The 57,293-nt window shown below is 58.5% G+C and carries 55 protein-coding genes (2 of these 55 cut by a window edge); 13 read left to right on the top strand and 42 right to left on the bottom strand.

Going from position 1 to position 57,293, the window contains the following annotated elements; all coding sequences use genetic code 11:
• Positions 1 to 543, top strand: the 3' portion of a protein-coding gene (yaaA, locus tag MHY22_RS00540; RefSeq protein WP_034668531.1) for a peroxide stress protein YaaA. Its footprint begins 180 nt before the window's first position; the window shows 543 of its 723 coding nt (coding positions 181-723); its start codon lies beyond the left edge, outside the window; the stop codon is at positions 541 to 543.
• 16 nt (positions 544 to 559) lie between these two features.
• Here yaaA and MHY22_RS00535 read toward each other — a convergent pair whose 3' ends face one another.
• The 5 genes from MHY22_RS00535 to MHY22_RS00515 form a co-directional block, all read right to left on the bottom strand.
• Positions 560 to 1,873 (bottom strand): DUF4921 family protein, encoded by a 1,314-nt coding sequence (locus MHY22_RS00535; RefSeq protein WP_239277477.1) that lies wholly within the window; start codon positions 1,871 to 1,873, stop codon positions 560 to 562.
• A 27-nt stretch (positions 1,874 to 1,900) separates the two neighbouring features.
• Positions 1,901 to 2,653 carry an ABC transporter permease gene (locus tag MHY22_RS00530; protein ID WP_005325189.1) on the bottom strand — a complete coding sequence of 251 codons (753 nt, stop codon included), beginning with the start codon at positions 2,651 to 2,653 and terminating at the stop codon, positions 1,901 to 1,903.
• A 32-nt stretch (positions 2,654 to 2,685) separates the two neighbouring features.
• A complete protein-coding gene (locus MHY22_RS00525) occupies positions 2,686 to 3,585 on the bottom strand; it encodes an ABC transporter ATP-binding protein (RefSeq protein WP_040425320.1) in 900 nt (299 codons plus the stop codon).
• Positions 3,586 to 3,651: 66 nt separating this feature from the next.
• On the bottom strand, positions 3,652 to 4,395 hold the full coding sequence (locus MHY22_RS00520; RefSeq protein WP_239277475.1) for a response regulator transcription factor: 744 nt from the start codon (positions 4,393 to 4,395) through the stop codon (positions 3,652 to 3,654).
• The gene (locus tag MHY22_RS00515) at positions 4,388 to 5,572 is read right to left on the bottom strand and encodes a sensor histidine kinase (protein WP_239277473.1); all 1,185 of its coding nucleotides are present in this window, start codon (positions 5,570 to 5,572) and stop codon (positions 4,388 to 4,390) included. Before MHY22_RS00515 ends, MHY22_RS00520 begins: the two co-directional genes overlap by 8 nt.
• A gap of 67 nt (positions 5,573 to 5,639) precedes the next feature.
• On the opposite strand from MHY22_RS00515, the gene MHY22_RS00510 reads away from it, so the two are divergent.
• Both MHY22_RS00510 and MHY22_RS00505 read left to right on the top strand, forming a co-directional pair.
• Positions 5,640 to 6,461: a PhzF family phenazine biosynthesis protein gene (locus MHY22_RS00510; protein ID WP_239277471.1), complete on the top strand. Its 822-nt coding sequence runs from the start codon at positions 5,640 to 5,642 to the stop codon at positions 6,459 to 6,461.
• The gene (locus MHY22_RS00505; RefSeq protein WP_239277470.1) at positions 6,462 to 7,817 is read left to right on the top strand and encodes a protein adenylyltransferase SelO family protein; all 1,356 of its coding nucleotides are present in this window, start codon (positions 6,462 to 6,464) and stop codon (positions 7,815 to 7,817) included.
• An 85-nt stretch (positions 7,818 to 7,902) separates the two neighbouring features.
• Here MHY22_RS00505 and mqo read toward each other — a convergent pair whose 3' ends face one another.
• Positions 7,903 to 9,399, bottom strand: a complete 1,497-nt coding sequence (mqo, locus tag MHY22_RS00500) for a malate dehydrogenase (quinone) (RefSeq protein ID WP_239277468.1) — start codon at positions 9,397 to 9,399, stop codon at positions 7,903 to 7,905.
• A gap of 264 nt (positions 9,400 to 9,663) precedes the next feature.
• Between mqo and MHY22_RS00495 the strand changes: the two genes are divergently transcribed.
• From MHY22_RS00495 to MHY22_RS00480, 4 genes are all read left to right on the top strand, one after another.
• A complete protein-coding gene (locus MHY22_RS00495) occupies positions 9,664 to 10,692 on the top strand; it encodes an alpha/beta hydrolase (protein WP_239277466.1) in 1,029 nt (342 codons plus the stop codon).
• 27 nt (positions 10,693 to 10,719) lie between these two features.
• Positions 10,720 to 12,123, top strand: coding sequence for a mycothione reductase (mtr, locus tag MHY22_RS00490; RefSeq protein WP_239277465.1), 1,404 nt, complete (start codon positions 10,720 to 10,722; stop codon positions 12,121 to 12,123).
• A 316-nt stretch (positions 12,124 to 12,439) separates the two neighbouring features.
• Positions 12,440 to 12,832, top strand: a complete 393-nt coding sequence (locus tag MHY22_RS00485; RefSeq protein WP_239277464.1) for a hypothetical protein — start codon at positions 12,440 to 12,442, stop codon at positions 12,830 to 12,832.
• Positions 12,833 to 12,880: 48 nt separating this feature from the next.
• Positions 12,881 to 13,279 carry a hypothetical protein gene (locus MHY22_RS00480; protein WP_239277462.1) on the top strand — a complete coding sequence of 133 codons (399 nt, stop codon included), beginning with the start codon at positions 12,881 to 12,883 and terminating at the stop codon, positions 13,277 to 13,279.
• Positions 13,280 to 13,474: 195 nt separating this feature from the next.
• On the opposite strand, the gene map is transcribed toward MHY22_RS00480, so the two are convergent.
• From map to dxr, 5 genes are all read right to left on the bottom strand, one after another.
• Complete coding sequence (gene map, locus MHY22_RS00475; protein WP_239277460.1) at positions 13,475 to 14,344, bottom strand: type I methionyl aminopeptidase; 870 nt, start codon at positions 14,342 to 14,344, stop codon at positions 13,475 to 13,477.
• A gap of 84 nt (positions 14,345 to 14,428) precedes the next feature.
• Positions 14,429 to 16,282 (bottom strand): penicillin-binding transpeptidase domain-containing protein, encoded by a 1,854-nt coding sequence (locus MHY22_RS00470; RefSeq protein ID WP_239277459.1) that lies wholly within the window; start codon positions 16,280 to 16,282, stop codon positions 14,429 to 14,431.
• A gap of 81 nt (positions 16,283 to 16,363) precedes the next feature.
• A complete protein-coding gene (gene ispG, locus MHY22_RS00465) occupies positions 16,364 to 17,527 on the bottom strand; it encodes a flavodoxin-dependent (E)-4-hydroxy-3-methylbut-2-enyl-diphosphate synthase (protein WP_239277458.1) in 1,164 nt (387 codons plus the stop codon).
• A gap of 108 nt (positions 17,528 to 17,635) precedes the next feature.
• On the bottom strand, positions 17,636 to 18,844 hold the full coding sequence (locus tag MHY22_RS00460; protein WP_239277456.1) for an RIP metalloprotease: 1,209 nt from the start codon (positions 18,842 to 18,844) through the stop codon (positions 17,636 to 17,638).
• 14 nt (positions 18,845 to 18,858) lie between these two features.
• Positions 18,859 to 20,019, bottom strand: a complete 1,161-nt coding sequence (dxr, locus tag MHY22_RS00455; RefSeq protein ID WP_239277454.1) for a 1-deoxy-D-xylulose-5-phosphate reductoisomerase — start codon at positions 20,017 to 20,019, stop codon at positions 18,859 to 18,861.
• A gap of 132 nt (positions 20,020 to 20,151) precedes the next feature.
• Between dxr and MHY22_RS00450 the strand changes: the two genes are divergently transcribed.
• Positions 20,152 to 20,658 carry a DUF2631 domain-containing protein gene (locus MHY22_RS00450; RefSeq protein ID WP_239277453.1) on the top strand — a complete coding sequence of 169 codons (507 nt, stop codon included), beginning with the start codon at positions 20,152 to 20,154 and terminating at the stop codon, positions 20,656 to 20,658.
• 186 nt (positions 20,659 to 20,844) lie between these two features.
• On the opposite strand, the gene MHY22_RS00445 is transcribed toward MHY22_RS00450, so the two are convergent.
• Genes MHY22_RS00445 through rlmN form a run of 3 tightly spaced genes read right to left on the bottom strand, consistent with a single transcriptional unit; the run spans position 20,845 to position 24,416 of the window.
• Positions 20,845 to 22,437 (bottom strand): hypothetical protein, encoded by a 1,593-nt coding sequence (locus tag MHY22_RS00445; protein ID WP_239277452.1) that lies wholly within the window; start codon positions 22,435 to 22,437, stop codon positions 20,845 to 20,847.
• A 5-nt stretch (positions 22,438 to 22,442) separates the two neighbouring features.
• Positions 22,443 to 23,273, bottom strand: coding sequence for an ABC transporter ATP-binding protein (locus tag MHY22_RS00440; RefSeq protein WP_239277450.1), 831 nt, complete (start codon positions 23,271 to 23,273; stop codon positions 22,443 to 22,445).
• A gap of 18 nt (positions 23,274 to 23,291) precedes the next feature.
• On the bottom strand, positions 23,292 to 24,416 hold the full coding sequence (gene rlmN, locus MHY22_RS00435; protein ID WP_005325218.1) for a 23S rRNA (adenine(2503)-C(2))-methyltransferase RlmN: 1,125 nt from the start codon (positions 24,414 to 24,416) through the stop codon (positions 23,292 to 23,294).
• Positions 24,417 to 24,498: 82 nt separating this feature from the next.
• Between rlmN and MHY22_RS00430 the strand changes: the two genes are divergently transcribed.
• Positions 24,499 to 24,906: a lipopolysaccharide assembly LapA domain-containing protein gene (locus MHY22_RS00430; RefSeq protein WP_239277448.1), complete on the top strand. Its 408-nt coding sequence runs from the start codon at positions 24,499 to 24,501 to the stop codon at positions 24,904 to 24,906.
• A gap of 83 nt (positions 24,907 to 24,989) precedes the next feature.
• Here the strand turns inward: MHY22_RS00430 and MHY22_RS00425 are convergent, their stop codons facing one another.
• The 5 genes from MHY22_RS00425 to rpsB form a co-directional block, all read right to left on the bottom strand.
• On the bottom strand, positions 24,990 to 25,868 hold the full coding sequence (locus tag MHY22_RS00425; protein ID WP_239277446.1) for a phosphatidate cytidylyltransferase: 879 nt from the start codon (positions 25,866 to 25,868) through the stop codon (positions 24,990 to 24,992).
• A 148-nt stretch (positions 25,869 to 26,016) separates the two neighbouring features.
• Complete coding sequence (frr, locus tag MHY22_RS00420; RefSeq protein WP_239277444.1) at positions 26,017 to 26,574, bottom strand: ribosome recycling factor; 558 nt, start codon at positions 26,572 to 26,574, stop codon at positions 26,017 to 26,019.
• Between the two features lie 71 nt (positions 26,575 to 26,645).
• Positions 26,646 to 27,332, bottom strand: coding sequence for a UMP kinase (pyrH, locus tag MHY22_RS00415; protein ID WP_239277749.1), 687 nt, complete (start codon positions 27,330 to 27,332; stop codon positions 26,646 to 26,648).
• 263 nt (positions 27,333 to 27,595) lie between these two features.
• Positions 27,596 to 28,408 carry a translation elongation factor Ts gene (gene tsf / locus MHY22_RS00410; RefSeq protein WP_005325225.1) on the bottom strand — a complete coding sequence of 271 codons (813 nt, stop codon included), beginning with the start codon at positions 28,406 to 28,408 and terminating at the stop codon, positions 27,596 to 27,598.
• Between the two features lie 299 nt (positions 28,409 to 28,707).
• Positions 28,708 to 29,541, bottom strand: a complete 834-nt coding sequence (gene rpsB / locus MHY22_RS00405; RefSeq protein ID WP_005325233.1) for a 30S ribosomal protein S2 — start codon at positions 29,539 to 29,541, stop codon at positions 28,708 to 28,710.
• A gap of 378 nt (positions 29,542 to 29,919) precedes the next feature.
• Here rpsB and MHY22_RS00400 point away from each other — a divergent pair, with 378 nt between their 5' ends.
• Positions 29,920 to 30,441, top strand: a complete 522-nt coding sequence (locus MHY22_RS00400) for a M23 family metallopeptidase (RefSeq protein ID WP_239277443.1) — start codon at positions 29,920 to 29,922, stop codon at positions 30,439 to 30,441.
• On the opposite strand, the gene MHY22_RS00395 is transcribed toward MHY22_RS00400, so the two are convergent.
• The 14 genes from MHY22_RS00395 to rimM form a co-directional block, all read right to left on the bottom strand.
• Positions 30,438 to 31,355, bottom strand: coding sequence for a tyrosine recombinase XerC (locus MHY22_RS00395; protein ID WP_239277442.1), 918 nt, complete (start codon positions 31,353 to 31,355; stop codon positions 30,438 to 30,440). The two genes, MHY22_RS00400 and MHY22_RS00395, sit on opposite strands and share 4 nt — an antisense overlap.
• Before the next feature lie 35 nt (positions 31,356 to 31,390).
• A complete protein-coding gene (dprA, locus tag MHY22_RS00390; RefSeq protein ID WP_239277441.1) occupies positions 31,391 to 32,572 on the bottom strand; it encodes a DNA-processing protein DprA in 1,182 nt (393 codons plus the stop codon).
• Positions 32,569 to 34,131: a YifB family Mg chelatase-like AAA ATPase gene (locus MHY22_RS00385; RefSeq protein WP_239277440.1), complete on the bottom strand. Its 1,563-nt coding sequence runs from the start codon at positions 34,129 to 34,131 to the stop codon at positions 32,569 to 32,571. The genes dprA and MHY22_RS00385 overlap by 4 nt, the downstream gene beginning before the upstream one ends.
• Entirely contained in the window at positions 34,118 to 34,516 is a 399-nt protein-coding gene (locus MHY22_RS00380) for a YraN family protein (RefSeq protein WP_239277439.1), read from the bottom strand. Before MHY22_RS00380 ends, MHY22_RS00385 begins: the two co-directional genes overlap by 14 nt.
• A gap of 170 nt (positions 34,517 to 34,686) precedes the next feature.
• Positions 34,687 to 34,992, bottom strand: a complete 306-nt coding sequence (locus tag MHY22_RS00375) for a DUF2469 domain-containing protein (protein ID WP_005325239.1) — start codon at positions 34,990 to 34,992, stop codon at positions 34,687 to 34,689.
• A 62-nt stretch (positions 34,993 to 35,054) separates the two neighbouring features.
• Positions 35,055 to 35,696: a ribonuclease HII gene (locus MHY22_RS00370; protein ID WP_200435492.1), complete on the bottom strand. Its 642-nt coding sequence runs from the start codon at positions 35,694 to 35,696 to the stop codon at positions 35,055 to 35,057.
• A complete protein-coding gene (gene lepB / locus MHY22_RS00365) occupies positions 35,683 to 36,420 on the bottom strand; it encodes a signal peptidase I (RefSeq protein WP_239277438.1) in 738 nt (245 codons plus the stop codon). Before lepB (MHY22_RS00365) ends, MHY22_RS00370 begins: the two co-directional genes overlap by 14 nt.
• A complete protein-coding gene (lepB, locus tag MHY22_RS00360) occupies positions 36,398 to 37,201 on the bottom strand; it encodes a signal peptidase I (protein ID WP_239277436.1) in 804 nt (267 codons plus the stop codon). Before lepB (MHY22_RS00360) ends, lepB (MHY22_RS00365) begins: the two co-directional genes overlap by 23 nt.
• A gap of 187 nt (positions 37,202 to 37,388) precedes the next feature.
• Positions 37,389 to 37,733 carry a 50S ribosomal protein L19 gene (gene rplS, locus MHY22_RS00355; protein WP_005325245.1) on the bottom strand — a complete coding sequence of 115 codons (345 nt, stop codon included), beginning with the start codon at positions 37,731 to 37,733 and terminating at the stop codon, positions 37,389 to 37,391.
• Positions 37,734 to 37,881: 148 nt separating this feature from the next.
• Positions 37,882 to 39,996 (bottom strand): YhgE/Pip domain-containing protein, encoded by a 2,115-nt coding sequence (locus MHY22_RS00350; protein WP_255717914.1) that lies wholly within the window; start codon positions 39,994 to 39,996, stop codon positions 37,882 to 37,884.
• A gap of 202 nt (positions 39,997 to 40,198) precedes the next feature.
• Entirely contained in the window at positions 40,199 to 42,535 is a 2,337-nt protein-coding gene (locus tag MHY22_RS00345) for a Tex family protein (protein ID WP_239277432.1), read from the bottom strand.
• Positions 42,536 to 42,681: 146 nt separating this feature from the next.
• Positions 42,682 to 43,293, bottom strand: coding sequence for a hypothetical protein (locus MHY22_RS00340; protein WP_239277431.1), 612 nt, complete (start codon positions 43,291 to 43,293; stop codon positions 42,682 to 42,684).
• Between the two features lie 495 nt (positions 43,294 to 43,788).
• A complete protein-coding gene (gene trmD / locus MHY22_RS00335) occupies positions 43,789 to 44,661 on the bottom strand; it encodes a tRNA (guanosine(37)-N1)-methyltransferase TrmD (RefSeq protein ID WP_239277430.1) in 873 nt (290 codons plus the stop codon).
• Entirely contained in the window at positions 44,658 to 45,155 is a 498-nt protein-coding gene (gene rimM / locus MHY22_RS00330) for a ribosome maturation factor RimM (protein ID WP_239277428.1), read from the bottom strand. The genes trmD and rimM overlap by 4 nt, the downstream gene beginning before the upstream one ends.
• Before the next feature lie 106 nt (positions 45,156 to 45,261).
• On the opposite strand from rimM, the gene MHY22_RS00325 reads away from it, so the two are divergent.
• Both MHY22_RS00325 and MHY22_RS00320 read left to right on the top strand, forming a co-directional pair.
• Positions 45,262 to 45,666, top strand: a complete 405-nt coding sequence (locus MHY22_RS00325; RefSeq protein ID WP_239277426.1) for a cupin domain-containing protein — start codon at positions 45,262 to 45,264, stop codon at positions 45,664 to 45,666.
• 38 nt (positions 45,667 to 45,704) lie between these two features.
• Positions 45,705 to 46,391, top strand: coding sequence for a TetR/AcrR family transcriptional regulator (locus tag MHY22_RS00320; protein WP_239277425.1), 687 nt, complete (start codon positions 45,705 to 45,707; stop codon positions 46,389 to 46,391).
• A 164-nt stretch (positions 46,392 to 46,555) separates the two neighbouring features.
• Here the strand turns inward: MHY22_RS00320 and rpsP are convergent, their stop codons facing one another.
• On the bottom strand, positions 46,556 to 47,071 hold the full coding sequence (gene rpsP, locus MHY22_RS00315) for a 30S ribosomal protein S16 (protein WP_005325261.1): 516 nt from the start codon (positions 47,069 to 47,071) through the stop codon (positions 46,556 to 46,558).
• Positions 47,072 to 47,423: 352 nt separating this feature from the next.
• Between rpsP and MHY22_RS00310 the strand changes: the two genes are divergently transcribed.
• Positions 47,424 to 49,691 (top strand): acyltransferase family protein, encoded by a 2,268-nt coding sequence (locus MHY22_RS00310; protein WP_198491640.1) that lies wholly within the window; start codon positions 47,424 to 47,426, stop codon positions 49,689 to 49,691.
• 151 nt (positions 49,692 to 49,842) lie between these two features.
• Here the strand turns inward: MHY22_RS00310 and ffh are convergent, their stop codons facing one another.
• The 8 genes from ffh to MHY22_RS00270 form a co-directional block, all read right to left on the bottom strand.
• Positions 49,843 to 51,495, bottom strand: a complete 1,653-nt coding sequence (ffh, locus tag MHY22_RS00305; RefSeq protein ID WP_239277424.1) for a signal recognition particle protein — start codon at positions 51,493 to 51,495, stop codon at positions 49,843 to 49,845.
• 51 nt (positions 51,496 to 51,546) lie between these two features.
• The gene (locus tag MHY22_RS00300; RefSeq protein WP_239277422.1) at positions 51,547 to 53,670 is read right to left on the bottom strand and encodes a [protein-PII] uridylyltransferase; all 2,124 of its coding nucleotides are present in this window, start codon (positions 53,668 to 53,670) and stop codon (positions 51,547 to 51,549) included.
• 6 nt (positions 53,671 to 53,676) lie between these two features.
• On the bottom strand, positions 53,677 to 54,015 hold the full coding sequence (locus MHY22_RS00295) for a P-II family nitrogen regulator (RefSeq protein WP_005325265.1): 339 nt from the start codon (positions 54,013 to 54,015) through the stop codon (positions 53,677 to 53,679).
• A gap of 228 nt (positions 54,016 to 54,243) precedes the next feature.
• Positions 54,244 to 54,612, bottom strand: a complete 369-nt coding sequence (locus MHY22_RS00290) for a Na+/H+ antiporter subunit G (RefSeq protein WP_239277421.1) — start codon at positions 54,610 to 54,612, stop codon at positions 54,244 to 54,246.
• Positions 54,613 to 54,615: 3 nt separating this feature from the next.
• On the bottom strand, positions 54,616 to 54,906 hold the full coding sequence (locus MHY22_RS00285) for a cation:proton antiporter (protein WP_239277420.1): 291 nt from the start codon (positions 54,904 to 54,906) through the stop codon (positions 54,616 to 54,618).
• On the bottom strand, positions 54,903 to 55,436 hold the full coding sequence (locus MHY22_RS00280; RefSeq protein WP_239277418.1) for a monovalent cation/H+ antiporter subunit E: 534 nt from the start codon (positions 55,434 to 55,436) through the stop codon (positions 54,903 to 54,905). The genes MHY22_RS00285 and MHY22_RS00280 overlap by 4 nt, the downstream gene beginning before the upstream one ends.
• Complete coding sequence (locus MHY22_RS00275; protein WP_239277416.1) at positions 55,437 to 56,978, bottom strand: monovalent cation/H+ antiporter subunit D family protein; 1,542 nt, start codon at positions 56,976 to 56,978, stop codon at positions 55,437 to 55,439.
• Positions 56,978 to 57,293, bottom strand: partial view of a sodium:proton antiporter gene (locus tag MHY22_RS00270; protein ID WP_005325274.1) — the 3' portion only. 161 nt of this gene lie beyond the right edge of the window; only the last 316 of its 477 coding nucleotides appear in the window; the start codon falls outside the window, past its right edge; the stop codon is at positions 56,978 to 56,980. The genes MHY22_RS00275 and MHY22_RS00270 overlap by 1 nt, the downstream gene beginning before the upstream one ends.

Genomic DNA, 57,293 nt, shown 5'->3' with positions numbered 1-57,293 from the left:
GGTGAGGCCGAATCCAACCAGGGGCTTTTTACCACCCCCACCATGCCGGCCGTGTTGCGTTATACCGGCGTGCTTTTTGATGCCTTGGATGCCCCTTCCCTACCCACGTGGGATCGTCTTGCTATTGGCGACGCCCTCTTTGGCGTCCTCCGCGCCAGCGACCCCATTCCGCATTACCGGCTTTCGGGTGGCTCCAAGCTTGGTGGCCGCACCATGAAGTCGCGCTGGGGCAAGCAGATTACGCAGGCGCTCGAGGGAGTGGACGAGCTTATTGTCGATCTGCGCTCGGGCACTTACCAGCAGCTCGGCCGTGTAAAGGATGCGGTAACGGTACGGGTGGAAAGCCTGCAGGACGATGGTTCGCGCAAGGTGGTCAGCCACTTCAATAAGCACTTCAAGGGCCTGTTAGCCCGCGAGTTAGCGCTCTCGCCTGCTGACGCCTACAGCGCCGCCGACGTTGCCGCCATCGCGCGCGCCGCGGGTATGACCGTTGAGGAGCCGGGGCCTGGGTCGAGTGAGCTTACGCTCGTCGTCAAGCGCTGAGCCCAACGCTGCCCGCTTAGCGCAGCTGCGGGTTATACAGCAGGCTATTGCGCTGCACCGAGCATTCGGTGGCCACGCGGACCGAGCGGGCAACATGCCCGGACTCGCGCAAGGGATAAAGCTGGCTTACTACCCTATCGCGCAGGTCCCAGGGCGAGATGGTGTTGAGGTAAATCTTGGTGCCGCCTTCGAATCCGGCAAGGGTAGAAATGCGGAGCTTGATGAGAATGCGCCATGGCTGAGCGACGTCGACATCGGCAGGCTTGTGGTGCCACTCCTCATTGCAGGGAACCTCGCGGCCGACAGCAGCGTGGGCAGCATGGACGAGGTCGCTCATGGCGCGGATTTCTTCTTCCGACTGCCGCCACGGCTCGCAGGTCGCGGACTTGGAGTAGACCTCCAAGGTGGGATAGCGGTGCCCAAAGCCGGCGAAGAGGACGGCATGGTCGTTTTCCGCAATGATGAGGTTGCGGCTAGCGGCAAAGTCCACCGCCCACTCGTTGTACATATTCATATTGCTGCGCAGCATCTGTACCTCCCGGTGGGAGGCCATGCCGCGGTCATCGATGGCAACGAGTTGCTTGTGCAGGTGCTCAAAGGAGGCGCCGGCTGGCTGCAGCCAATTTTGGAAGGCCACCACATAGGGTGCGTAGCGGTTGCGTTCGTAGAGGTCGCGCATGGCGTCAATAGTCAGCTGCATAAAGAGCAGGTGCTCTTCGGCGCTGAGGGTGCCGGAAGATACCACTTGGGAATCATCCTGTGCACCGCGCTCAAAATGGCGGCCCGCCACGATGACGTCGTGGCCACCTGCGAAAAAGCCCGCCGCCTGTTCTATAAGTTCCTCGTCGCTTGCCTCGGGCAGGTGCGCTGCCTTTCGCTTCGTGCGCACGATATTGAGCACATGTTCACGGCCGGCAGGATCTGCAAGGTAGTTGTCCATGCGTTGGCGGGTCTCAGCATCCATGTCGAAGCCGTAGTTGGCGTGCCAATAGTCAAAGGAGACGATTTCAAACAGATTTGGAATGCGGCGAAAGGCCGGGACGGTGTGGCCGTATTCGCTCAAGGGCAATCCACGCACAATCCCGCCGGACGGCAGGATGCGGGCCTTTTCCGGCGGGGTATCAGTCATGCGCCCTGAACAAAAGGCGCAGCGGTGGGTGAAGTCTTCTTCCTGCAGTGGCTGCGGGTTAGCCACTGGCGTGGACAGCGGGCGGTTGCCGCGGCCCGGCACGGTCCACACTTCGGTCCCGGAGAACGGGTTGACCTGCTTGACCGTGCCATCCCGCATGGTCTGGATAGGTTCTATGCGGGCAAAAAGTGCATCACTCATGCCCACCAGCGTAGTTAGTTCTGGGAGTTATTTGGCGACGGACCGACGGCGGGACACTGCGCACGCACCGCCGACGCAGACTGCCAGCGTGACGCCCAGAATCAAAGCAGACACACCGCGGGAATGGTCCAAGGGGCCCAAATCGCTACCCAGGACCAAGGTCTGCATATTGGCGAAGGGCAGGCAGCTCAACAACGCTTCTGCCCACGAAGCGTCAAATGCCATAAGCGCAGTTTCAAGAACAAAGAACTCCACCACGAGGATCATCGCCGCAAATGTGCCGCTACGCAAGAGATAAGCCAACCCCATAGCCAGCAGGCTAAAGCCGGCCCATTCCAGGTAAGCAAACACCACTCGGTTGCAATCCGGCCACTGGTGAAAGCTTGTGAAGTCAATATCGCCGCCGAGTGCCGCAATCAGCAAGGTTCCCACAGCTATACCCAGCGTGGCAGCGAGCAAGAGTGATACCAGGATGACTAAGAATTGGCTGAGCACTATGCCAACGCGGCGGTTGGAGGAAAGATAAGACCATGCAACGGTTCCCTTTCCTAGGTCACCTCCGACCATCATCGCAGATGCAAAGATCATCACCACCATGGCGAGGTCACTAGCTGCCAAGACATCACTGGATTGAAACTTGCCGTCCGCGGTGCCGTTGAAGTCATAGCCCCAAGCCGTAAGCACGCCGCCGGCGGTCATGCCGAGTGCCACGATGGCGAGGTAGACCCAGGTAGAGCGAAGAGAAAAGAGCTTGCGGGATTCTGAAACCACAGTATTCATAGAAATCTGTCCTTAAAGGTTGGGTTGTGCGTTTAGGCGGAGCGGTAGGCCACGTGGTCGGCGGTCGCGCCGAGGTAGGCCTCTTCCAGGGAGGGCTGTTTGCGTTCCAAGCTGGAGATAAGAATGCGGTTATCCAGGCAGATGCGGCCGATGTCGGAGCCTTCGAGGCCGCGCACGCGCAGGACCTCACCGTCAAAGGAGGTTTCCGCATCGGTGCCGTGCAATAGGCGCAAGAGTTCATCGGGCTGGTCAACGATGACTTCGAGGCTTGCGCCACCAGTTCCGTTGACGAATTCATCCATGGTGCCCTCGCCCAGCAGCTTGCCTTTGCCGATGACTACGAGGCGGTCTGCGGTGAGCTGCATTTCCGAAAGCAGGTGGGAAGATACGAGGACCGAGCAACCGGCCTCGGCGAATTCGCGGATGCGGGCACGCATCCAGTGCACGCCTTCGGGGTCGAGACCGTTGACGGGTTCGTCGAGAAGCAAGTGCTTCGGCTCGCCGATGAGCGCACAAGCAAGGCCCAGGCGCTGCTTCATGCCTAGCGAATAGCCGCCCACGCGCTTGGTGGCTACCTGAGTTAGGCCGACGCGGTCCAAGGTGTCATCCACGTGGTTCATAGACACGCCCTGCAACGCGGCCATGTAGCCCAGGTGAGCACGGGCGCTGCGGCCCGGGTGGAACCAGTTCGCATCCAGCAAGGTGCCCACCATGGTGGCGGGATTGGACAGTTCACGGAAAGGCGTGCCATCAAAAGTCGCGGTGCCGGAAGTCGGAGTCTCCAGACCCACGCACATGCGCATGGTGGTGGACTTGCCGGAACCATTCGGTCCGAGGAAGCCGGTGACTTGACCGTCTGGAACCTCGAAGGAGAGGTCATCTACTGCTTTAAAGGAGCGGAAATTCTTGGAAAGGTGTGAAACTTTGAGCATGGTTCCCATCGTGCCGCCTGACCGGCACAGAGTAACCATCCTTGGGAGTGATTTAGCAGGTCATACCTAGGGATGAGAGAGCAGTTCCTCCACCGAAACCACGCCATGAGTAAGCGCGTAGAGCACGGCATGCACGCGGTCACGCGAGCCGGTTTTCGTCAAGATGTGGCGCACGTGAGTCTTGACCGTGGCCATGGAGACGAACTCGCACTCCGCGATTTCGGTATTCGAATACCCCAGTGCCATCAGCTTGAGGACGTCTAGCTCGCGTGGCGTGAGATCTTCTGCCGGAGGGGCGGTAGCCGCTGCCGCAACGGGGGTGGCATGTGAATTAGGCTGTGACGCGGACTGCTCGCTGCGCAGTTGCTGCAGCACCTGGGCGGTAATGCGCGGTGAAAGGACGGCCTCGCCGGAATGTACGGTGCGAATGGCGGCGAGGAGATTTTCCGGTTCGACGTCTTTGAGCAGGAATCCGGAAGCCCCGGCGGAAATGGCGCCATGGACAAAGTTCTGGTCATCGAAGGTGGTAAGCATAATGACTTGGGTATCCGGGAATTCCGGCAGCAGCCTTTCGGTGGCGGCGATGCCATTGACGCGGGCCATCTGGACATCCATGAGCACAATATCGGCAGGCTGCGCGCGGGCGAGGTCGAGGACTTCATCGCCATCGGATGCCTGCCAGGCAACGTCTAAATCCTCTTGGGAGCCAAGGAGCATGGCGAACCCGGCGCGCACGAGGGGCTGGTCATCTACTAGGCCAATGCGGATGGGAGCGGCATGCGATCTTGCTGGCTGCTCAGAGTTAGTCATTGGGTACCTCCACGGTGATAAAGAAGTGTCCGTCCTCTGTGCGGGTAGCAACGCTGCCGCCATAGGCCCTAACGCGCTCGCTCATCCCGATGAGCCCGTAACCGGGCTCGTGATTGTCCGGCGTGCGTGCGGCCGGGTTATCGGCGCTCAATACTAGGCCGCTTCCAGTAGAGCGAAAGCGCAGCACTCCCCTTTTATCGCGGGAATGCTTGAGCATATTGGTCAAAATCTCTTGCACCACGCGGTAGACGGTGAACTGATAGAGCTCGTCGCTTTCGGTCGGCAGGTCCTCCAGCCCGTGCACGATGATATCGAAACCGCTGCGGCGGGCTTCCGAGATGAGTCCTGCGATATCACTCGCGCCGGGCGCCTTGGTATCGGCGCGGGAATCTCCATCTCGCAGCACAGAGAGCAATCCGCGCATCTGTTTGAGGGAATCGCGGGAGGTAGAGGCTATGGTTTCTAAGGCTTCTGTGGCCGCTGCGGGATTTTTGGCGGCGGCGAACCGGGCGCCGTCGGCAAGCGCGATAACGCCCGCTAAATTATGCGCCACAATGTCATGCATTTCGCGGGCAATGCGGTTGCGCTCTACCGCGCCGGCCATCTCCGCACGTTCAATCAGCAGCTGCTGGTCCTCGCGCTTTTTGCGGTCATTGGTGCCAAGCAGGAAGAAAAAGCCCATAACGGGCCACGCGATGATAACGACGGAGACGAAGGCAGGAAGCGGGCCAACAGTGGTGTCTTCGAGGCCAAAATCGATGCCGCTGATGACCCTCCGCCCGTATAGTTCCGCTGCGGTGGCCGCCAAGGAGCCTAAGGCAATCCACCCTATCCAGATTCGCTGTAGTCGTTTGGGTGAATGTGCGCCTATCAGAAATACGCAGTAAGCCAAAGGGAAAAAGTGAGCGTTGCCCATTGCAGCAAGCGGGGTAAAGATGCACACCGTTAGCGTGATAGCAGTGAACCCGATGGCATATTCCCTGAGCTTGGGGTGTAGCCAGAGTGCTAGTGGAATACCGACTGCATAAACTACGAGAACCAGCTCCTGGAAAAGCGAGGTTCTATCAATAACACCTTCTGCCGCCGGCACCGAAGAACCCCAGAAAAACAGCGGAATGATAATTCTCCACGGTGGGCCTACCCACGCGCGAAGTGCATCGGGCCATAGCTTCTTCATGGCTTTCTAGGCTAGCGCAGGCTCTAGGCCATAGTCCTCATCCCTGGGGCTGACTAGACTGGCAGGCATGCACCACGAGTTCTTTGAGGTTGATGTATTTGCCACGGGTGCCTTTAAGGGCAATGCCTTGGCGGTGATTGCGGGCGCCGATGGACTAAGTAGCGAGCAGATGCAGGCGATCGCGAACTGGACCAACTTTTCTGAAACCACCTTCTTGCTCGAGCCTAGCGACGTCCGCGCGGACTACCGCGTGCGCATTTTCACCCCGTACGAGGAGTTTGATTTCGCCGGCCACCCCACCTTGGGCAGCGCTGCCGCGTGGCGGGCACTAGGCAATCAGCCACGGGAAGAGGGACGCATCGTCCAAGAATGCGGCGTGGGCTTGGTAACCGTCCGCGAAGAGGGCGAAGTCTTTTCCTTTGCTACCCCGCCGCTGCGCCGCGAAGAACCGCTGAGCCCGGCGGAGCTAAAGGAGGCCTGCGCTGGGTTGGGGCTAGATAGCGCGGATATTGTGGACCATGGCTGGGTGGACAATGGCCCAGGCTGGCGCCTGCTTCAATTGCGCGATGCCGCGGCGGTGCGCGCGGTTGAGCCCCGGGCCGAGCGCCCCAAGGTCGGCGTTGTGGGTCTTAATCCCAACGCCGCAGAGAGCGAGCCGGCCTATGAGGTGCGGGCCTTTACCACCCAATTCGAAGACCCAGTCACCGGTTCTTTCAACGGCGGCGCCGCGCAGTTTATGCGCTCACGCAACGTGGTGCCGGCGCGCTATACCGCAACACAAGGCAGCCAAATAGGCCGGGCGGGCGAAGTATTTATCAATGATGACGGCACGGATATTTGGGTGGGCGGTCGCGCCCAGATTCGCGTGCGCGGAACACTGGAGGTTTAGGTGCAGCTACACCACGATTTTGCCCAGAAGCTTCCCCACTTGGTTCGCCCCACCGAGGGTGAGGAGCAGCCGAACCCACAGATGGTCATCCTCAACGAGGAACTGGCCACCAAGTTGGGCCTCGACCCAGACTGGCTGCGCTCCTCCGAGGGCGTAGATTTCCTTACCGGCCGCGCAGGCGGCCACGCTATGGCCTATTCCGGCTTCCAATTCGGTGCGTTTAACCCGCAGATGGGAGACGGCCGGGCCATGCTCTTGGGCGAGGTGGAAAAGGACGGCCGGCTATGGGATCTCCATGCCAAGGGAACTGGGCTTACTCCCTTTTCCCGCCTCGGGTCCGATGGCCGCGGAACGCTGTCTTCCATGCTGCGCGAGTACCTAGTCTCTGAGGCTATGCATGCCTTGGGGGTTCCCACCACCCGGGCGCTGGCGGTTATCTCCACCGACCGACCCATTCAGCGCGGGCACGTGCAACCGGCCGGCATTGTGGTACGCGTAGCGGCCAGCCATATCCGCGTCGGCACTTTCCATCTTGCCGCGCAGACGGATTACACCCGACAGTTGGCCGACTATGCCATTGCGCGCCACTACCCTGGAGCGGACTACCAGGAGTTTTTCACCCAGGTGATGGATGCGCAGATCCGCACCGTGTCCCACTGGATGCGCTTGGGCTTTATTCACGGCGTGATGAATACGGATAACACCACCATCTCTGGCGAGACCATTGACTATGGCCCCTGTGCCTTTATGGAGGCCTATTCGCCATCAACGGTCTTTTCCAGCATCGATAGGCAGGGCCGCTATGCCTTTGGCAATCAGCCCTCCATTCTGGGATGGAACCTGGCCCGCTTGGCGGAATCCCTCCTGCCGCTTTTTGATATGGACATGAATAAGGCCATGGACTTTGCCCAAGAATCCATCAACGGCTTTAGCGACCGCTTTGAGCACCAGCACAGGGCAGATTTGGCACAGGCTTTGGATACCTCTCTAGAAGTCGCTTCTTCTTATGAGGCTGCCATGCAGCTCAACGGTCCAGATATCACGCTGGCTCACCGCGCTCTTGCCGACGCCGCCGCGGGCCACCCCACCCACGCCCGCGAGCTCCTGGCCGAAGGAGACTTCTTAGATGACTACCTTGCTTCCTCCCCCGATCCTTCCCGCGTCGACAGCGCCATGCCGCGGGTTATCCCGCGCAACCTCGCCGTAGAATCCGCGCTGGATGCTGCCGAACGCGGGGAGATGGGCCCGTATCAGGAGCTTCTCCACGCGGTCACCCACCCGTGGGAGCCCCATCCAACGTTCGAATCGCCGGATCCTAACGGTCTCGAGGGCTACCTGACCTACTGCGGTACCTAGGGCTGCCATTACCGGCCTAGGACGCACGAAACCCTCGCGCCGCCGCGAAGGAGGTGCGAGGGTTTGTGAGGCCGAAAGCTAGCTTTTAGCGGTCCAGCTTCAGGGTCTTCTGGGTGTACTCCCACATCTCGTCGTAAAGCTTCTCATCATTGCGCAGCTTGATGCCATAAGACGGAACCATCTCGCGGATCTTGTCTGCCCAATCAATCATGTGCTCGCCGAAGCAACGCTCCAGCAGCTCCAGCATGACGGCCGGGGCAATGGATGCACCCGGGGAAGCTCCGAGCAAGCCGGCGATATTGCCCTCCTGGTTATTCACCAAGGTGGTGCCGAACTCGAGGGAGCCGAACTGCGGAGCACCGGCAGGCTTAATCACCTGGACGCGCTGGCCAGCGATAACGGTCTCCCAGTCGCTTTCCTTTGCTTCCGGTACGTACTCGCGCAGGGCTTCCACGCGGTCCGAGAAGCTCTTGCGCACCTCATCCACCAGGTACTTGGTCAGGCCGAACTCTTGCACGGCAACGCCGAGGTAAGAGGTGATGTTGTCTGGGCGGATGGACTTGAACAAGTCCAGGTAGGTGCCCTTCTTCAGGAACTTCGGGCTCCAGCCACCGTAAGGACCAAAGAGCAGCCCCTTCTCACCGTCGATAACGCGGGTATCCAGGTGCGGCACGGACATTGGCGGGGCGCCCACGGCAGCCTTGCCGTAGACCTTTGCCTGGTGCTGCTCAATAAGCTCTGGGTTCTTGGAGCGCAGCCACAGACCAGATACCGGGAAGCCTGCGTAACCGGCAACTTCCTTCACCTTTGCCTTACGCAGCAGATCCAAGGCGTAACCGCCGGCACCCACGAAGACGAACTTTGCCTTAACTACGGTGATGTCGCTGGTGTGCTTGTTCTTTGAGTACACCTTCCACGCGGAGCCATCACGCTTGATATCGATGACCTCATGTCCGTAGCGGATCTCGGTGCCGGAGGCCTTAGCTGCGGTCAGGAATTGCTTGGTCAGCGCGCCAAAGTTGACGTCGGTACCAGCGTCGGTCCAAGAAATGGCCACCTTATTGGAGAAGTCACGGCCCTTGGCCATCAGCGGCAGCTTCTCAGCAAAGTCGGAATCGTCTGCGGAGAACTGCATGCCCGGGAACATATGCTTCTCGCTCAGCACATCATAGCGGCGCTTGAGGTAATCCACCTGGATTTCGCCCTGTGCGAAGGACACGTGCGGAACCGGGTTAATGAATTCGCTCGGGTCGGTGAGAATACCGTTGTTGAGCTGGTGGGACCAGAACTGGCGAGACTTCTGGAACTTCTCATTGATGCCCAGAGCCTTGGAGATATCAATGCGGCCGTTCTTCTCCGGGGTGTAGTTCAGCTCACACAGTGCGGAGTGGCCGGTACCGGCGTTATTCCACGGGGAGGAGGACTCCAATGCGGGGCCATCGAGGCGCTCAAAGACCATTTGAGTCCAGCTGGGCTCCAACTCGCGGAGCATTGCTCCCAAGGTGGCGCTCATGATGCCGGCACCAATTAGTGCTACATCGACCTCGTCTACAACCTGTGCTGTCTTCTTAGCGGAGGACACTGTGTTATTACCTCTTCGAATTGAAAATAGATATCCATCGGCGCGGTCTACGCCTTGATTTTTAGCGCTTAGCGCCCCGCGCCACCATCGCTGCACTATGACAACCTGGCAGTGCGTCACGCATTAAGGCCTTACTCTACGCTTTTCTCATCCAATTTGGGATTTCTCCCCCAGACCAGTGGCGAAAATGTGGGAATTTCCGCCCCCACTATTTACACCCCACCGGCAGCACCATAAATTCTTCGTTGCACCTAGAATCGAGGCATGGTTACACACTCCCCGGTATGGGGCCCAGACAAGCTTGGCCCTGACTATGAAGCTGCCACCATTGACTTGGGTACAGACCCCGATGGCGAGGGCGACGTGGTCACCACCCTGGTGCACTACGCGCCGGAGCATGCGGGCGATACTGCACGTGAGTCAGCCGCCCCGTCTCGCCCGGCACTGGTGTGGCTACACGGCATGACCGATTATTTCTTCCACACCCACGTAGCCGAGCACTTTGCCGCCGAGGGTTATGACTTTTATGCCATCGATCTGCGCAAGTGCGGCCGCTCGCGCCGCTCGGGCCAGTCGTGGCACTATGCTTCGGACCTGGCGCTGTACTTTACAGACCTCACCGCCGCTCTTGATGCGATCCCCAATGATGAAGTCATCTTCATCGCCCACTCCACCGGTGGCTTGATCGCCCCGCTGTGGATGGATCATCTGCGCCGAACCGACCAAGAACGCCACCAACGCTTGGCGGGCCTCATCCTTAATAGTCCATGGCTGGACATGATGGGCGTGCCCGGCCAGGTCCTCACTCCCCTCAAGCCGCTGCTCTACACATTGGGCCGCATCGCCCCCATGACTCCCCTGCCTGGTGGCAACCTCACTGCTTACGGCGAGTCCGTGCATAAGGATTTCTACGGCGAATGGAATTTTGACCTCCGCTTTAAGCCACTGGCGGGCCATAAGAAATATGTCGGTTGGATAGCCGCGGTATTCCACGGCTTTGATGCTATTCACAGCGGCCGCGTTGATGCCGGTGTCCCCATCTTGACGCTGCAGTCCACTCGCACCCAATTGGGTCAGCCTTACTCCGACAGCGTGAACCACGCAGATGTCATCATCGACGTTGCGCAAACGCGGCGCTGGGCAAAGGAACTTAGTGCCCACTACACCTTGCATCCCATCAAGGGGGCTAGGCACGATGTGTTCCTATCGCTTCCGGACCCGCTCCAAGAAGCTTTTGACGCCTGTGACAAGTGGCTGCTCACCGTCCTAGAAACCCCACAATCTACTCAGTAATTAAGCCCCTATATATAAGGAATAAACGTGACTACTTCACACCAGTCCCACACGCCCGCTGCCGAGGAACATTTCGACCTCATCATCATCGGCACTGGCTCCGGAAACTCCATCCCTAGCCCGGATTTTGATGACCGGAAAATCGCCATCATTGAAAAGGGCACCTTTGGCGGGACCTGCCTCAACGTAGGCTGCATTCCCACCAAGATGTATGTCTACGCCGCCGATATTGCCCTAGCGGCGCGCGAGGCCGGCCGGCTCGGCCTTGATGCTCAGGTCACTAGCGTGGATTGGGATTCCATCGTGGACCGGGTCTTTACCAACCGCATCGACCAGATTGCCCAGGGCGGCGAACAGTACCGTCGCGGCGAAGAAACCCCGAACATTACCGTGTTTGATGAGCACGCCCGTTTCGTCGGCCCGAAGACCATTCAGACCGGCGAGCATGTCATCAGCGGCGACCAGATCGTCATTGCCGCCGGCTCCCGTCCGGTCATTCCGGAGGTCTATGCCAACTCGGGCGTGAAGTACTACACCAATGAAGACATCATGCGCATGGACCACCAGCCAGAAAGCCTCATCGTGGTAGGCGGTGGCTATATCGCCATGGAGTTTGCTCATGTCTTTGACGGCCTCGGCACCAAGGTCACCGTGGTCAATCGCTCCGAGACCTTGCTACGCCACCTGGATGATGACCTATCTAGCCGCTTCAACCAGATTGCTCGCGATCGCTTCGACGTGCGCATAGCCAATGGCACCAAGCTCGAGGAAACTGACACGGGCGTGCGGTTGGAGCTCGACAATGGTGAGTCCGTGGAAGCAGAAGCGATTCTGGTTGCTACTGGGCGCACCCCAAACGGCGATCAGATGGATCTGGACAAGGCGGGCATTGAACTGCTTGCCGACGCCCGCGTGAGCACCGACGAGTTCGGCCGCACCACCGCCGAGGGTGTTTGGGCGCTCGGCGATGTCTCTTCTCCATATATGCTCAAGCACGTAGCCAATGCGGAGACACGCGCAGTGCAGCATAACCTGCTCCACCCAGAAGATCTCCGCCCACTGCCCCACGACAATGTCCCCGCCGCCATCTTTACCCACCCACAAATCGCCACAGTGGGCCTAACTGAGAAGCAGGCGCAACAGAAGGGCTTCGACGTCACCGTCAAGGTACAGAACTTTGGCGACGTTGCCTACGGCTGGGCTATGGAAGATCACACCGGAATCTGCAAGCTGGTAGCAGACCGCTCCACTGGGCAGCTTCTCGGCGCGCACCTGATGGGCCCGCAGGCCTCAACCTTGATCCAGCAATTGATTACCGCGATGGCCTACAAGTTGGACATGCGGGAATTCACTCGCAACCAATATTGGATCCACCCTGCGCTGCCAGAAGTAGTGGAAAATACCCTTTTGGGACTGGAGTGGAATAAGTGAACTGTTACGTGATCCTTCTCACACTCCTCCAGTTTCTTCCCAGGGTTTAGGACGTTTTCCCACTTCACGCCAAGGAAGTCCCATTCACAATTTCAGGAAATTCACCACCATAAAGGGGCCCAAATTAATTTAATCGCTGAAATTCCGGTCTTTGACGTGCAAAAGGACGGGAGTTTTACTAAATTCACTTGGGACACCGGCTCGAGCCGATACGAACACGGCTACCGCGTGTTTATGAATACCGCCTGTGTATTCAATAACACTTTGGTTTCCCAGTGCGGAAGCCTTGCAAGTACGACTTTTAAGGAATTTTGATATGCGTATCCGCAATGCAGCAATCGCTGGCGCAACCGCTCTCGCCGTTGCTTTCGGCGGCACCACCGTTGCCTCCGCTGGCGAGACCGTCAACCAGAACGGCAACAACGTCACCGTAGAGCAGGCTAACCCTTCCAAGACTGGTAAAGGCCAGGCCGAGGACCAGACTCCAGAGGACTACACCCCTTCCCTGTCCTCCAAGCTTGGCCACAAGCTCGAGGGCGACCAGGCAGCTAACGCCGTTGGCATCTTTGGTTCTTCCAAGGACTTCTCCGGCCAGCCAGCATGGGCAAAGGTCTTCTACGGTGCAACCGTTGTAGCAGGCCTCGGCGCCCTGCTCGGCGGCATCATCGGCCCTGTATACAACTTCTTCGTACACGGCCCTTCCTTCTAAGCAACAGTCACACGGCTCAATCAAAACTTCCGAAAGGTAATTTTCACAATGCGTAACTTCCGCACTGCAGCTGTTGCCGCTGCAACCGCTGTCACCGTAGCCTTCGGCGGCACCGCCGTTGCTTCTGCAGAGACTTCCTCCACCAACGAGAACACCACCTCCTCTTCCTCCTCCAGCTCCCTGACCCAGCTGGGTAAGAAGAAGGGAGCATGGTCCGAAGGTGAGGACGGCAAGCCTGTAGTTAAGCCTGAACACCAGGTCACCGGCGAGGACATGTTCGGCAAGGAAACCTCCGAAAACATCCCGGAGTGGGCTTCCGATTGGAAGAAGGGTGCTACCGCACTGGGCATCACCTCCGTTATCGGCGCAATCATCGGCGCTTACAACTACGCTGTTTACAACGGCATCATCCCGCAGCACATCCTGGACCCAATCTTCCGTCGCTAATTATTAGCCGCAGATTGGCTCTAGATAGCTAGGGCTTGCTCGGGGCCTCGTTCTACTAAGAACGAGGCCCCTTTTGCTATGCGAAGCCACTCCAATATTGCCAACGGCTCCGTGGGACGTCGGCAAAACAAAGGCCGCCCCCACTCCCCTTCTCTGGAAATGGAGGCGACCTTCAGTTTGTTCTGAGACTAAGTACTAGTCCTCATCTGAAATGGTAAGGATTTCATTGCCATCTTCGGTGATGACGAGGGTGTGCTCAAACTGAGCGGTGAACTTGCCGTCGGTGTTTTGGACGGTCCAGTCATCATCCCAAATTTCATAGTCCAAGGAGCCGAGGTTAATCATCGGCTCAACAGTGAGGGTCATGCCAGGCTCAAGGATATCGCGGTACACGGTCGAGTCATGGTGAAGGACAACAAGACCGTTGTGGAAGGTTGGGCCGACGCCATGGCCGGTGAAATCGCGCACGACGTTGTAGCCAAAGCGCTTGGCATAAGACTCAATAACGCGGCCGATGACGTTGATCTCACGGCCGGGCTTTGCGGCCTTGATGCCGCGCATCGTGGCCTCCTTGGTGCGCTCTACCAGCAGGCGGTGTTCCTCGGAGACATTACCGGCGAGGAAGGTGGCGTTATTATCCCCGTGGACGCCATTCTTATAAGCGGTGATATCGATATTGACGATGTCGCCATCCTCAATCACCGTGGTATCCGGAATGCCGTGGCAAACAATCTCATTGAGGGATACACAGCTGGACTTGGGGAAGCCGCGGTAGCCCAGCGTGGACGGGTAAGCGCCGTGGTCGCACATGTACTCGTGCGCAACGCGGTCTACATAATCAGTGGTCACGCCCGGCTGTACGGCCTTGCCAGCCTCCTTGAGGGCGTTTGCCGCAATCTTGCAGGCCTCACGCATCTTCTCAATAACCTCTGGGGACTGGACGTAGGGCTCGCCAATGCCCTCCTGCACCTCGTCCTTCCACGCGTACTCTGGGCGCTCGATGCTCTCCGGCACGGTGAGGATCGGAGTGGGCTTGCCTGGCTTTAGCTTTCCTCGATTACTCATGGTTTCCCATGGTAGTCCTCTGCGCCCATAATGCAGCAGCCGGGGTCAAAAGACAGGGCCATAGCTCCAGCTCTGAGTCTACGTCTACCCTTCGGCCGGCGGAGCCGCACCCTCGTGCGGTCCGGACCGGTAGTCATCGACCTTCTGCAAGAAGTTGCTAGTGATATTGACCGAGACATCGGAGCCGCCGCCCAAGACCACGAGGGTGGCAAAGGCAATATCGTCTTCTTCCCGGTAACCGGTAAACCAGGCGTGCGAGCCTTCGTTGATCTCGGCCTCACCGGTCTTGCCGTAAATCGTGCCGCCAGCCGCCATGCTGCGGGCGGTGCCGTTGGTGACCACTTGGCGCATCATGCTGCGCACATTGTCCAGCACGGGCTTGGAAATCTGCTGCGGCTTGTCGGAGGCTTTTGTCTCATGGCCTTCAATCAGCGTAGGTGTTGGCGTTTTGCCATTAGCTACCGTGGCAGAGACCAGCGCCATGCCGAAAGGGCTTGCCAAGTCATAGCCCTGACCATAACCGGATTCGGTGCGCTCCAGTGGTTCTTTGCCCTCCGGAATGGAACCGGTAATGGTAGTAAGGCCTGGGATATCGTATTCCACGCCGAAGCCAAACTTCTTTCCCATGTCTTTCAACTCACCAGGCTTAAGCTTGGTGGAGATATCCGCGAAAGTAGTGTTGCACGATTGTGCAAAGGCTTGGCTGAGCGGAACGCTGCCTAGGGCGAAAGCGTTGTAGTTGGTCACCACGCGGCCAAAGATATCCATGGTGCCAGGGCACGGAACGATGGTATCGGTATTAAGCCCCTGCTTTTCTACGCCGGCCGCCGCGGTGAGAATCTTGAACACCGAGCCCGGAGGGTACTGACCTTGGAGGGCTACGTCGCCATCTTCATCGGCCTTCTCGGTTTGGGCGACGGCCAAGATATCGCCATTGGAGGGACGGATGGCTACGAGCATGGCCTGGGAGTCTGCGCGCTCATTGACCGCCTCCTGCGCGGCACGCTGCACATCGTAGTCCAGACCTACCTTGATCGACGGCGCCGCATCAGGGTCGTGCTTTTCCACATCAGAGAGCGCCGCACCATTTTCATTGACCACAGAAATGGACCAGCCGGTTTGGCCATCGACCTCATCCTGGACCGCGGAGCGCACACGCGACATCAGATCGGGTGCCAGGCCACGGTCGCGGGTAACCAGAGCCGGCTCTTCATTGAGGCGCACGCCGTCCATGCCTTCCACCTTGGGGCGCACAGCCTTGGCTTGATCCTCCGTAAACATAGTGACGGAAAAGGAGCCGTCTGCATCCTCCAACTTTTTGGCCAGATCCTTGGCATCCATCTCCGCAATGGAGTCATCCTGGCGGTGGGCGGCAGCTAGTGCGCCGCTGATCTTGGAAGCGGTGGGACGCACATCATCCAGCGAGCTGGTATCTACCACCAGCCGGTAGTTCAGCCCCGGGCTCATCAATTCCACTCCATTGGAAGACACCACGCTGGCGCGCTCTGCTTCCAGTGCGCGCAGTTCCAGGTGCTGATTTGCTCCCAGGTCGGGGTGAATAAGGCTCGGCTTCCACCGCACCGTCCACTCATCCTCAGTCTTGGTCAGCGTCATCTGCGTGTCATAGCTCAAGGTACGTTCCTTGGGCAGGTCCCAGGTGACCTTGTAGTTGGCCGTGGCGAGGTTCTCATCTTGGTCCACGCCTTCAAGCTCAATGTCGAGTCCCTCGGCCTGCAGGCCGGAGTAGGTGGCATCGAGGGCGGAGGTGGCGTCGGAGGGGGCGTCGGTAAGCGCGGCTAAACCGTCATTATTCCGAGACTCCATCCCCTGGAGGAATTCTTCCGCCACCGGTTCCGCAGAAACCGGCTTCGGCGTACAGGCAACCACGCTGGTGGAGGCGAGCGTGACAGTTGCAACCAGCGCGACCAACTTCTTCATGTCTTGGCACTCTAGCAGCGCAAGCGCCAAAAAAGACTGCCCCACACCGAAGTGCGGGGCAGTCTGCTCAAAGTGGGTAAATTACTGGGTTACGCGAACCTCAGCCTTGGCGCCTTCCACGGCTTCCATACCCTGCTCATCGGCAATGCGCATGGCCTCTTCAATGAGGGTTTCCACGATCTTGTCTTCCGGCACGGTGCGAACGACCTCGCCCTTAACAAAGATCTGGCCCTTGCCATTGCCGGAGGCAACGCCGAGATCAGCATCGCGGGCCTCGCCTGGGCCGTTGACAACGCAACCCATTACGGCAACGCGCAGCGGGAACTCCATGCCATCCAACCCGGCGGTAACTTCCTCCGCCAGCTTATAAACGTCCACCTGGGCACGGCCGCAGGACGGGCAGGAGACGATTTCCAGCTTGCGCGGGCGCAGGTTGAGCGACTGCAGAATCTGGTCGCCCACCTTGATTTCCTCCACCGGCGGGGCGGACAGGGACACGCGAATGGTGTCGCCGATGCCCTCTGCCAGCAGTGCGCCGAAAGCCACCGAAGACTTGATGGTGCCCATGAACTTCGGACCAGCCTCGGTCACGCCGAGGTGCAGCGGGTAATCAGTCTTTTCCGCCAGCTGGCGGTAGGCCTCCACCATCAAAACCGGATCGGAGTGCTTAACGGAAATAGCAATATCGCCATAACCGTGCTCCTCAAAGAGGCCAGCCTCCCAGATAGCGGACTCGACGAGTGCTTCCGGGGTGGCCTTGCCGTATTTTTCCAGCAGGCGCTTGTCCAAGGAGCCACCATTCACGCCGATGCGAATGGGAATGCCGGCATCGCCGGCTGCCTTAGCAACTTCCTTCACGCGGCCGTCAAACTCGCGAATATTGCCCGGGTTCACGCGGATGGCGGCGCAGCCAGCGTCGATGGCCTGGAAGATGTACTTAGGCTGGAAGTGGATATCCGCAATAACCGGGATCGGGGACTTCTTGGCAATGGCCGGAAGTGCCTCCGCATCAACAGGCTTAGGGCAAGCCACGCGCACGATATCGCAGCCGGAAGCGGTCAACTGCGCGATCTGCTGCAGCGTGCCGTTAATGTCGTGCGTCTTGGTATTGGTCATTGACTGCACCGAGATGGGTGAGTCAGAGCCGACGCCGACCGGGCCCACCTGCAGCTGACGAGTCTTGCGGCGCGGGTGCAGGACTGGTGGTGGGCCGTCTGGGATTCCTAGACCGATGGGGGTCGACATGAATTCTCCTTGTTGAAGCACAGTAAATACATACGGTGGGTGATTAACGCCCCCACTCTAGCACTGCTTGCTTTATGCCTGAAGTGCGCGCAGCGGGGGCTGCGGCGACTAGCCAAATAGCCGTATGGGGTTGACCACATCGGCGACGATGACGATGGCGCCGACGCCCATCAGCAGCGCGGCCATGACATAGGTCACCGGCATCAACTTGGTGTAATCGGCCGGCCCCAGAGCTGGCTTGCCCGCCAGTTTGCGGATGCCATCGCGCAGCTTTTCATAGATGATGACGGCGATATGTCCGCCGTCGAAAGGCGGCAGCGGAATCAGGTTAAAGAGTGCGAGGAAGAAGTTCAGCGTGGCCAGCATCATAAAGAACATCGACCACAGGGAACGCTCCGCCAATTCGCCGCCCACGCGAGAAGCGCCGACGACGGACATCGGGCCATCGGCCTCGCGTTCGTGGCCGAAGATGGAGGCCACCACACCCGGAATTTTGCCCGGGAATTGCTTCAGCCCGTCGACCGTTGCGTCCAACGAGTAGGTGCTAAAGCGCCAGGTTGCCGGTAGGGCGTCGACGGCGCCGTGCTTTTCGACGACATCGATTAGCTGATTGCTCAGCCCGATTGAGCCAGCATCCACCAGCTCGCCGTCTTGGTTCAACCGCTTGACCGTATCGAGGTGGACTGTGAAGTCCCTGTCTTCCCCACCGCGCTCAACCGTCAGCGTGATGGTCTCGCCGGGGCGCTGCATTACCTCATCGCGCAGCTGGGTAAAAGAATCCAGCTTCTGGCCACCGAGGGCCACGACGATATCGCCCTCCTGCACGCCGGCCTTTCCAGCGGGGCCTTTACCCGTGCACGTCTCTAGCTCTTGGTTCGGCTTCTGATTGGCCGAGCACGTCACCTCACCCACGCGCGGGCGCACATCAGCATCAGGGTTGGGCAAACCAGCCGTCATCGCCACAAAGTAAAGGATGACAAAGCCCAAAATCAGGTTGACACCGATGCCGCCGGCCATCACAATTATGCGCTGCCACCACGGCTTTCTATACATTGCATGGGGCTCTTCTTCCTCGGTGAGGAATTCATCCTGCGCGGTCATGCCAGCGATATCACAGAACCCGCCTACTGGGAAGGCCGCAAGTCCATATTCGGTGTGGCCCTTCCGGAAGGAAAATAGGCGCGGCCCAAAGCCAATAAAATAACGGCGCACGCGCATGCCAAAGGCACGCGCCGTGAGCATATGGCCTGCTTCGTGCAACGCTACGGTAAGCCCGATGCCAAGGGCGAAAAACACAATGCCCAGCAAGTTTGCCATGGTGTGAAAGCTTTCTAGTCAGCCAGCGAATCAATCAGCGCATTCGCGCGCCTGCGCGCCTCGCCTTCTACCGCGAGGATTTCATCGAGGCTAGAGACTACACCAGCAAACTCGGATGCGGAATCAAGGATCGTGCCCACGACGTCCACGATCTCCGGGAAATGGATGCGCCCGGACAAGAACGCGGCCGCAGCTTCCTCATTAGCGGCATTATAAATGACCCCTGTTCCCTCGGCCGCGGCCCGGCGGGCGAGGCTGACGGCGGGAAAGGCGGCATCGTCAAGCGGCTCAAAACGCCAGTCATGCGCCTGCGCAAAGTCCAAGGCCGGCTGGGCGCCTGGTACGCGGTGCGGCCAATTCAGCGCCAGCGAAATGGGCAGCTTCATTGACGGCGGCGAGACCTGAGCAATTGTGCAGCCGTCTTTGAAGGTGGCCATGGAGTGAATGATGGACTGCGGGTGCACGGTGACGTCGATGCGCTCCGGGGCGATGTCAAAGAGCAGGGTGGCTTCAATCAGCTCCAGGCCCTTATTAATGAGGGTGGCAGAGTTGAGGGTATTCATCTGCCCCATGGACCAGGTTGGGTGCTGCGCTGCCTGCTCAGGGGTCACGTCCCACATCTCTTCGCGCGACCAACCGCGGAAGGGTCCACCAGAGGCGGTAAGGACGAGCTTATCCAGCTCCTCCTCCTCGCCGGCGCGCAGGCACTGCGCCATGGCGGAATGTTCCGAGTCAACAGGGATAATCTGGCCAGGGCGCGCCTTCTGCGTAACCAGCGTGCCACCCGCGACGAGGGATTCCTTATTGGCCAAGGCTAAGTACTCGCCCATTTCCAGTGTGGCCAAGGTGGCTTTGAGCCCCAAAGAACCCACCAAGGCATTGAGTACCGTATCGGCCGGGGCCGAGCGCACTAGGTGCTCTGCAGCGTCGGCGCCACTCAAAACCGAACCGCCTAAAGCGGCCGACACCTCGGCGGCTGCGGCCTCGTTGGCCACAGCAACGTGGTCAAACGAAAGGTTGAGGCTACGGGCTTGTTCGATGATGAGCTGCGGGTTGGAGCCACCCGCAGCGATTCCCACGACGTCGAATTTATCGGGATTATCCGCAATGACTTCCAGAGCCTGCGTGCCGATTGAACCGGTGGAACCAAGAATGAGTATTCGCTGAGTAGTCACGCCTCCACCCTAGCGCCCACCACCATTGGGCGTGCGCGGCAGGTACGCCGCACTGCGACGGGGGTGTTTAATCGCCATCTCAGGTGCGATGTTTTAGAATGTGTAGCAGACAAATGGCATTGGTGTGCCCGCATGCCCATCGCGCAGACGGACACACGCAGAAGCGAAGGAGAGCAAGTGTCTTCCCACAAGCCGGTACCGCAGGTATTTGACGGTGTTTCTACTGAGGACGTTCCATCCGCAGGATTCGGTTGGTCCCGCATCAGCCGCTCTGGCGTGCAGATCGCTGGTTGGATCTCTGTCCTGTTCCTGCTTGCCTACAACTTTGGTAACCACAAGGGCCACGTTGAGACCATCTGGCTCATTGCCTTGGCTATCTTGATCGCCGTTGGCCTGCTCATCCACGCTTTCCAGCCTAAGCTGCACCAGGTTCGCACCGTGACCGCCCGCAACCAGCCGGTGGGCCACCAGGAGCCGGACTGGGTCTACGACCAGAAGACCAACACCGGTGTATACGCTGAGCTGTCCGATTCCCAGCTGCGCGCGCTCAACATTGAGCCTTCCCGCGTTTCTCACCTGCGCGTTGAGCCAGGCACCAACAACGCCACCCCGGTTACCTCCGGCAAGCACACGCTCTAAGCTTTTAGCACGCTTTAGCTACCGCCGCCCTTCCCTGCGAAGGCCGGCGGTTTCTTTATGCCTCCGCTTGGCGACGCCCCCTACTCACCAACGCAGTCTGTCGTTGAGGCCCCACTCCCAGCCCCCCACGGACCCAATCGCGCCCTGGGAGGGCAGCGATGCGGCCACTGTCGCGGGGCCGGAGGATTAAGACACCCAGTGCCCCACCTTGGCGTAAATCTCAGGCAAGGAGTTGTCCACACGTTTGCCGCTTACCCGGAGGGCAAAGATATAACACGCAACGGGAACCGCAATGACGAGGATAAAACCCAGCGCAACCAGCGCCATATTCGAGCCGTAGCCGATGGCCATTGGAATGACGCCAGGGATAATCGGCGTCCAGCCAATAAACAAATTCAAAATGGCGCTTAAGAAGGCACTGGCCGAGTAGCCGGATTTATCTGCCCACATACTGCCACCGGGCCGCGCGGTGGCAAAGGGATTAAAGGTGGATAGCAGCAATGACAACCCCGCAGAAGAAATGAAAATTCCCAGTGCGACCACCATCAAACACCCGGTGAGCGCTTTGTCGGCGCTCACTGCGAAAAGCACCGCCGCCGAGAGGACGAAGGTTATGGCCGTGGGCGCCAAGTGCGCCCAGTGCCGCGCGTAGACAAAGGTGCGCGGACGAACTGGTGCGGCCATCTTTACCCACAGGCTTGGACCGTCGTAACCGAAGTCATTGGTGGCTACAATTCCACCGAAGAGTCCCAGAAATAGCACTCCTATAGACGGCATGACGGAATCAGTAGTAAAGCCCTGAATGATAAAGACGATTGCCAAAATCGGCTGCATGATGATGGTGCCGATAAGGCGAGAGTCGCGGAAAATGTAGCGCAGCGAGCGCGTAAATTCCATGGCAGCCGGACCGCGATAGGAAAAGGTGCCCAAGGAAAAGCGACTTATCCCTTTGGCCTTTTCGCGGCGTTGGTGCGCCGGAGACAAGAGTGTGCGACGCTCGAATTGCAAGCGCAACAACCGGTGCCACGCCCACACGGCTGCGCCCAGCGACGCCGCGGCGATGAGGACCTGTGCTAGTGCCACCGCCAGTTGGCCTTGGGCGAGCGCGAGCGCCCAGCCCACCGGTGCGCCTACGGGCGTCCATGCCAGACCCTCGCCCACAGTTCCCAATGGGAAGTCAGAGCCAGCGAGGGAAGCAAGCCGATTAGAACCAAAGATGAGCAAGAACACCGCCAGCGCACCCAAAACTTTGAGGGTGGTCGAGCTTAGCTCCGCGACAGTAACCCCAGCATAGACCGCGAGATCTACTAAGACCAGCGTCAGAACTAGGGAAAAGAGCATGCCTAGGCAGAAGGGCACGATGAACAATGCCTTACCATTGGCCGCCAAAATCACACTTCCCGCCACCGCATAGGCGATGGAAAGCAGGACAGATACAGGTGCTCGCAGATTGAGTACTGAGGCAATAGCAAGCGCCGGTGTGATGTCTTTTAACCGCAATGGCAATGCGGAGAGCTCACGGGCAGAAAGTTGGTTCTCCCCGCTGGGCATGATGAGGGTGATAACGATAAAGGCCAGCGTTCCTACAGCGGGGGCCACGGTAAGGGCTTGCATTTTTCCAGTTCCGATGGAGATATCCGCCGCAGCAAGAGCGCTCAGCGACGCGAGGCCGATGAGACCGTAGAGCAAGAGGCAGATAGGGATCATAACCGCCGCGGCATTCGCCTTGAGATTGCGCGCCCAGAGTGTGCGGTGCAGCTTGAGGAGCGTCGAAGTCATTGAGCTTACGCCTCCCCTTCCCCGCGCTGCGGCTCGCCGCCTCCACGGCGCAGCCAATCGAAAGAGCCCGCATCAAAATCACTCCCACCGGCAAAGTGGATAAAGGCATCCGTCAGGCTGCCGCCTTGGCGCACCTCCTCCACGTGGCCAGCAGATAGCACCTGTCCTCCCGCGATAATGGCTACGTGGTCACACAAGCCTTCTACCAATTGCATGACGTGTGAAGACAGGATTACGGTGCCACCGCGGGCGGCATAGGCGCGCAAGAGCTCCTGAATGAGCTGGCCGGAGACTGGGTCCACCGCTTCCAAAGGCTCGTCGAGGATCACTACCTCTGGGTTATGCAGGAGCGCACCTGCCAAAAGGATCTTCTTAGTCATGCCGGCGGAGTAGTCCGCGATGGGTTTATCGGCGGCGTCGGCAAGCTGCAGGGCATCCAGCAGTTGTGCGCTGCGGCGCTCCACCTCGGCTTGGTTCATGCTGCGCAACGCACCTAAATAGAACAAGTACTCCGGGCCAGACAAGCGGTCAAAGACGGGAGCACCATCAATGAGCAGGCCCATCGCCGCCTTAGCCGCAATCGGTTCCTGCCACGTATTGTGCCCAGCGATAAAGGCCTCGCCGCTATCCGGGCGCAGCAGGCCGCATGCCATGGTCAGCATGGTGGTTTTGCCGGCGCCATTAGGGCCGACGATGCCATAAATAGAGCCCCGCGGAATGTCGAGGCTCAAATTCGACACCGCGGGGCGCCCAGCGAACGATTTATTCAGACCGCGCACGGCAAAGGCCTGCGCGGTGGGGTCATCTGCAAGCGGCGGATAATTCGGAATAATCATATCCGCCAATCTTATCAGTTAGGCGGACTTATCTTCCCGTTCATCCGCTGCGAGCTGACCACAAGCTGCCGCAATCTCATCGCCCTTTGTATCGCGCACCGTGCAAGGAACGCCTTGGGCCTGTACGCGGCGCACGAACTCGTCTTGGCGGTCCTGCGGGGCTGCATCCCACTCCGAGCCCGGCGTGGGGTTCAGCGGAATGACATTGACGTGAACCTTGGAGCCCAGCTTCTGATGCAGCTTGCGGCCCAGCATATCCGCGCGGAAATCCTGGTCATTCTTATCGCGAATCAGAGCATACTCAATGGACACGCGGCGAGCAGACTTATCCGCGTAATAACGCGCGGCATCGAGCACCTCATCGACGGACCAGCGGTTATTGACCGGCACGAGACCATCGCGCAGCTCATCATCCGGAGTGTGCAAGGAAACGGCGAGCGTGCAGGCCAAATCTTCGTCCGCCAGCTTACGGATTGCCGGTGCCAAGCCCACGGTAGACACGGTCACGTTGCGCTGGGAAAGACCAAAGCCGGCACCATCCTGGCCGGTAATCTGTCGCACGGCCTGCACCACGCGCTTGTAGTTGGCCAGTGGCTCACCCATGCCCATGAAAACTACGTTGGACAGGCGGCCGCCTTCTGCTGCCATTGCAGCTGCAGCATGGCGGAACTGCTCAACAATCTCACCCGTAGACAAATTGCGGTCCAGACCGCCCTGGCCGGTAGCGCAGAACGGGCAGGCCATACCGCAGCCGGCCTGGGAAGAAATACACAACGTAGCGCGCCCTGGGTAGCGCATCAAAACCGACTCCAGCAGCGTGCCATCATGCAAACGCCACAGGGACTTAGTGGTCTCGCCGTCATCCGTGGAAGTAGTCCGGATAGGCTGCATTAGCTCAGGGAAGAAAGCTTCCTTGACTGCTTCGCGCTTGCCGGCGGGGATATCGGTCATATCCTCTACATTGTCGGTATAGTGCTCGTAATAGTGCTTAGCCAGCTGCTTTGCGCGGAATTTAGGCAGGCCAATTTCTGCGAGCTTGTCAATACGCTCGGTTTCGGTCAGGTCCGCGAAGTGCTTAGGGGGAAGTCCGCGGCGCGGGGCGGAGAAGTTAAGTTTCACTGGTTGAGCCATAGTGTTGCCCATCTTTCCACGGTCTGCGTGGGTTTTTCCAATTGAAAGCCATGCCAAGTGGCATAATCGACAGGTTTAAAGAAATAATGGATGCATGACAAATCCGAATTACCCCGCAGATGACTTTTCTTCTTCCGACGCAGACCTCTCCTCGACGGAGATGAACACTTCTGCACCGGAGACCGGTTCTAGCCTAGAGCCAACGGTCTCTGACTCTACTTCTCACTCCACCCAGCCTTCCGGCAAGGCAAAGGGATCTTTCGCAGCCAGCACGTGGATCGCGCTCATTGTAGGTTTCCTGCTGCTGATTGTTCTCATCGTTTTCATCATGCAAAACCAGCACGCGGTTCCCATGAACTTCCTAGGCTGGTCCGGTGAGTTCCCTGCCGGAATTGCTTTCCTCATCTTCGCCATTGGCGGAGCGCTCATCATGGCACTGGTGGGTGGCTGGCGTATGTTTGAGTTGCGCCGCCAACTTCGCAAGCAGGCTCAGCAGGTATAGGTCTTAAAAGCCGCCTCTCCCCCCTGTCCTGCCTACTTAGGAAAGACTATTGGGGAGAGGCGGCTTTTGCGTACCCGCTGTTCCTATGGTGTGAACGTTGCCAGGAAGCTAATGGCCACCCAGGTAACCATGGCGGAAGGCAGCATGCCATCCAGGCGGTCCATCAGTCCACCATGGCCTGGCAGCAAGGCCGACATATCCTTGATTCCGAGCTCACGCTTAAACTGTGATTCCACTAAGTCGCCCAAGGTGGCACAAATGACAAGGCCAAGCCCCATTAGGCCGCCCACCCAGGCATCGTGATGGAGCAGGAACTTCACGGTAAGCGCGCCGGTGACCATGCCAAAAAGGATGGACCCGGCAAAGCCCTCCCACGATTTCTTGGGGCTTACTGCAGGGGCCATGGGATGCGAGCCAAACATCACTCCGGCGATATAGCCACCAGTATCGGAGGCCACCACGCACAACATGAAGACGACGATGGAAGCGGCACCACTGGCAAACGGGGTCGACACCAGCGACAGCATTGCTGCGAAGGTGGCAAAAAGCGGAATCCACGTTAGGACAAAAATGCCGACGGACATATCACGCAGGTAGTTAATGGGTGGGCGATGGCGACCATTATGGAAGAGGCGACCAAACATAAGCGCCAGCACAGCGGTGACATAGACCGCGACAAGGCCGGGCGCGCCCAGTGGCCACGAGATCCACACCATGGCTTGGCCCAAAATAATGAGCAGTGTGCGCGGAATATAGTAGGAATGCTCCCGCAGGCGGCTGAGCACCTCCCACATGGCAACGCCAACTGCAAGGGCCACGACCGCGTACCACGCGAGTGGTCCGGCCCATACGGCGAGCACGACAAGTGCGCCGAGGCCTACGCCAACGCCGATAGCAGCCGGCAAATCGCGGCCTGCACCATTCTTCGGCTGAGGCAATCGGCGGTTAATGGCGTCACTCACCGTGTCCGGCTCCTTTCACTGCTTCTTTCGCGCCCCTCGCTGACTTCTACTGCTCGACCTCCGCTACTCCTAACTTCGGAGCTGTAGGCCGCGGAACAGAAAAAGCGCCGCCGGCCGGGGACGGGCACGGCGGCAATGACGGGAGGTCTTAGACCTCCATCAGCTCGTTTTCCTTATTATCTACCAGCTTATTCACCTGCTCGATGTAGCCGGAAGTAATCTTTTCCATTTCCTTTTCCGCTGCGATGACCTCGTCCTCGCCGGCGTCGCCGTCCTTCTGCAGCTTCTTCAACTGCTCCATGGCCTTGCGGCGAATATTACGGATAGCAATCTTGCCGTCCTCGCCCTTGCTCTTGGCCAGCTTCACCATTTCTTTACGACGCTCCTCCGTCAGCTGCGGAACGGTCACGCGCAGAACCTGACCATCGTTGGTGGGATTCACGCCCAAGTCCGAGTTGCGGATGGAGTTTTCAATCTCATGAATCATGGACTGCTCATAAGGCTTGATGAGCAGCATGCGCGGCTCCGGTACGGAAATGGTAGCCATCTGGGTAATTGGGGTAGGTACACCGTAGTATTCGGCTACCAAGCCGTTGAACATGGTGGGGTTCGCGCGGCCGGTACGAATGGTCACCAGCTGCTCGCGGGTGTGCTCGACGGAAGCGGTCATGTGCTCTTCTGCTTCGAGCTGAATCTCATCGATCATGAGGTTAAATCATCCTTAAACGAATAGGGGTGGCTGTATAAAAAGGTAGCAGGTTCGCAGCCCTTACAGTATTAGGACTGCACCAGCGTGCCGATAACTTCGCCTCCTGCGGCACGGGCGATATTGCCCTCCTCCAGCAGGTTAAAGACCAAAATTGGCATATCATTGTCCATGCACAGGCTAAACGCCGTAGCATCTGCAACCTTAAGGCCCTTTTCAATGACCTCACGCGGAGTGATTTCAGAGTACAGTTCCGCATCCGGGTTGGTACGTGGGTCATCGGAGTAGACGCCGTCGACTGCCTTGGCCAAGAAAAGAACCTCGGCGCCAATTTCCAGGGCACGCTGCGCGGCAGTGGTATCCGTGGAGAAGTACGGCATGCCCATGCCGGCGCCAAAGATAACCACGCGACCCTTTTCAAGGTGACGCTCAGCGCGCAGCGGCAGGTACGGCTCGGCAATCTGCGCCATGTTGATGGATGTCTGCACGCGGCAGTCCACGCCTTGCTGCTTGAGGAAGTCCTGTAGTGCGAGGGAATTCATTACCGTACCCAGCATGCCCATGTAGTCCGAGCGAGCACGATCCATGCCGCGCTGGGAGAGTTCTGCGCCGCGGAAGAAGTTTCCGCCACCGATAACCACTGCAATCTCGATTCCCTGACGGGAAACCTCGGCGATCTGGCGGGCTACGTTTTCAACCACATCTGGGTCGATGCCGACCTTGCCGCCGCCGAACATCTCACCGCCCAGCTTCAGCATTACTCGCTTGTATCCGGTTCGCTTAATATCTGCAGCAGTCACGCCTACTTCGTCTCCTTAACGCGGGGCAGTTTCAATCTCCGCCCTATCTTACCCATATATCTTTCGCTTCCTCACACCGCCCGCCGGTGCAGGCCACTAGGCAATTGCTACGTGCCGGGCCCACCTAGGGACAGTCAAGCCGCACTAATCGTCACGGTGAGCGCACAACAAAACCCACGAAGGGTCATCCTTCGTGGGCTAAGTGTTAAAGCGGGGTAGGCTTAAGCGCCAACCTCGTAGCGAACGAAGCCGGTGATGGTGGTGCCAGCTTCTTCAGCAACCTGCTTTACGGTCTTCTTGTTATCAGACAGGGAAGCCTGCTCCAGCAGAACGATGGACTTGAAGAAGCCGTTCAGGCGGCCTTCCACGATCTTCGGCAGGGCTGCCTCTGGCTTGCCCTCCTCACGAGTGGTGGCCTCAGCGATCTCGCGCTCCTTCTCGACGATCTCTGCAGGAACGTCCTCGCGGGTGAGGTACTCAGCGTTCATTGCAGCAATCTGCAGGGCTGCAGCGTGAGCGCCTTCCTCGCTGCCCTCGTAGGAAACCAGAACGCCCACTGCCGGCGGCAGGTCAGCGGAACGCTGGTGCAGGTAAACGGCAACGTTGTCGCCCTCTACGGTAACTGCACGGCGTGCCTGCAGCTTCTCACCGGTCTTTGCAGACTCCTCGTCCACGACCTCGGAGACCTTCTTGCCGTCGATCTCAATGTTGTTGAGCTCGTCAGCGGAGTTTGCCTTGGCCTCAGCAGCAGCGTCAGCAATCTTGGCTGCGAAGGTCTTGAAAGCCTCGTTCTTAGCAACGAAGTCGGTCTCACAGTTGATCTCGACCATGGTGTTGCCGGAAACGGCGATGAGACCCTCGGTAGCCTCACGGTCAGCGCGCTTGGAGACGTTCTTAGCGCCCTTAATGCGCAGGTACTCAACGGCCTTGTCGTAGTCGCCGTTGGACTCTTCCAGAGCCTTCTTGCAATCGAGCATGCCGGAGCCGGTAGCTTCGCGCAGTGCCTTGACGTCTGCAGCAGTGTAGTTCGCCATAGTTGGGGCGATCCTCCTTGAAAATCAAACAGTGTTCGTTCAAACAGCGTAGTCGACGCGGTGAAATCGCGCCGCTTTAGGGTGGCAGAAACCACCCCTTTCCCACCTATGCATGAAAGTGGAGCTGGTTTCAGCAGCCCCCAGCATAGATAAAACCAACCCCCGCCGCCGTTAAAGCACGGTGGCGGGGGTTGGTAAACAGCCTTGGGCAGGAATTACTCTCTTGCTGCCCCACACCAAAAGTGCGTGGGGTATTCAGTTAAACGCAGGTAAGGAAGATTCCTAGCGAGAAGTTAAGACTACTTCTCGGCCTTGTCTGCGGATGCTTCCTCAGACTTTTCCGCGGAGGCCGGGTCGGAAGCTGCGGCAGCTGCCTCAGCGTCACGCTTTTCCTTCTCAGCGGAGTCGCCGGCAGCTTCCTTAGCTGCAGCCAGCTGACGCTCCTCACGAGCCTTCTTGCCTTCCTCAACAGCGGAGGCAACGATGCCGGAGAGCAGCTTGGTGGAGCGGATGGCGTCGTCGTTGCCCGGGATCGGGAAGTCAACGTCGTCCGGGTCGCAGTTGGTGTCCAGGATGGCAACAACCGGGATGTTCAGCTTGTGAGCTTCCTTGACCGCGATGTGCTCCTTGTTGGTATCAACAATCCACAGTGCGGACGGGGTCTTGGCCATATCGGAGATGCCACCCAGAACGCGCTCAAGCTTGGCGCGCTCACGGTTGAGCATGAGAACTTCCTTCTTGGTGCGGCCCTTGTAGCCGTCCTCACGCTCATCCATTGCCTGAAGCTCCTTCATGCGCTTCAGACGCTTGGAAACGGTCTGGAAGTTGGTGAGCATGCCGCCCAACCAGCGGTGGTTGACGTAAGGCATACCGACGCGGGTTGCTTCCTCAGCAACTGCTTCCTGAGCCTGCTTCTTGGTACCAACGAACAGGATGGTGCCGCCGTGTGCAACGGTTTCCTTGACGAACTCGTAAGCCTCGTCAATGTAGGTCAGCGTCTGCTGCAGGTCGATGATGTAGATGCCGTTACGGTCAGTGAAGATGAAACGACGCATCTTCGGATTCCAGCGACGGGTCTGGTGGCCAAAGTGCACACCAGCGTCGAGGAGCTCGCGCATGGTTACAACTGCCATGATTCGCTCGCTTTCTTTTATCTTGTCTTTCGGTTTTCCAATTGTGCGGTGTTTTATTCCGCACCCTAGCAACGAAGGCCCCGCTGACACCTTGTTTCCAAGGACCACGTCAACCGTCAGGCTGTCTCTTCCTTCCAGCAGGAAGCGACAACTTCGCCGCGCGTAGTCAATGCCTCCACGAGGTGGACACACTGCTGCCACAAAGAATAATCCCCTTACGCTGGTTTTTCCAAACCGAAGTCAGCTTATCCACAACTTCGCCGCAGCCACTTTGCCTCAATCGTCACAATCGACTCAATCACATCATGCAACCCAAGTTGTCCACAACTAAAGGAGAACTCACTTCCCAACCGCTTGCCTCCGGCGGACACTGTGCCCATGAATCAGTTTCTTTCCTCCTCCACATTTCCCGCTTGCCGACGCCCCGCCTTCCTCCCCGCCGCTTTCCTCACCCTTCTTTCGCTTCTTATTCTGTGTTGCCCACCGGCCACAGCCTATGTCGACCCCGCCTCCGGCAAACCTAGCCCAGCGCGGGTACTGCGTGGATTCGATGCCCCCGAACAAAAGTGGAGCCCTGGCCACCGCGGCGTCGACATGGCCCTATCGGTGGGCTCGCCGGTGGTAGCCGCCGAAGACGGCAAGGTCGCCTTTGTGGGCACGGTTGCTGGCAAACCAGTTGTCTCCATAGCCCACGCGGATGGAGTGAGAACGACGTATCAGCCCGTGCACGGCTCCGTAAAGCAGGGCCAAGAAGTCCGCGAGGGCCAAGTTATTGGCCGTTTAGGCAATCCCGTCGATGGCTACCCCGGACTGCACTGGGGCGCACTTATCGCAAAAGATTCCTACATCGATCCTTTAACCCTGCTGGACATGCCGGTGATTCGACTCAAACCGCTTTAGGCTCGGGGATGGGCTTGATCGTATACGCGCTGCAAGCGCTGCGCGGACACGTGGGTATAAATCTGCGTGGTATTAAGCGAGGAGTGCCCCAGCAGTTCTTGCACTACGCGCAAATCCGCCCCGCCTTCCAATAGGTGGGTCGCGGCAGAGTGGCGCACCCCGTGCGGGGTAAGCCCCTGTGTACCAGTGACTTTGGCGGCCTTTTCTACAATGCGGCGCACCTGGCGTTGATCGATGCGCCCTCCCCTGCTGCCAACAAAAACTGCTTCAGTATCGGCCGCAGCGATTTCTCCACGGCCTTTGTCAATCCACTGCTTTATGGCGTCTTCCGCTGCGTGCCCGAAAGGCACTACACGCTGCTTATTGCCCTTACCGGTGACGTGCAAGGTACCGCGTTGAAAATCAATATCCCCTAGATCTAGCCGGACCAACTCCGCCACGCGCATACCGGAGGCATAGAGCAACTCCAGGATGGCACTATCGCGAAGGAAGTGGACTTCATCGGCAGAGACCGCATTGCCCATAAGCTCGCCGGCCTGCTCAGGAGCGAGAACCGTGGGAAGGTGACGCCCCACTTTGGGCGTAACTAGGCGGGCAGCAACGTCTCGCTTCAGGTGCCCTTCGCGCACTGCCCAAGTAGAAAAACCCTTCGCTGCCGCGGTGCGCCGTGCCAGGGTGGAACGCGACTTTCCTTCCGTAACAGCTTCTGCCAACCATTGGCGCAGGCTGTTGAGGTCAAACTCCGCGAAGGTAGGCACGCTGCGTGCAAGGTCGCGCAAGTCGGAGCGATACCCGCGCACCGTCGCTTCTGCGCGGCCTTTGACATGTAGTTGGAAATCCGCGAAGTCCTCAATGGCCTCAGCCATCTGCCCCTCAACTTTCGGAGACTTCGCGGACTTTCCATCTTCACTCATGCCACAGCAGTGTACTCGCCCTACGCAGGTGCCATTTATTCCGTTTCCCGGCGCGCCCAGGTATTGCCATGGCGGACGACAACGCACATCTTTTCCAGTGCCAGTAGTAAGTGAACTGTCAGCGGTAAACGGAATCCCGCTTCGCGCGCAATGTCTTCTGCCGTTGCTTTCTCCTGTCCTAGCGGTGGCGTCGCGTCAAAGACACGCAACTCATTGCGGGAGAGGCGTTGGGTCATGGTTGCCGCAAAATTGATTTCATACTGTGCGCCTGGGTCCACTTCCCCGGCGCGACTTACTAATGCGCGAACTTCATCGGCACTGGTAACCAACTGTGCGCGGCCTTCTTGAATGCGCTGATGGCAGCCCAACGAACCGCTAGTAGTTATTGGTCCCGGCACCGCCATCGCAACACGCCCAAGCGCCTCTGCCCAGTTAAGGGTGTTTAATGCACCAGATCGAAACGCGGCCTCCATAACTACTGTGCCGTGGCTCAGCGCTGCCACTAGGCGGTTCCGCGTTAGGAACCGGTGGCGCTTCGGTGCGGTTTCCGGCGCGAATTCAGAAACGATGCAGCCGTTATCTGCAATCTTGGCAAATAGGTTGGCATTGCGGGCTGGGTAGTCCCTATCGATACCACACGCTGCTATGGCTACCGTGCGCCCGTTGTTGTGCAGGGCGGTTTCGTGCGCGACGGTATCCACTCCCAGCGCGCCGCCGGATATTGGAGTCCATTCATGCTGAACCAATCCGGACACGACGTTGTGGGTGGCCTGCCAGCCATAGCGAGAAATGGCACGAGTACCGACGATGGCCACAGCTTGAGCAACCTCTGCCTGCAATGGCGCACCGCGCACCCACAGGCTATGCGGTGGCAATGCTTGGTCATCAAAAGTAGCTGGAGCCTCCCCGCTGTGCTGATAGAAGCCGAATGCAGAGTCAAACTCCTCTGTAGGCCACTCTGGGCTTTCTGCCGTAATGAGCCGAGCCCCGACCCTTTCGGCTGCCGCCATATCTTCGGCTTGCCGCAACCAGTCATAGCGAGAGGCCGTGCGGGCCAAAAGCGGGCCAATCCAGTCGGCGCGATTGTAGATTCCGTGGGCGATTTCCTCAGCTGGATACTGCGTAAGCAAGGCCTGCAACGCCGCAGAGGGACCTTCCACCACTCGGTTGAGGTATACCCAGGTGGTATAAGGAGTAGAGAGATCAAGTTCGCTCATGCTGCGAGCCTCCCTACATTAATTGAGCCGCGCAGATCGAGCGCGCGCCCTATTTCGTCCAGGTCCGGCTGCGCCTTTCCTGCTAGATCCGCCAGGGTCCAGGAGAGCTTCAATACGCGGTCCACTCCGCGCTGGGATATTTCGCCATCTGCCAAATATGCGGACAACATGACCATAGCGGCTTCTGCAGCCGGCCTCTTTCGGCGCAGATAGGACGAGGGAACTTCCCCATTGGTGCGCGCGGTGATGCCATCCGCCCACCAGCGCGCGGCGGCACGTTCACGGGCAGCGGCGACGCGCTCGGCGATGACTGCGGATTCCTCTTCGCCCTCCGCGTTAATAGTTGCCGCCTGCCCCGTTAGCGTGACCACCATATCCAGGCGGTCTCGCAGCGGACCGGAGAGGTTGGATAGATAGTTCATGCGCTCGTGCGGATTGCACCTGCACTTGGACGGGTCTTCGGCCGCACACCTGCACGGGTTTGCCGCCATGACCAATTGGAAGCGAGCAGGATAGGTAACCTCGCGGCGCGAGCGCGCCAATCGCACGTGTCCTTCCTCCAACGGTGCACGCAGACCATCGAGTACCGGCGCGGCTACTTCACTGGCCTCGTCGAGAAAGAGCACACCATTGTGAGCCAAGCTCACCGCACCAGGGCGCGGATGACCGGAACCGCCACCAAGAAGTGCAGCCCGAGTTACCGAGGCATGCGGGGCGATGAACGGGGCGCGCTCGATAACCTCACCTGGGGTCCCGGTCAGCGAATGAATTGCAGTGGTTTCGACCTGCTGGTCCGGGGTAAGGGTAGGCAGAATGGTGGGCAGACGCGAGGCGATCATGGATTTTCCTGACCCAGGCGGCCCAATCATCATCAGGTGGTGGCCGCCGGCGGCCGCAACCTCGGCAGCCCATTTCGCATTGGATTGACCAGCAATATCGCTAAAGTCGAGGCGCGATGCCGCCGCTGGCGTGGGGTTGAGGGAACCCGAAAAACTTCCAGCTTGCGGCAGCCCACGGTTTCCGCAGGCCCATCCGAAAGCTTCCTTCAAAGACGACGCAACCAGTACGTCCATGTCCGGCACCAATGTCGCCTCGGCGGCATTGCCAGGCGGAACAAGGAGAGTTGTTATTCCTTGTTCCCGTGCGGCAAGGAGGGCAGGGATGATGCCTGCTACAGGCCGAACGGAGCCGTCGAGGCCGAGCTCGCCAAGAACTAGAGTGCGCTCAAGGCGTTGGGCGGGCGAGGGAGTACTGCCAAAAGACGGGAAGTCGGCCTCCGCCTGTGCCGCGAGGATTGCAAGTGCTATGGGTAGGTCAAAGTGGGACCCGGATTTGGGAAGCGAAGCCGGGGACATGGAGACCACCACTTTGGTCTTCGGCCAGGGCAGATGGGAATTAAAGGCTGCGGTCTTGATTCGGTCCCGGGATTCGGAGATTGCGGTATCCGTCTGGCCTACAACGTGTATCCCTGGCAGCCCGTGACCGACGTTCGCCTCCACGTCAACCAACTGAGCAAGGACTCCGTTGAGGGACATGGTCAAACAATTACCTAGAGCCATCTTCAACCCCCTTGAAGTGCTCCAGCGCAAACCCCTGCCCGCGCGCGACCAAGGCAATGACGTCGAATCGCACCTCAGACAGTGGCCTTCCGTCGAGCCACTGCGCCGCGGCTTTACGCAGGCGCGCGAGCTTCTGCAGGGTTACGGCCTCAGCTACCCCGTAGCTAGAATTGGCGCGGGTCTTTACCTCAACAAAGACGATGGTTCCGTTAGGTTCCCGGGCGATGAGGTCGATCTCTCCCACTCGATAAGAGACGTTGGCAGCGATGATTTCTGCTCCGCGCTCGCGCAGATAGCGCGCTGCGAAGGCCTCTCCCCTTTTGCCTAAGACTTGTTTATGGCGAGGCTTCTTCGTGGCCAAGCGGTGTTCTGAATTAAAGTGCATTGCGGTTTCCTTGTGCGTTGGGAAATTCATTGGCCAGCACAGAACACCGCAGTTGGCAAGGCTTATACAAGGGACGCAATAGCAAAAAGGCCCTAGCTGTGGATAACTAGGCTCTGCAACTCTGTTATCCACAGCTAGGGCGCGGCGCCGTGTGCGCCGGCTTGACAAAACTATTCCGGCATCATGAATTCCGGCTTATCCAGCTCCTCGATATTGACGTCCTTGTAGGTGATAACGCGGACGTAGCGCACAAAGCGCGCGGAGCGGTACATATCCCATACCCAAGCATCAGACATGCGCACCTCGTAGTAGACATCGGGCCCAGAGGTATGCGGAATAAGCTCTACCGCATTAGCCAGATAAAAGCGCCGCTCAGTTTCAACGACATAGGAAAACTGGCTGACAACGTCCCGGTACTCGCGGTAGAGGGACAGCTCTACCTCAGCCTCGTAGTTATCGAGTTCCTCTGCACTCACGGTGGACCTCCAGATTGTGGGTTAGCTCGCTTTAGCTTAGCGCGAGAAAGGCTAGATTTTAGCTAGGCACGCGCGGCAAACTCCGCATGAGCGCGGCGGACATTCTCATAGCTCATCCGGTGCTCCGGGCACGCTCCAAGCGCCGCAATTGCGGCCTCATGCGCCTTGGTTCCGTACCCCTTATGGCTGCCTAACCCGTAGCCGGGGTACCGCGCATCCAGCTCGTGCATCAGGTGGTCGCGGCTGACTTTGGCCAATACACTCGCCGCGGCGATACACCGCGCGGCCGCATCGCCGCCAATAATGGGCAGGTGGGGTTGGGTGAGGCCGGGGATAAAGAGGGCGTCGGTAAGCACATAGCCCGGACGTGCTTCCAGGCGCGCAACTGCCCTGCGCATGCCGGAAATATTGGCGCGCTGGATGCCGCGCTTATCGATGTCCCCCGCACCAATATGCACCACAGACCAGTCCACAGCCTTGTCTTTAATCAGGGGAAAAAGCTTCTCACGCTGTTTGGGAGTTAGCTTCTTTGAATCTGTAAGCTGCGCCAACTCCTCGATCGGCCGATCGGGCATGACACAGGCCGCGATGGTGATTGGCCCACAGCAGGCACCGCGCCCAGCCTCATCCACGCCGGCTACCGGGCCTAAACCGGCCTTGCTCAAAGCGACCTCGTAGGTGCGTCGCTGTTTAAGCCGCCGCATGCGAAATTTCCGGGTGCTGCACCCCGCCCCAACGCGACAGCGGCAAAATGATGGCCTCGACGCGGCCGCGGACGTTGTTCACCGGCACGGTGCCCTGCAAATGGTCACCCAAGTGCGCACGGGAATCGAGGGAGTTGGTGCGATTATCACCCATCACCCAAAGGTTTCCCTCGGGGACGGTGACCGGGCCAAAATACTCACCGCCGCACTCTCGCGAGCCCACGCTGGGGTCTACGGGAATCTCCGGCGGATCGAGGACGAAGGATTGCTCAATGGGCCTTCCATCCACCATGACCGCAGGATCGCCAGCCTGACAACTCACCGTCTGCCCGCCAGTAGCAATGACGCGCTTTACCAGGATATTCTCCCCATTAGGAAGCAGCCCTACGGCCGACAAAGCGTTCTGCGCGCCGCGCACAAAAATATTGTGCGAGCGATTGACCTCAAACTCGTTATTCCATGAGTCGGGCCCTTCAAAAACCACAACCTCCCCGGGCTTGGGGTCCGTGAAGTAGTAGCTGACCTTTTGCACGGCAATGCGGTCATTTTTACAGCCGGGACACCCGTGCAGGGTCGGCTCCATCGAAGCAGAAGGAATGACATACATCCGCCCCACCAGCGCCTGCAGGAGCACCAGCAGGACAAAGCCTGCCACCACGGGGATGAGAAAATCCCGGGTGCGCAGGCGTTGGGAGGAAGGCTTATTCCTGAATGTCCGGGTCATCGACCCCACCTATGCGGGTAAACGGCCAGAATACGAATTTCACCTTGCCGCGGACGTTTTCTACTGGAACCGTGCCATGGAACTTATCGGTCATGTGGTAGCGAGAATCGGCCGAAGCAGTACGGTTATCGCCCATCACCCAGATATTGTCCTCCGGTACCTCGACGGGACCAAAGTACGGACCACCGCAGGCCTCCGAGCCGGTCGATTCATCTACCGGGTACGTTGGCGGGTCTTGCACATAGTCTTGCTCGATGGGCTTGCCATCTACCATGACTGCAGGATCGCCCTCCTGGCAGGACACCGTCTGTCCGCCGGTAGCGACCACACGCTTGACCAGAGTATTTTCGTCTGGCGGTGCCAAAGATACGAAGCTCAACGCATCCTGCACGCCATGAATGATCGGATTGGACGAGCGCGGTGAGACGTAGCTGGAGTTCCAGTCCTCGGTACCCTTGAATACGACGACATCGCCTGGTTCTGGCTCGCCGTCACCGTAGTAAGAGATCTTTTCCGTAAAGATGCGGTCATTTGTGCAGCCCTCGCAGCCGTGGAGAGTCGGCTCCATCGAACCCGATGGGATCACATACTGCCGGCCGATAAAGTTCTGGAATAGTCCGACGATCACGAGAACCGTCGCCACTACCAGAAGGGTTTCCAGCAGCCACGGCATTTCCTTCTTCTTAGTCGCCTCTTTGCCTTGCTGGGTGGCGTCTCCCTGTACTGGGTGGGCCCCCTCGCCTTCTGGCGGCTGTTCCTGCGAGATGCTGTCTTTATTCACGCGCTAGATCCTAGCAACCCCACGCCCGATGTCCGGTCTTATCCCCCTCGCGGCAGGGGGATTCACAGTCAACTTTTCGTTTGCGGCCTTCCCCCTTGACATGAGGATGAAGGGAATTGGACATAGAAACATCCCCCTGCACCCACGGTTGGATGCAGGGGGATGCTGGCGCGCAGCGTCGCTAGTACTAGCGACGCTCCTTGATGCGAGCCTTCTTGCCGCGCAGATCGCGCAGGTAGTAGAGCTTCGCACGGCGGACGCGGCCACGGCGGGAGACCTTGATGGACTCCAAGTTCGGGGAGTGAACCGGGAAGGTACGCTCAACGCCGATACCGAAGGAGACCTTACGGACAGTGAAGGTCTCACGGATGCCGGAGCCCTGGCGACGGATGCAGATGCCCTTGAAGAGCTGTGCACGCTCGTTGTTGCCCTCGATAACCTTTACGTTAACGTCAAGGGTATCGCCTGGGCGGAAGGACGGGATATCGTCGCGCAGCTGTGCTGCATCGACCTTGTCAATAATGTTGGACATGCCAATATTCCTTTTCAGTTTGGGACAGAGGACCCTAGCGGCGTACAGCCTAACCGGTTCGTGCCCGTTACATAGAACGGTGTACTACTTTTCCATATTCGCCAGCAAGAACCAAATTCTTCTATAGCTGGCCCTGGCCCCACCCAAACTATGCCGCCGCAGTGGACTTTGCACGAAAGAGGTGTTCATCAACAATTCTTGCAGTACCTAGGTGACGCGCACGGAAAACCGCTTGAGACGCTAAGAGCGCAAGCAGTGCGGTCACGACCAGTACCCCCATGCCGGTCCAGAAGGTCGTATCATAAATTCCGTCAGTAGCGCGCGTGAAGGCATCCTTTGCATAGGCCATCGGATGGAGGGGGTGAACAACGCTGAGCGGCCGCGGAATAGCGGCTACCGGCCACACACCGCCGAAGACCATCACGCCTAAAGCGAAGAGTCCCGCGGCAAACACACCACCTACCTTTCGCCCAAACGTCACCAAGAAGAACTGGTAGGTTGCCGCGCCTGCTGCAGCTATCACCGCTATCACCCCGAGTATCATTGGCCAGCTTTCAGGTACCCAGCCCAGCGTCGCAGACATGAGTGCCATAAATGCTAGAACAAGAAAGTTGAGAATAGTTAGTACGCCAAAAGCTCCAAGTATTCCGCGCGCTGGATGCACCACACGGACTCCTCGTCGGCCTAAGTAATACGGAAGCATCAAAGCTACAAGCAGCATGACGAGGAAGCCAAAGACGAGGACCAAAAGAAGTGAGGCACCGCCGGTAATGTCCTTGTGAGTAGGGTCCAAGGGGTTTACCACGGTTTGAACCGGATGCACATTGGACGCCGTGAAGTTGATAGGCACGGCCATGTTTTGAGCCGACTTATCGGGCTTGGAAATAGTTGGCGCTTTGGCTACTCCATCCGCCAGCTTCTGGGATAGTTCACCGGAACCAGACTTGAGCTTATCCATACCGCCTTTAAGCTCTGCGCCTCCGGCCGCTAACCGATCGGTTCCTTCTTTAAGAGTACCGGTACCTGCATGAAGGCGGGTGGCACCATCGTGCAGCTGCGAGGCTCCATCGCTTAGCTCTCCCACGCCTCCACGAAGCTGCTTGGTTCCATCCGAAAGACGATGGGCACCAACATTGAGCTTATTCATTCCCCCCAGATACTCCGAGTTGGGATCTGAAAGGTTGTAATGTAGCTGACCAGTCCCCTCCGAAAGCTGCTCGAGTTTGTCCACCATGTTTCCGCTCGCTTCAGGGTCAAGCTTGGATACGAGCGAATTGAGTTGCTCTGCCTGCTGCTCCATACCTAAATTGCGCAATGCGCCTACCAGCTGCGACAGTGCTGGGACCACAATCTGGGCCTGCTTAAGCACTGGAATAAGCATTCCCGTGAGCTGATTGACTCCGCCATCGATCTGACCGGCGCCGTCAGCAAGACGGCCAGTTCCAGAAAGCAGTTTATCGGACCCTGTGGCAAGCTGAGCCGCACCTTCATCGAGCTGGACCGCACCCTCATCGAGGCGCCCAACCCCTTCATTGAGACGAGCGGTTCCATCGACCAAAGACGAGGTTCCGTCATTAATCTTTCCGGCACCAGCTCCCAATTCCCTGATTCCAGCGACAGCACGGCTACCACCCTCCTGAAGCTTCCCAGCGCCCTGATCAAGACGCCCAGCGCCGTCGGCGGCATTGCCTAGGCCGTCACTTAGTTTGTTGAGCCCCTCAATTACCTGGTCAGCGTATTTCTTCGAAATCGCGTTTTCCACACTGGTTTGCACCTGGGGAATCAGACTCGAGGAAATGACGGAGCCATTGGACCCGTAATAGTCATTACTAGCAAAATGGATTTCAGGCTTGACGGGATCGTCACTGATGATGGTCACCGCCCGCTGGGAAAAATCTTTGGGGATGGTCACCACCATCAAATACTTGCCCTTGATTAGGCCTTCATCACCCTCAGGCTTTTCCACCTCTGTGAAATTGAGGTAGTTGGTATCTAGCAATCCTTCTACCACCTGTTCACCGTAGTTGGTGTACGTGTCCTGCTTATCTACGCCCACGTCCTCATTGACCACCGCCAAGTCGATCTTGCGCATGTACTTGGAAGGGTCCCACATCGCCCACATCATGGTCCCGGCAATAATGATGGGCGCAACCAAGAAGAACACTATGCATACTCGGGCCAACACGCTGCGGGGCCGCCAATCGAGTAGGCGGTGCCAACCCAATACTCCCCTGCTGTAACCCCTTTTAGCCCCGTTGCTCATTTCTTTCTCCTTGCACTAAACAGTGACTCGAACCAGCAAATACTTAGTTTTGCCAAACTTACCATTTTGGGTTGATATCCGCGCATATTAGACACCAATCCATCCAAAACTTGCGTCCGAACAGGAAAAACTCCCATCGCCCACGGCGATGGGAGCTACACAGCTGGGCGAATCAGGGCTTCCCAACGGCAGTTGAAAGCGGTTAGAATCCTGCTTTCTTCAGGGCATCGGCCATGGCTCCACCGCCGCCGGTGCTGCCTGCCCCACCCGTGCGGCCGCGCGAGCCACCCCGGGATCCGCGCCCGGACTTGTAGCCAGAGCGTTTTCCTTCTCCCCTGCCGCCGGACTTGGCGGAACCGCGTGGGGAATCACCGCGGCGCTTGGGAGCCGGCTTCCCCGGTTCATCATCCAAACGGAGTGAGAGACCGATGCGCTGGCGCTCCACATCAACCTCCATGACCTTCACCTTGACCACCTGGCCAGAGCGCACGACCTCGTGCGGATCGGAGACAAACTTGTGGCTCATGGCAGAAACGTGGACGAGACCATCCTGATGGACTCCGACATCCACGAAGGCGCCGAATGCCGCCACGTTGGTCACCGTGCCCTCAAGAATCATGCCCGGGGTGAGATCGGAAACCTTATGTACGCCCTCTTTAAAGGTGGCGGTCTTGAACTCAGGGCGCGGGTCGCGTCCGGGTTTATCCAGCTCGGCGATGATATCGGTCACCGTAGGAATGCCGAAAGTCTCGTCTGCAAAGTCTGCTGGCGCCAGCGTGCTAAGTACGCGGGTATTGCCAATAAGTTCAGAAATACCCAGGCCCGTCTTCTCCGCGATGCGGGAGACGACAGGATATGCCTCGGGGTGTACGGCAGAGGAATCCAGCGGATCGGTACCGCCGTTGATGCGGAGGAAGCCTGCAGATTGCTCAAAGGCCTTAGGCCCAAGACGCGGTACCTTCTTCAGTTCCTTGCGGGAAGTAAAAGAACCGTGTTCATTGCGGTAGGCCACAATATTGGTGGCGATGGTGGAATTGACACCAGCTACGCGCTCAAGCAGCGGGACGGAAGCGGTATTGAGATCAACGCCCACGCCGTTTACCGCACTTTCCACGACGCCATCAAGGGTGCGGGCGAGCGCCGTCTGATTAACGTCATGCTGGTACTGCCCCACACCAATGGCCTTCGGATCAATCTTGACCAACTCAGCCAAAGGATCTTGCAAGCGGCGTGCGATGGAGACCGCGCCGCGCAATGAGACATCCATGTCGGGGAATTCCTCCGCCGCAAGCGGCGAGGCTGAGTAAACCGAAGCGCCGGACTCCGATACCACTACAGGAGTGGGTCGCCGACCGCCGGCTTGCTTGATGAGGTCCGCAATTTCCTGGGCAAGCTTCTCGGTCTCGCGGGAGGCAGTGCCGTTGCCGATGGCCATAAGGTCTACAGAATGCTTGGCGCACAGGGTCGACAGCGTCTGAACTGCTTGGCTCCACTGGTTCTGCGGCTGATGTGGGTAGACAATGGCGGTATCGAGCACCTTGCCGGTCTTGTCCACTACCGCGCACTTCACACCATTGCGGTAACCCGGATCCAAGCCGATGGTGGCACGCTGGCCAGCAGGTGCCGCGAGCAGCACATCGCGCAAATTGGTCGCAAAGATCTGCAGCGCGCCTTCCTCCGCAATCTCTTTGAGCCGCATGCGAACGTCCAGGCTAGAGGAAATATAGAGCTTGGTGCGCCATCCCCAATGGACGGCGTTGGCGAGCCACTTGGAGGAGCGATCCAGCTCGAAGCGGGAGGCGATTACATCCTCGTAATCGGCGTCATCGCCGGCATCTAGCTGCAACTGCAGCACGCCCTCATTCTCGCCACGCAGCAGCGCCAAAATGCGGTGCGAAGGCAGCTTGTGGAAGGGCTCGTTGAAATCAAAGTAGTCCTTAAACTTCGCGCCTTCGGCTTCCTTGCCCTCAACAACGCGCGCGCCCATGGAGCCCTCAGTGAACATACGCTCGCGCACTTCACCCACCAGATCCGCGTCGAGCGCGAAGCGGTCCACCAAAATGGCGCGGGCGCCGTCGAGGGCCTTCTTGGTGTCCTCAAAGCCCTCGGTGGTAAAGGCCTGTGCCAACTCTTCTGGAGCGGTGTTGGGATCCGCAATGAGCTTATCGGTCAGTTCCTCAAGGCCGGCTTCGCGGGCAATATCGGCCTTCGTTTTGCGGCGCTTTTTATACGGCAGATACAAATCTTCTAGGCGCGCCTTGGATTCGCAGGCAAGGATTTGTTCCTTGAGGGTGTCGCTAAGCTTGCCCTGCTCTTCAATCGCCGCAAGGATGGTCTCCTTGCGCTCCTGTAGTTCTTTTAAATAATTCGCGCGCTCTTCAATGGTGCGCAGCTGGGAGTCATCCAGCCCACCGGTGGCCTCCTTGCGGTAGCGGGCGATAAAGGGCACTGTATTGCCCTCCGCAAGCAGCTGCAACGCGGTAGAAACCTGCGATTCCTTGACGTTGAGCTCGGCGGCGATAGTGGCCGCAATATTCACGTGGTCTCCTCACTCTTTCTCGAGGTTTGGGATTAGACCCACCCAATTTACCGCACGGCCCCTTTACTGCCTTCGCTTGCCGACGCCCCCAATACGCACAAAACCTCCTTTCCCCAGTAAGGAAAGGAGGTTGCCGTAGTGCGTTCTTAGTAGATAACCACGCGGGCGTTATCGCCGCCGGAGCAGGAAACGCGCGAAGAGCTACCGGAGCAGTACATGGTGTAGGTACCACCTGTTGCCGGCGAGTAGACACTCAAGGTAGCGCCGGTTCCGCCGCCAGCGACCCAGTTATTCATAAACGCGGTATAGACGTTGTTGGCAAACCCACTGGAGGTTTTGCTGGTAGCCGCATAGTAGCTAGTGAAGTCACTCCAAGAGTGCCCATTGCTGCTGCCAGAAGACGCTGCCTGTGCCGGCGCTGGAGCTGGAGCATCCTTGGTCTTGGTGACCGTGACCGGGCTGGAATCTTCATCCTCATCGTCTGCATCGTCCTTGGAGGAGCCGGAGCCACTATTCGCATCCGCCTGTTGGAATTGACTATCGGCAGCCGCGCTAGTCGATGCATCATCCTTGTTAGTGGTCACGAACATGATGACCATGGCAGCCACCGCGATAACCGCCACAATGGCTGCGATAATCGCGGCGATCGTGGCGCCACCTACGCCACCGCTTCGCTGCGGCTGGGAATAATACTGCTGATTGTACTGGGGCGGTTGTTGGCTATATCCACCGTAGTTATTGCCATTGGGAGCCGTCATGGTTAAGGGACCACCTTGGGAATAGGAATCTGAAGGGAATGTCCCCTTTACTATAACCCTAGAAGGCATATGCGCTGCAGTTTAGGCAGGAAAAAGCGCTAAAGAGTTTTCCAGATTGCGCTTATAACCCAGATTCGGCCCGCCACACCGCTGGGGCGCCAAGCCCCATCTCTGTAAAACCGATTTCCGCACTGCCCACCCACGAGGCTGCCGGCGGCAAGCAGTCTGCTACTAAGGAAGCCACCGTGGCCAGGGGCTGCGTGGTCTTTCCGTTTACGATGAGCCGCCACACCGGTATTCCTTGTGGCCACTGGCCAAATCTGAAGCGGTATTCCTGCGCTAGCGGGCTGCTTTCAGTGCATTCCTCCGCTACCTGGAGAGTGAAAATACTAAGCGGCTCAAAACCCCGGACACGCATCGCCTCCGGTAATGCTTCGAGGCTTTTCTCCCACTCCTGGGTTACTAGGAGTATCGAGAGGTCAGCGCTTACCTCCATTAGCCTTCACCCTGGGTGTTGGCTTCTTGTTCCAACTGCGCGATGAAGGCCTTGTCGTCCTTATCGAGCTCAGCCGCCTCCAAAAGTTCGGGACGGCGTTGCCACGTGCGCAGCAATGCCTGTTCCCTCCGCCATTTGTCTACCAAACCGTGGTTTCCCGAGGTGAGCACGTCCGGCACGGCTAGGCCACGCCACTCTCGCGGCTTAGTATAGCTCGGGCCTTCTAAGAGACCATCAGAAAAAGAATCTTCCTCATGAGAGCGCTTATTTCCCAGCACCCCGGGGATGAGGCGCACCACAGCCTCAGCAATCACCAACGTTGCCACTTCCCCACCGATCAACACATAATCGCCGATGGAAACTTCGCGCACGCGGTAACGCCGAGCGGCGTCATCCACCACGCGCTGATCGATGCCCTCATAACGCCCGCAGGCAAAAACAATATGCTCCTCATTGGACCACGCCCGCGCATCTGCTTGGCTAAACGGTTTTCCCGTTGGCGTCGGCACGATAAGCAATGGGAGGTCGCTATCCTCATCGGCCGTGGCATCAACCGCATAGGCTTGTGCCTCTACCCCTTCTAATTCATCGTGGCGCGGACGGTTCAAATGTGGCAGCGCAGACTCTAGATTGGGCGCACTTTCCCGCGCAGCAACGCTATCGAGCGCCGGCCCCCAAACTTCTGGCTTCATAACCATGCCGGGACCACCACCGAACGGCGAGTCATCGACAGACTTATGCGCATCCGTAGCCCACTGCCGCAGATCGTGCACACCTACTTCAAGGCGACCTTGTTCAATGGCCTTTCCCAGAAGCGCATGCCGCAACGGGTCCAGGTACTCCGGAAAGATGGTGATGACGTCAAGCCTCATAGATCAAGCAGTCCTTCCGGCGGATCGATGGTGCACGTTCCAGCCTCTAGGTTCACCTCAGGAACAATGGCATGCACGAAGGGAATGAGCGCCTCCTTGCTGTTGTAGAGTTTTACCTCCAACAAATCTTGACTTCCGCCGTGGATGACCGATGTGACCTCACCGATCTCCTCGCCCGCCAGAAGTACGCGAAGCCCTTCCAGCTCGTGGTCATAAAAGCCATCATCATCACTGTCGAGCGGCGCGGCAAAGAACTTGGTACCACGTAGACTATCCGCCACTGTTCGGTCTTTGATCTCTTCAAAGGTAACGAGCAGCCTTCCCTTATGGCTCCGGACCGCCTTGATAGTTAGTGTGTGCCCCTTCTTGCCCTGCGTGCCCTGAAGAACTTCCCCTACTGCAAAGCGCACCTCCGGTTCATCCGTAGTGGCCTCCACTACGACTTCACCTTTCACGCCGTGCGATTTAATCACGCGACCAATCATCAATTCCATAGCGGAAAGTCTACAACACAGACCTCTTTGCCCTTGTCAGTCATAAATTTTGGCGCTTTGGAAAGCAAACCCAGAATTTGAGTGTCATTGTCGTTAAAGTGGGCCCATGAGCAACCTACCTACCAACTCCCCGGAATCCTTTGGCGCGGCTTCTCATTCCAGCGACACCTCTGCCATGACCACGCTCAACCTGCTCGACATCGCACCAGATACCGATCCGCAACGCCCGCGCCCAGGCGTCCAGCGCATCTTAAGCGCCGATGGTGCCAACCTCATTCTCTTTAGCTTTGCAACAGGACAGTCCCTGCCCGATCACAAGGCCGCACATCCGATCACCGTGCAGGCGCTGCGCGGTGAGCTTGACTTCAGCTACGGCAGTGAAACCATCACGCTTACCCCCGGCTCTATCGTGCACCTTCCTGCATATGAGGTACATAAAGTCGAGGCTACAAGCGAGAGCGGCGACCCTTCTACCCCCGCAATTTTGCTGCTCACCATGCTGACTAATTAATTTATACGTACATAGGTTTTGTTGATAAAATGAGTTTTATGGAAACGCACAATAAGCCCTACCATCATGGAAACCTCCACGATGAGCTGCTCCGTATCGCTGTTCAACTAGGCAAAAGAAGCGGCCCCGACGCAATTACCGTTCGTGCGGTAACCCGCGAAGCAGGAGTGTCCCCTACCTCCGCATACCGCCACTTCAAGGACCAAGAAGAACTGCACGATAAGGTCGCTGAGCTTGCCACCGATGAGTTGGTCCGGCGTTTACACGAGACTACCGAGACTGCAGAGGGCCTAGATTTTCCAGAGCACCTGATGCAGATTGGTTACGCTTACCTCGAGTTTGCCTTGGATGAGACCAATTTCTTCCGCTGCATGCTGGAGTGGAAGGCGCTGCGTTTCATGCTTGGTGTAGATCCCAATACGGAAGATGATCCGAAGATGGATCACCTACAGCAGATTCGCGATTTCTTCGCCCTGTTGTCCCGCCACGCGGAAGCGTTGGACAATACCACTGACGCTACATATTTCATGCAGAATGCTCTGCTGGCCTGGTCGGCCATTCACGGTTTTACCGTACTTGCCATCAACGGCCCTATGTCCCGGCTTCCACGCGAGCAGATCCTCGAGCTTTTCACACCGGTTGTTACAGGCGCTCTGCGCGGCATGGACTTTAAGGATCCCTCTAACGTCCACAGCCGCTACTCCAACTACAAGCCACAGAACTAAGGGCGAACTGGCATATCCCCGACATGGATGCCGCAAGCTTCCTAGCGCGTCGCTATCGTGTGCCGGCGTTCTTCCCCCAACTATAAAGGCCCCGCTACTACGATCAGTCATCGTAGCGGCGGGGCCCGAGGCTAAAGCGCTATGCTCTTAGCAAGGGAGGCAGATTACTCTGCGGACTCCTCGGAAGCTTCCTCAGCCTTCTCCTCGGCCTCAGCGTCAGCTTCGCCGGCGGCAGCAGCGGCAGCCTCTGCAGCAGCAGCTTCCTCAGCAGCCTTCTTCTCAGCCTCTTCCTTGGCCTTCTTCTTCTTTTCAGTGATGGCCTCGATAGTCGGGCCATTGTTAGCCTCAGCCAGTGCCTCGTTGAAGATCTCCAGCTTGGACTTCTTCTCCTCAGCAACCTTCAGGGTGCCCTCTGCGCCCGGCAGACCCTTGTGCTTCTGCCAGTCACCGGTGACCTTCAGCAGAGCGAGAACCGGCTCGGTTGGCTGTGCGCCAACGGATAGCCAGTGCTGTGCACGCTCGGAATCGATCTGGATGAGGGAAGGCTCTTCCTTCGGGTGGTAGATACCGATGTTCTCGATGACCTTGCCGTTACGACGGGTGCGGGCATCAGCAATAACAACGCGGTACTCAGCAGCGCGGACCTTGCCCAGGCGCTGCAGCTTGATCTTGACAGCCATGTTGGCTCCTTTACTAGTCACTGGGCAGTACAGACACGCACGAGATTGTGCGCCGGTTCAACCCTTGGATTTTATCTGCGCGTGACATACCGGCCGACCGTGGACGGAAACGGTGCTACGCAGAATATTACGTTCTTCAGTTTATCTAGCCCAGAAATCCGAGCAGACAACCTGGAATATTTTAGCGCGAGTAGCTGCATTTTCAAAAATTACTACGCCACGCACGCAGGTTCGTTATGCCTGCGATACTGAAGCAGAGTACCCTTAAGGGCCGAATATAGACATTTCGTTTCATATGTATGGCGCGCCTTCCGCCCCACCATCCAGGCAAAGGCGCACGAAAAGACAGTTTATGACTAAAGAATCACCGCGAAATTTCCGGTACCGCTATGACCTTGATGGTCTGCGCGGTATTGCCATTGGCCTAGTAGTTATCTACCACGTTTTTGTCGGACGCGTTTCCGGCGGCGTCGACGTATTCTTGCTGCTATCCGGCTACTTTTTCTTGGGCTCCCAACTGCGCTACGCCAGCAAGCCAAACGCCTCACTAAACCCATGGTGGCCCGTCTGGCGCACCTTGCGGCGCCTGGTACCAAGCTTGGTTTTGGTCATCGGCGTGACCTACATTCTAGTGCGCATTTTCACCCCGCAGCTCATGCGCACCGAGCTCACCCAACAGATCACAGCCACCATGCTGTACTACCAGAACTGGGAGCTAGCGAAACAAAACGCCGACTACACGGCGGCCGCGGCTGATACCTCACCGCTGCAGCACATGTGGTCCATGGCCGTGCAGGGCCAGTTCTACATCATGGGCATTGCCTTCGCGCTCATCTTGGCTGCCATCATGAAGTTCCGGCCGAAGCAGCAGCCTTTGGGCAAGCGCAGCTTCCCCACGGTCAACCAGATTGCTGGCCCGATCCTCATCGTGGTCACCATCGCCTCCTTCGCCTATGCTTCGCGCCACGGCCTCTACGGAACTCCGGAGAACTACTATTCCACCTGGTCACGCGCTTGGGAGTTGACCTTGGGCGCGGTCTTGGCCATCTACGGTTCCTCCTGGAAGATTCCAGCCCGCCTCTATGACCTCTTTACCGGCCTGGGCCTTCTAATGCTCATCTTTACTGGTGCCATCATCGCGGATACCACTGCGTATCCTGGCCCGCTTTCCCTCTTGCCACTAGGCGGCGCCGTGCTCATTATCTTGGGCGGCGGTGGCAAGATTTCCAAGGCCATGGCCTCCAAGCAGGCGCGCTGGCTGGGAGATGTAGCCTACCCGCTCTACTTGTGGCACTGGCCATTGCTCATTTTGTCCACCTCCTACCTGGGTCAAGAGACCCCGTCGTGGTGGTTGGGCGTCATCATTATCGTCATTTCGCTAGTGTTGGCGGACCTCACGCACCGCTTTTTGGAAAAGCCCCTGCGGCAGCATCGCAAGCGCCCCACGGCCGAGGATTTGCCGGTACGCAAGGGTCTCTCGACCTTGCAGAAACCAGCCGGTGCCGCCCGCGGTGTGGGCGGCGTTGTAGTCGCCGCGGCCGTTGTCGGTCTCTTGGCTGTCCAGCCACTGTGGATGCGCACCCTTGATGATGCTGATGCGGAGCTTTTGGACCCTGCCCTCTACCCCGGCGCAACGACGTTCATCAACGACATCACCCCGCCGGATAACGTGGAGGTCAAGCCTGATCCAATTCTGGCCGGCGGAATCCAGCCACCAGTAGCGACAAACTGGTGCTTCGTGCCGGATAGCCAGCCCGCTGACTTCTTCTTCGAAACCCGCAAGGACGGAAAGACCCCCTGCATTTTCGGTGATCCCAACGCAGAGAAGGAAGTCTATTTGGTAGGCGGTTCCCACGCGGAGCAGTATTCTGCCCCGCTGGACCGCTTAGGCAAGGAAATGGGCTTTAAGCTGGTACCGCTGCTGCGCCAGGGCTGCCCGATTGAATTGGGTGACGATGTCACCGTGACCCCAGAGTGTGCCGAGTGGGGCAAGCTGGTCATGGATCGCATCGAAGAGGCAAACCCGGCCTTGGTCATCTCGAATACCACTCGCCCGCAAAATGAATATGGCACCGGCCCTGATGCCGTGCCCGCCGGCTACCAGGCGTTCTGGGATGAATTGGCCGACCGCGATATTCCTTTCTTGGGCTTCCGCGATAACCCGTGGGGATTCGATGAAGAAGGCCGCCCACGCGAGTTTGATGAATGCTACGTCGCTTCCGAAGATGCTTATGGCTGCGGCATGCGCTTTGAGCAGGTCTACCAGCCTTTTGACCCCGGTGCGGTCGTGCTGTCGAAGTACCAGAATATGCTCTCGATTGATACCGCTCCGTGGTTCTGCGATGCCAATGGTGACTGCCCAGTCATCATCGGCAATACGATGGTCTACCGCGACATGCACCACATCACGAATGCTTTTGCGGAATCTGCAATGCCAATGATCCGCGAGGCCCTCAAGCCCTTCCTCGACGGGGAAAAAGTCCAGCAGGAAGCCCCGGACGTCCCACCGGAGCAGGCTGCAGGAGCCGTGGAGCAAGCGCCCGCAGCACCTACCAACGCCAGCAAGCAACATGCCAACCCAGTCCCCTACCCCAACGCCGCACAAGACGATGCCGTCTAGGCCATAGCTCGGTCGTGCACGAGCCCCGAGAGCGAAGGCGCTTCGTGCAAAGGCGCGCTTGGGCTTAGGGCGGCGTCGACAAGCCGCACAAAAAGGAGGCTCCCGCAGCAACGCGGAAGCCTCCTTCTTTATGTCTTAAGGCTGGGGAACACTACTTCTTGCCCTTGCCAAAGTCCAGGTTGTCGAGGTCGATATTTTCCATTCCCTTCGGCATCTTTGGCATGCCGGGCATACCTGGCATGCCACCGCCGCCGCCCATTTGCTGCTGGAGCTTTTGCAGCTCCTCCATGGACGGCATGCCGCCACCACCGGGCATTCCTGGCATTCCGCCCATGCCCGGCATACCGCCTGGCATCTTCGGGCCGCGGTTGCCACCGCCGCCTTTGCCCTTCTTGCGCTTTCCGTTTTTGCCCTTGCGACCCTTGGGCTTCTTCTTGGTAGCGGAGCGACCGCCCATGCCGCCCATGCCGAATTGGCCGGCCATCTTGGACATCATCTTCTTAGCCTGGTTGAAGCGCTCAATGAGCTGGTTGACCTCGGAAACGCTTACACCAGAACCATTAGCAATGCGCTTGCGGCGCGATGCATTGAGAATCTTCGGATCCTCACGCTCCTGCGGCGTCATACCGCGAATGATCGCCTGGATGCGGTCCAGCTGCTTTTCATCCACCATGGCGGCCATTTCATTCATCTGCTTGCCGCCGGGCATCATCTTCAGCAAGTTGCCGATGGGGCCCATCTTGCGGATCATCAGCATCTGCTCAAGGAAGTCATTGAGCGTCAGCTCGCCAGAGCCCAGCTTAGAGGCTGCCTTTTCGGCCTTCTGGTGGTCTAGGGTTGCTTCAGCCTGCTCGATAAGGGAGAGCAAATCACCCATGCCCAGAATACGGCTGGACATGCGCTCTGGGTGGAAGACATCGAAATCATCGAGCTTCTCACCGGTAGAGGCGTACATGATGGGCTTGCCGGTGACCTCACGGATAGACAAGGCCGCACCACCACGGGCGTCACCATCCAGCTTGGTGAGAACGACGCCGGTAAAGTCCACGCCATCGCGGAAGGCCTCGGCCGTCTGCACGGCGTCCTGGCCGATCATGGAGTCGATGACAAAAAGGACTTCGTCCGGGTTGACGGCATCGCGGATATTGCGTGCCTGTGTCATCAGGGTCTCATCGATGCCCAAGCGGCCAGCGGTATCGATGATGACCACATCGTGCTGCTTCTGCTTGGCCTCAGCAATGCCCTGCTTGGCGACGTCCACTGGGTCCCCGTGCGAGGTACCCATTTCATGCTCGTTGGAGTCCAGGGAGGTTCCCGGATCCGGCGCAAAGGTCGGCACCTCAGCGCGCTCGCCGACGATTTGCAGCTGCTGCACTGCACCTGGGCGCTGCAAGTCACAGGCCACCAGCATCGGGGTATGGCCCTGCTTAGCTAGGTGCTTGGCCAACTTACCGGCCAAGGTGGTTTTACCAGCACCCTGCAGGCCGGCGAGCATGATCACAGTCGGCGGGTTCTTAGCCAAGTTCAGGCGGCGAGTTTCGCCACCAAGGATCTCAATGAGCTCCTCATTGACGATCTTGACTACCTGCTGGGCTGGGTTGAGCGCCTCAGAAACTTCCGCGCCGCGGGCGCGTTCCTTGATGCGCTTGATAAAGCCACGGACGACGGTCAAAGACACGTCGGCTTCCAGCAGCGCGAGGCGGATCTCGCGGGCAGTGGCATTGATATCAGCCTCGGTCAGTTTGCCCTTACCGCGCAGGCCCGCCAGGGCTGACTGTAGGCGGTCTGATAGTGAGTCAAACACTACGGATGCGCTCCCTTAATTTAGATCGATCTAAAGTTCAACTATTCAATCTTAGTCCCTAGCCAGGGCCCTGGTCACATTCCCCACCACGGTAGCGCGAGAAACCTGCCCGGCGAGGTACACATTGACAATCATCGTCGCGCCCAAAATCTCATGGCGCAGCCACACAAAGTCCGGCAATGCCTCAACCAAGTGCCCTAAAGCGCCGATGCGCTCGACCGTCCGGATGACCAAAATGCCACCCACATCGAATGCCGCAGTGGTCACCTCTCCAGTAATGGCCGGCAGCTCCGTATAAGTTCGTGAGTTATAGGACTGGATAAACCTTATCTCCTGCGCTGCTTCCTTTAGGGTCTGCTGCACCGTGCGGATGAAAAACTCCGCCTTATAGGCACCGTCCTCCTCGCGAACGATATTCGCCCGCACGATGGTCCACCCCAGAGCCGATAACAAGGCAAAGATGCGCTTTAACTCTTCTTGCGAGGAACCACACCACGACACACTAACTTCTTGGTCTTCCCAATCCACTTTGAGCGCAACGCCTTCGCTAGATAGCGGTACATGCACAGCAGGGCGGTCGAGAACACGTGGTTTGAGCGCCTCAAGTGCCCGCGCGACGATCAGCTTCTGTGCTTGCTCCACCCGCGGTGTCCACACGCCCGGCCCAGTCGATTGGGCATCCGCCTCAGCCAACACCGCTAACAGGGATATAGTCAGCTGATCATAATGCGCGGCAGCCAAGAGGGCGTCGCGAGCGGCATCGGAAGCTGGGTCCATCGTCGCTGCTAACCGCGCCAAGGTGGTATGTTCTGCCACCAGGGTTTGGGCGCGCGACCTATCGGCGACGCTCAGCCGCATACGGGCTGCCTGGCGGGTAATCATCTCCGCACCGACTTGGGCGTGGGGGCGCCCGTAGCCCTTGCCTATGTCATGGTAAAGCGCGGCCAACAGCAATAAGTCCGGACGAGCCACTGACGTACGCATCTGCGCGCACCGCGTTACCGTTGCGATGAGATGATGGTCCACTGCATTGACGTGGCTGCGCTCGCGGGGCAACAAGCCGCGCACATGCCCCCATTCTGGGACTAAACGTTCCCACAGGCCATAGCGGTCCAAGTCCTGTATGACGCGCGGCGTGCATCGCGGGGAGGACAAAATAGCGAAGAAGTCATCCACCGCTGCCCGCGGCCAGCGTGGCGGCAGCTCAGGCAAGTCTTGGAGCTGGTGCCAGGTGGTCTCGGCGATGATATATCCCGTGCGCGCCGCGGCAGCTGCCACGCGGGTGAGCAGCCACGGGTCTTCCACATTTGGATTGCGCGAAAGGAAAATGTTGCCGCCCTCGGACACCACGTCCACATCGAGCGGACGGCGCCGGCCCCGGCCGGTCACTGAAGCATTACGGCCTAGCACCCCACGGGCGGTAGCAAGGCCGCGCTCCACCGCCTTATTGACCGTGGCCGCAGCGCTGACCAAAGCTGCTGTCAGGGCATAACGGCTTTCAAACCCCAGATCCGCAGCGACATCCGCGGCGAACTCGGGATCCAAGATATCCCGGTGGCGCCGAGCTGTGACGTGCAGGAGCGTGCGGGCGTCGAGAAGCAGCCGCTGCTCAATGTCTAAATCTGGAAAGTCGCACAGGTTGCCCAAAGCCATCGCGCGCAAGAGCTGAATATCGCGCAGTCCTCCGCGCCCGTTCTTCAGGTCTGGGTTCGTCATCGCTGCCACCGCGCCCGAGCGCTTCCACCGAGTAATCGCGGTATCCAAGAAATCATCAAAGCCGCGTTGCAGCTGGCGCCGCCACGCCGCGAGCAATTGCGCCCGCGCCTCATCCACCAGAACCTTGCGCCCTGCTACAAAGGCCAAATCCAACTGGGCAAAGCCGGCCGAGGCATCTTCGGCAGCAATCGCCCCGCACTCTTGTGGGGTGCGCAGGGCATAATCCAGGCGGTACTTGGCATCCCACACGGGGTACCACAGCTGCTCCACCAGGGCCGGATCTGGCTCGTGACCTTCCGGATAGATGAGGATGACATCAATATCCGAGTGCGGGGTCATCTCATTGCGCGCAAAGGATCCGGTGGCAGCGAGCGCGGTTCCAGGTGGAAGCTCGAGACTGCGCAATACACGAAGCGCCGAGGCATGGGCCTCGGCGCGAATCTGTGCGGCGGTATGCATGCGGGCTTAGAGTGCCGCCTCGCCGCGCTCGCCAGTGCGCACGCGAATAGCATCTTCAACTGGTGTTACCCACAGCTTGCCGTCGCCGATCTTGCCCGTGTAGGCAGCATCCACAATGGCGTTAATGATGTCTTCGACGTGGTCATCCGCCGCAACAACTTCCAGCTTGACCTTAGGCACAAAGTCAGTGGCGTATTCTGCCCCTCGGTATACCTCGCTGTGCCCACGTTGCTGCCCGAAGCCCTGGCTTTCTGTAACAGTGAGGCCGCGAACTTCCTGCTGCTCCAAAGCCTGGCGGATTTCCGGCAGGGTGAAGGGCTTAACGATGGCCGTGATGAGTTTCATTGTTACTCCTTGCTATCTCTTCGGGGCGGGTCTAGAGGCACCGAATAATGTGCACCCATTCTAGCCCGAGCACGGCAATTGCTGTGCAACTTTTTCCACATTGCGAATCTAGGGCGCTGGTGGGTTCAGAAGACCCACTGTGCAACCGAAAAGCGACGAGCTCCTCTCCTCCCCCGCAGCTACGCGCAGGAGCAGAAAAGGCTCGCCGCCAGAAGGAGCTGGAAAAGACTAGATATCGTCTTCCTCTGCTTGCACGGTCTGAACTTCTTTATTGTTGTGCTTGGCGTGCTTGACGTCGGTGACGGTTACGCCATAGATGGAACGGCCCAGATAAAAGGAACCTACTGAGCCGATGATCCATACACCGAAGCAGGCGATCAGTGCCTGGATGAGCAGCCACAGCGAAAAGCCATCACGGCCAAAGTCCACTACTAGCTTAGCCACGATGATCAGCGGTACCGCAAGTCCCACAGTGGGGCCTAGCAGGTTGGCACGGGTCAAGGCATCGGGCGCTCGCCACAAAGACACCACCGTTGCGACCACCAAGAGGGTAGCGATGATAAGCAGGACCGAAGCGATAATTTCAGAAATGGCCATGGTTTATCGCCTGCCCTTCGAAATAATGCGGGCCATCGATAGCGTCGGTAGCACACCTGCCGCAATGGCTGCGAGGAGTGCAATGTAATACGCCATCGGGGCATTATTGGTCATCGACCAGGCTAAATACATGCAGATCATGCCGTAAAAAACGATGTCCGACGTAATGGCGCGGGTGAGCTCATCGCGCGTACGAAGCCCCAGCAGCACGCCGCACCACGTGGCGATGCCCATGATGAATACGCATACAAATACGACCCAGCCGAACGGGGACAATGTGGCAAAGTCAATCATCGCTCGGTCTCCTTTCTGCGTTGTACGTTGCGGGCGCGGCGCTTTGGCTTTTCGACGTCCGCTTCGCTTTCTGAAAGCGGAGTGTCCTCCGCCCGTGCCAAGTCAGGCGAGCGCATATAGCGTCCCACGGACTCGAGCGGGTACTCGTAGAACGCCTCATCCAATTCTGTAGTCTCCCCTTGACCCGGGACGCCGTAGTCGATGTCCTTAACCCGCGGGGCGAGGCGCTGTTCCATATCAGCCAGATCAGCGACGATTCCCGCTGGATCGGATCCTTGGACGGCCTGTACCAGCACGATGCGCGGCAGCCCCTTGCGGGGCGGTTCGCGCAAACCGAGCGAGAGCGTGCCCGGGGTTGCGGTAATGGAAGACGTAAACCAGAAGATCTCCCAGGCGCTAGTCACGCGCAGTGGGTAGCGAATGATAACCGGGTTGTATTCGGTATCGGGTTTGAAAGCCGCCAATGCCAAGCTAATGCCGGCGACGAAAATCTCCTTGATGAGCCACAATGCATACACAATTGCGTTCATTTAACGGCCCTCCTGGATTTCATCGATATTGGGAACGGCAATCGGCTCGTCGCCCAAGACGGTTTCAGTATATGCGTTAGTGTCCAGCAGCTGCTCCGCTGCGGCATCCACAACATCGAGGACGATGCCGGAGAAAATGAACATGCACAGCGAACCAAGGATGAGAGCCGCGGATGGGGCCATGAGCTTTTTGCGAATGACCAATTCATCCGGGACCTTGTCCTCCGGCAGGCCCTTGCCCCAAAAGACCTTGCGCCACACGCGCAGCATAGCCAAGAAGGCAGCGAAGGAAGCGATGATGATGGCCGCGATGGCAATCCAGGCCCAAGCACCGCCCACGCGGGCAATCTCGAAGACAATCATCAGCTTGCCCCACATGCCCGAGAACGGTGGGAAGCCCACGACGGAGAATGCACCGGCAGCGAAAATCCACGCGATGATGGGGTCGCGGCGAGCAAGGCCGGAAAGCTTGCTGAGCAAGCCTGTGCCGTAGGTCTCCTCAATGGCACCAGAGGCCAAAATCAGCGAGCCAACGGTCACCATGTGGTGAATCGTGTACATGATGCCAGCTGCCAGGGCGCGACGAGGGTCATCAGAGGTAAACGCAAGCATGACCAAAATGAAAGGCATGCCGTTGAGCATCTGGTAGCCGAGGACGCGGCGGATGGAATTTTCCGCTAGGCCGCCGAAGGCACCGATCATCATGGAGATAATCATGATGACAATGATCATCACATTCCAGCGCTGTTCCAGATCGAATAGCTGCACGTAGAGGCGGTAGAGCATGTAGACAGCCACTTTGGTGTGTAAGCCGGAAAACAGGCCCATCACCGCGGCGGAGGTTCCCGGGTAGGTGCGTGGCAGCCACGACTGCACGGGGAACACGCCGGCCTTGGCGGTAATCGCAATGAGGATCAAGCCTGCTGCCACGGTCACCGGCCCATTGCCTGCCGCTGCGCCCTTCAGCGCGCCTAGGTTGACCGCACCGGTAACCGAATACATATAACCTACGCCAACAACCAACAAGGTGGAGGCGAAAAGGTTAACCAAGACGAAGGCACGGCCGGCTGCCAAGCGCGACCACGTACCAGACATGGTGATAAGGCCATAGGACGGCAGAAGCATGACCTCAATAAAGACGAAGAAGTTAAAGAGGTCGGCGGTGAGCAATGCACCGCACACACCGGTGATCAAAATCAGGGTGAGCGAAGGATAGTAGCGAGACTTTGTCTCCCCGCCCACAATGGCAAACCAGTTGGCACCAAAAGCGACGATCATCGTAGTAATGATCATCAACGCGGAGAAGGCATCCGCCGCAAACGGGATACCCACATTGCCTTGGTAGAGGCCAACGGTGTGGGCTACTACCCCATTGTTCATGGTGTAGATGAGCAGGCCCAGGCCGGCGAAAATTCCAACACCCGGGATGATAAGCATGATGGAATCGCGTACCGCACGCCACGGTGCCAGCAGTGCGAAGGCCGCTGCAATCAGCGGGACCGCTGGAAATAGCGGAAGGAGTTGAGCTACAGCATCAGCCATTATTTGTCATCCTCCTTCTGTTGAGTTGCCCCGCGTTCTGCAACGGGAGTGTTGTGGTCCACCTGACCAATTCGGTCCAGCTGATTGGTGGACTCTTCCAAAATTTGGCGATTTTGGGCGTCTCGACCCAAGGTCGAAAAGGCATGGTCGATGGTGTTGTCATCAACCGGCTCCACCACGTCGGTGTCGTCGTTCTTGCCCATGGCCGCCATCGTCAACAAGATGGTCGAGGTTGCCATGGAAATAACAACGGCGGTCAGCACGAAGGCCTGCGGCAGCGGGTCGGCCATCTGATCGTGCGGAACCTGGGATGGG

This window comes from Corynebacterium sp. ACRPO (assembly GCF_022347205.1).
Lineage (GTDB): Bacteria > Actinomycetota > Actinomycetes > Mycobacteriales > Mycobacteriaceae > Corynebacterium.
This window is presented reverse-complemented; position numbering and strand designations above follow the sequence as displayed.

Bases quoted from the DNA above. Each gene is read 5' to 3' on its own strand.
- MHY22_RS00535 (WP_239277477.1), bottom strand. From the start codon at position 1,873: ATGAGTGATGCACTTTTTGCCCGCATAGAACCTATCCAGACCATGCGG.
- MHY22_RS00530 (WP_005325189.1), bottom strand. From the start codon at position 2,653: ATGAATACTGTGGTTTCAGAATCCCGCAAGCTCTTTTCTCTTCGCTCT.
- MHY22_RS00525 (WP_040425320.1), bottom strand. From the start codon at position 3,585: ATGCTCAAAGTTTCACACCTTTCCAAGAATTTCCGCTCCTTTAAAGCA.
- MHY22_RS00520 (WP_239277475.1), bottom strand. From the start codon at position 4,395: ATGACTAACTCTGAGCAGCCAGCAAGATCGCATGCCGCTCCCATCCGC.
- MHY22_RS00515 (WP_239277473.1), bottom strand. From the start codon at position 5,572: ATGAAGAAGCTATGGCCCGATGCACTTCGCGCGTGGGTAGGCCCACCG.
- MHY22_RS00510 (WP_239277471.1), top strand. From the start codon at position 5,640: ATGCACCACGAGTTCTTTGAGGTTGATGTATTTGCCACGGGTGCCTTT.
- MHY22_RS00495 (WP_239277466.1), top strand. From the start codon at position 9,664: ATGGTTACACACTCCCCGGTATGGGGCCCAGACAAGCTTGGCCCTGAC.
- MHY22_RS00485 (WP_239277464.1), top strand. From the start codon at position 12,440: ATGCGTATCCGCAATGCAGCAATCGCTGGCGCAACCGCTCTCGCCGTT.
- MHY22_RS00480 (WP_239277462.1), top strand. From the start codon at position 12,881: ATGCGTAACTTCCGCACTGCAGCTGTTGCCGCTGCAACCGCTGTCACC.
- map (WP_239277460.1), bottom strand. From the start codon at position 14,344: ATGAGTAATCGAGGAAAGCTAAAGCCAGGCAAGCCCACTCCGATCCTC.
- MHY22_RS00470 (WP_239277459.1), bottom strand. From the start codon at position 16,282: ATGAAGAAGTTGGTCGCGCTGGTTGCAACTGTCACGCTCGCCTCCACC.
- ispG (WP_239277458.1), bottom strand. From the start codon at position 17,527: ATGTCGACCCCCATCGGTCTAGGAATCCCAGACGGCCCACCACCAGTC.
- MHY22_RS00460 (WP_239277456.1), bottom strand. From the start codon at position 18,844: ATGGCAAACTTGCTGGGCATTGTGTTTTTCGCCCTTGGCATCGGGCTT.
- MHY22_RS00450 (WP_239277453.1), top strand. From the start codon at position 20,152: ATGCCCATCGCGCAGACGGACACACGCAGAAGCGAAGGAGAGCAAGTG.
- MHY22_RS00445 (WP_239277452.1), bottom strand. From the start codon at position 22,437: ATGACTTCGACGCTCCTCAAGCTGCACCGCACACTCTGGGCGCGCAAT.
- MHY22_RS00440 (WP_239277450.1), bottom strand. From the start codon at position 23,273: ATGATTATTCCGAATTATCCGCCGCTTGCAGATGACCCCACCGCGCAG.
- rlmN (WP_005325218.1), bottom strand. From the start codon at position 24,416: ATGGGCAACACTATGGCTCAACCAGTGAAACTTAACTTCTCCGCCCCG.
- MHY22_RS00430 (WP_239277448.1), top strand. From the start codon at position 24,499: ATGACAAATCCGAATTACCCCGCAGATGACTTTTCTTCTTCCGACGCA.
- frr (WP_239277444.1), bottom strand. From the start codon at position 26,574: ATGATCGATGAGATTCAGCTCGAAGCAGAAGAGCACATGACCGCTTCC.
- pyrH (WP_239277749.1), bottom strand. From the start codon at position 27,332: ATGCTGAAGCTGGGCGGTGAGATGTTCGGCGGCGGCAAGGTCGGCATC.
- tsf (WP_005325225.1), bottom strand. From the start codon at position 28,408: ATGGCGAACTACACTGCTGCAGACGTCAAGGCACTGCGCGAAGCTACC.
- rpsB (WP_005325233.1), bottom strand. From the start codon at position 29,541: ATGGCAGTTGTAACCATGCGCGAGCTCCTCGACGCTGGTGTGCACTTT.
- MHY22_RS00400 (WP_239277443.1), top strand. From the start codon at position 29,920: ATGAATCAGTTTCTTTCCTCCTCCACATTTCCCGCTTGCCGACGCCCC.
- MHY22_RS00395 (WP_239277442.1), bottom strand. From the start codon at position 31,355: ATGAGTGAAGATGGAAAGTCCGCGAAGTCTCCGAAAGTTGAGGGGCAG.
- dprA (WP_239277441.1), bottom strand. From the start codon at position 32,572: ATGAGCGAACTTGATCTCTCTACTCCTTATACCACCTGGGTATACCTC.
- MHY22_RS00385 (WP_239277440.1), bottom strand. From the start codon at position 34,131: ATGGCTCTAGGTAATTGTTTGACCATGTCCCTCAACGGAGTCCTTGCT.
- MHY22_RS00380 (WP_239277439.1), bottom strand. From the start codon at position 34,516: ATGCACTTTAATTCAGAACACCGCTTGGCCACGAAGAAGCCTCGCCAT.
- MHY22_RS00370 (WP_200435492.1), bottom strand. From the start codon at position 35,696: ATGCGGCGGCTTAAACAGCGACGCACCTACGAGGTCGCTTTGAGCAAG.
- lepB (WP_239277438.1), bottom strand. From the start codon at position 36,420: ATGACCCGGACATTCAGGAATAAGCCTTCCTCCCAACGCCTGCGCACC.
- rplS (WP_005325245.1), bottom strand. From the start codon at position 37,733: ATGTCCAACATTATTGACAAGGTCGATGCAGCACAGCTGCGCGACGAT.
- MHY22_RS00350 (WP_255717914.1), bottom strand. From the start codon at position 39,996: ATGAGCAACGGGGCTAAAAGGGGTTACAGCAGGGGAGTATTGGGTTGG.
- MHY22_RS00340 (WP_239277431.1), bottom strand. From the start codon at position 43,293: ATGACGGCTCCCAATGGCAATAACTACGGTGGATATAGCCAACAACCG.
- trmD (WP_239277430.1), bottom strand. From the start codon at position 44,661: ATGAGGCTTGACGTCATCACCATCTTTCCGGAGTACCTGGACCCGTTG.
- rimM (WP_239277428.1), bottom strand. From the start codon at position 45,155: ATGGAATTGATGATTGGTCGCGTGATTAAATCGCACGGCGTGAAAGGT.
- MHY22_RS00325 (WP_239277426.1), top strand. From the start codon at position 45,262: ATGAGCAACCTACCTACCAACTCCCCGGAATCCTTTGGCGCGGCTTCT.
- MHY22_RS00320 (WP_239277425.1), top strand. From the start codon at position 45,705: ATGGAAACGCACAATAAGCCCTACCATCATGGAAACCTCCACGATGAG.
- rpsP (WP_005325261.1), bottom strand. From the start codon at position 47,071: ATGGCTGTCAAGATCAAGCTGCAGCGCCTGGGCAAGGTCCGCGCTGCT.
- MHY22_RS00310 (WP_198491640.1), top strand. From the start codon at position 47,424: ATGACTAAAGAATCACCGCGAAATTTCCGGTACCGCTATGACCTTGAT.
- MHY22_RS00300 (WP_239277422.1), bottom strand. From the start codon at position 53,670: ATGCATACCGCCGCACAGATTCGCGCCGAGGCCCATGCCTCGGCGCTT.
- MHY22_RS00295 (WP_005325265.1), bottom strand. From the start codon at position 54,015: ATGAAACTCATCACGGCCATCGTTAAGCCCTTCACCCTGCCGGAAATC.
- MHY22_RS00290 (WP_239277421.1), bottom strand. From the start codon at position 54,612: ATGGCCATTTCTGAAATTATCGCTTCGGTCCTGCTTATCATCGCTACC.
- MHY22_RS00285 (WP_239277420.1), bottom strand. From the start codon at position 54,906: ATGATTGACTTTGCCACATTGTCCCCGTTCGGCTGGGTCGTATTTGTA.
- MHY22_RS00280 (WP_239277418.1), bottom strand. From the start codon at position 55,436: ATGAACGCAATTGTGTATGCATTGTGGCTCATCAAGGAGATTTTCGTC.
- MHY22_RS00275 (WP_239277416.1), bottom strand. From the start codon at position 56,978: ATGGCTGATGCTGTAGCTCAACTCCTTCCGCTATTTCCAGCGGTCCCG.